Raw genomic sequence first — 55,303 nt, forward strand, 5'->3', positions numbered from 1 at the left:
CAGGTGAGCTGCACGCGGCTGTCCGAGGTGTTGACGTGCTGCCCGCCCGGGCCGGAGGAGCGGGAGAACCGCCACTGCAGCTCGGACGCGGGGATCGTCAGGCGCGCGGACACCTCGAGATCCGCACCCACCTCGACAGCCATGCGGCAAGCCTGGCACGCCGAGCGCGGTCAGGCCGAGGGCGGACGGCCTCCGCCCGCGCCGCCGCCGCCGCCCGAGGGCACCGACCCGCCGGTCGGCTCGGTCGTCGTGTCGACGCGGACGGTGAGGGCGAAGCGGTAGCCGGAGGTGGCGTCGCCGGTCGCGGTCGGCAGCTGCAGCTCGCCGCCGTCGTCGCCGAAGACGTTGTCGTCGTCGAGGCTCACCTGGGCGAGGTTCTCGCTCGAGCCCTCGTAGCCGCTGAGCGCGTAGACCGCGGTGCAGGCGTCCTCGGGGACGGCCAGCTGCGAGGTCGCGATCGCGTTGCCGGAGTCGCTGATCGAGTCGACGTCGGGATAGACCTCGAAGTGGATGTGCGGCCAGCGGCCGGAGTAGCAGGCCGGGAAGATCGAGGTGTAGCCGACCTCGCCGTTCGCGTCGGCGACCTGCACGCCGCGGAGGTAGGTCTCCTCGGTGATGCCGTCGGAGTACATCGAGTAGCCGCCGGACGCGTCGCAGTGCCAGACGTAGACGGCGGCGTTCTCGAACGGCACGCCGCCGTTCGCGGTGTCGAGGATCGTCAGGGTGAAGGAGAGCGGTACGCCGGCCGCGGTGGCGCCGCCGTCGATGCTCGAGCGGATGTCGCTGCGGACGATGCCGGAGTCGCTCAGCACGTCGGGGCCGTTCGAGCCGTCGCCGGGGTAGGGGCCGGCGGTCTCGTCGGGGATCTCCCCGGTGGTCGCTGCGGCACTGCTGCTCGCGCTGCCCGTCGCGGTTCCGGAGGCGCTGCCCGCGACGGCCGAGCACGCGGCCAGCGCCGTGGTGGCGGCGCCGACTCCGATGAGGCCGAGCACGCGGCGGCGATCGAACATCCGGCGGCTCAGCAGGGTGCCGACGTCGAAGGAGAGGCCCTGGTCGACGACCTCGTCGTCGGGGCGGACGAGGTCGCGGCCCTCGTAGCGGAGGCCGTCGGGGGTGCGGTCGGGCTCGGGGATGCGGGACATCGGGGGATCCTTGTCACTCGGGGGCTCGGGGAACCCCAGAGTGACCGGCGCGGCAGGCGGGACCCTTTGCGTCGCCTACGAGCCTCCGATGTCCCGGCGCGACCGCCGCCAGAAGGCCTTGAGCCGGTCGACCTGCCGGTCGGTCCACGCGTTCGACAGCGCGAAGGCCGCGGCGGCGGGATCGCCTCCGCTGCTGATCCGCTGGATCGCCTCGAGCGCCTGCTGGGCGGGATCGCGGTCGTCGGGCGCGTGGGTGTCGGGCGCGTGGGGGTCCGGCGCGTGGGGGTCCGGAGGCGACCCGGTCACGATGCGCTCTCCGGGTACGGCGTGCTCGCCGCCGGCCAGTCCGAGGCCAGCAGCTCGCCGCGCAGCCGGTGGTACTGCTGCACGGCGCTGAGCGAGTCGGTGCGGAACGCGATCGCGACGGCGGCGTCGCGCCAGTAGCCGTCCCAGCCGCTGTACTGAGCGAAGACGCGGGAGCCGATGCTCTCCAGCAGCTCCCAGGCCCGGCCGGCGGTCAGGTAGCCGGCGACGTACGCGTAGCGGATCGCTCCGATCGTGCGCTCGGCATCGCCGGCGAGCAGCAGCACCGGCGGGCGGCCGCCGACCGGCTGCGCGCGCTCGAGCAGGTGGAACTCGCTCTCGCCGGTGAGAGCGGCGATCCGGGAGCGCATCCGCTCGGCGTCCTCCGAGGCGGAGACCTCGGCGAAGCGCGTCGACAGCGGACCGCGGGCGAGGACGTCGGCGACGAACAGCTCGACGTCCTCCGCCGAGGCGATGCGGAAGTCGCGGTCGAGCGCGCCGCGCTGCTCGGTGAGCGCGGGCATCGGCAGCTCCGGCCAGGGCGAGCCCTTGGCGCCGTCGGCGAAGCGGGCGCGGAGCGCGGCGGGCAGCTCGGCCCAGGTGGGCTGGAAGGCGAGCGAGGAGTTCCAGCCGCCGAAGGAGAAGTCGCTGACGGCGTCGAGGGCGAGCAGCTGCTGCTGGCGCAGGGTCGGCGCGGGCGTCCGCGCCTCGGCACGGTAGGCGGCCTGCTGCCGGCGGGGCGCTCCGGCGTCGCGGATCTGGAAGGCGATCGACGCGAGGGCCAGCCCGAGGACGAGGCCGATGCCGAAGGTGAAGATCGGCAGTCCGGTGCTGCCGTCCGCGCTCGCCAGGCCGAGCACGAAGCCGACGATCCCCAGCGGAGCGGCGACGGCCGTGACCAGCAGGGCGCGGCGGCCGATCCCGCCGCCGGGGGCGCGCCGGTGGGCGTCCGCGGCGCGCGCGTAGCGCAGGCGCGAGCGCACGGGGAACTCGACGTCTCCCGGGTGATTCTGCAGCGGCACGATCGGCAGCCTAGACGGGCAGCGAGGAAGCCGCGCGTGTGGTTGCCTGGGGGCATGAAGCTTGCCGAAGCACTCCTCGAGCGGGCCGATCTGCAGAAGCGGATCGAGGCCCTCCAGTCGCGGATCGTCGCGAACGCCTCCTACCAGGAGGGCGAGGAGCCGACGGAGGACCCGTCGGAGCTGCTGGCCGAGTGCCTGCGCGCGCTGGACGCGCTGGAGCGCCTGGTCACCGCGGTCAATCTGACGAACACGGCGGCGACCACGCCCGACGGCGTGCGACTGACCGCGGCGCTCGCCCGGCGCGAGGCGCTCCGGTCGCAGCACAGCATCGTCGTGCGCGCGGCCGACGCGGCGGCGGGCGACCGCGGCTACCGGCAGCTGCGCAGCGAGCTGCGGCGGCTGCCGGCGCTGCCGGTGCGCGAGCTGCGCGCGCGGGCCGACGTGCTCGCGCGCGAGCTGCGCGACCTCGACGCGGCGATCCAGCGCACCAACTGGGAGGTCGATCTGCTGCAGGAGTGAGCCGGAGCGCCCTGCGGGGCGCAGTCGGGCGGTGAGTCGGTAGGCGCACCGGAGCGAGCACACACCGTCGGGCCGGCGGTCAATCCGGCCCACTGTCACGCGGTGGGCAGCGTACGGCTCCGGCCATCACTCACAGCCCAGCACCGACGACCGGTGACCGCGCAGACAGGACATCTCATCACCACGTGCTGGCCGGGGCGCCGAGGGCGGGATCGGGGACCTCACCGCCTGTCTCATGTCAGCGCGCGCAGCTGAGTGGCGAAGAAGGCCAGCGAGCGGTCGACCTCGGGCAGCGCGGGCGTGCGGTTGAGGTGGCCGTGCGGCATGCCCTGCGCGAGGTAGCCGGTCGCGGCGACGCCCGCCTCCGCGAGCTGGCGGAGCAGGAGCTCGGCCGAGCCGCGGAGCTCGTCGAACTCGTTCACCAGGACCGAGGTCGGCGGCAGTCCGTGCAGCGGTGCCGCGCCGGGGAGGGCGTGCGGGGGCAGGTCGGAGAGTCGGCCGACGTAGGCGCGGACCATGTCCTCGATGCCGGCGGGCGGGAAGCGCAGCAGCGGCGGGAGCGGCAGCAGCTCGCGGATCACGGCGTCGTCGAGTGCGGGGTTCGGGAAGTGCGCGAACGGGTAGGCGAGCAGCACGTGGTCGGGGAGGCGGGCACCGGCGTCGCGCTCGCGGAGCGTCGCGGCGAGGGCCAGGGCGGCGCCGGCGCTGGCCCCGCCGATCGCGACGGGCAGCGCGTCGGGGGTCTCGGCGCGGAGGTGGCGCCAGGCGGCCTGCACGTCGTCGAGCGGGACGGGGAAGCGGACCTCGGCGCTCGCGAGGCGGTAGCCGACCGAGACGACGCGAGTGCCGGCGCGGGCGGCGAGCTCGGCGGAGACGACGTGCGACTCGCGCATCTCGAGGTCGCCGGCCTGGAAGCCGCCGCCGTGCACCCAGAGCAGCGCGGAGGCAGCGGGCTCTGCGGGCGCGTAGATCCGGAGCGGGATCGGGCCGTGCGGGCCGTCGATCGCCGCGTCGGAGACGGTGACGCCCGTGGGGAGCGACCACGGGCCGGGGTCCTCCTCGAACTCGGCGACCTTCGCCGCCTGCGCCGCGTCGAGCGGGTAGGCGACTCCGTCGAGCAGCGGCAGGCGGGCGGCGAGGTAGGGATCGAGCGGCAACGGTGCCTCCTGGAGGGTGCGGGGTACGGAGAACACGGTAGCCAGCGTTCTGCCGGACGGTGGATCTCGATACGCCCTCTCCGAGGGCTACTCGATCAGCATGGATCACCCATGCTGGTCGAGTAGCGCGCAGCGCGTATCGAGACCCGCGTCCGTCAGAACGGGGGCGGGACGTCCTCGAAGCGGGGGCCCGGCGGCGCCCCGGCCAGGGCGGGTGGGCGGATCGTGACGGTGCGGCCAGTCGGGGTGATCCAGACGATGCCGCCGTCCGGGCGGGGGACGTAGGTCCAGCGGTCGCCGTGGCGGACGTGGTGGTGGCTCACGCACAGCGAGACGAGGTTCTCGAGCGACGTCTCGCCGCCGTTGCGCCACTCGATCGTGTGGTCCGCCTCCGACCTCGAGGCGCTGCGGGTGCAGCCCGGGAAGCGGCAGGTCTGGTCTCGGAGCTGCAGATGCAGGCGCATCTGCGGGGGCGGGACCCGGTAGGTGCGGCCGACGGAGACGACCGCGCGGGTGTCCGGATCCGTGAGGACGCGGGTGAAGGAGGCGCCGGTCTCGACCAGCGCGCGGGCGAGGTCGGCCGGGATGAGGCCGTAGCCGTCGAGGTCTGCTGGTGCGTCATCGAGTCCCGCGGCGGTCGACGCGGCGAGGGTGAGCCGCACCTCGGCTCGGATCCCGGGGACGTACGACTCGGACATTTGAGGACCGTCGCTCGCGGGAGTGGTGCCGGCGATGTCGCCGTCGCGCAGCAGATCGGTGAGGGCATCGGCCTTCAGCTGAGCCAGGGTGCGCTCGTCGCCGCCCTCCCGGAGGGAGCGGGCGATGCGGTCGAGACGATCCCCGATGCCCATCGCGTCCGGCGCGGGGAGGAGCGCGCAGAGAGTCGCCATCCCGTCGATCTCGGGCGAGATCCACACGGCGCGGTCCTGGCGGGCGCGGGCATGGCGCTGAGCGAACGGCTCCTCGTGCAGCTCGTCGCGGAGCCGGGCGACGATCCGCCTCAGCTGCGTCGGCGTCACGTCCGGCGCGACGCCCGCGGCGCGCTCGTCGAAGGCGGCGCGAGAGGCGGCGGGCAGGGTCGCGGCGATCGCGCAGATGACCTCGCTCGACTCCCAGAGGAGGCGTCCCTCCGCCACCGCGGCGCGCGTGCACGGCAGCTCCTCGACCAGCAGGATCGCGCGATCGATCACCTTCGACGCCGCCCGCTCCGACAGGCGCAGCGCGACCGCGAACTGCGCCCGGATCGACCGCTCGACGAGGCTGCTCGCCTCGCTCCGGGACAGTCCGCCGCCCCGCGCGAACTCCTCGGGAGCGGTGAGCGCCGTGCGGTACGCCAGATGCACGGCCTCGGCCCGCGTGAGCAGGAACCGCGCCGACGTGACACCGAGGTCGGCGGCGACGCCGAGGACCGCGCCGACCGCGGCGACCGGCCCGGTCGGTTCCTCCGCGCTGCTCGCGTCGCTGATCTCATCCATACGAGTATCGAAGCAGGGACCGCCGACACCCGCGGGGCGGTCCCGAGCAGTTCGAAGACAACCTCGCGAAAGAGCTCCTGTGGAGGAGCGACGGCGGCGGCTCGGGCCCCTCAGCGTGCAGGCGCAGCGCGCTCGAGGAGGAGGACCCCGTCCAGGAGGACCGTGTCCTCGCCGTCCGGGCCGGTCGCCGTCCGCTCGCGGGTCTCGACGAGCCGGGGCGTCCACTCGGCCGGATCGAGAGCGAGGGCGGCGAGCTCCTCCTCGGGCGAGGCGAGGACGGGCCCGCCCTCGTGCCGGTGCGCGTGCGCGGACCAGGGCGGCGCGGCCGCGTGCGAGACGACCGCGAGGACTCCGCCGGGCGCCACGAGCTCGGCGGCACGGCGCAGGATGGGGATCCGCGGCAGCTCCACCATCGAGTGCAGGAAGCTCGACGCGACCAGGTCGAAGACGCCCTCGACCGGCCAGTCGGCGCCGAGATCCGCCTGGCGGACGTCGATCACGAGGCCCCGGGAGAGCGCCTCGGCCCGGGCGCGCTCGAGCGCGGTCTCGGAGAGGTCGAGGCCGGTGACGGTCCAGCCCTGCGCCGCCAGCCAGAGGACGTCGCCGCCCTCGCCGCAGCCCAGATCGAGGGCGCGGCCGGGGGTGACGTCGCCGACGAGCTCGACGAGGGTCGCGTTCGGCCGGCCCGACCAGACGCGGTCGGAGTCGGAGTAGCGCGCCTCCCAGTGCTCGCGGGCGGTGCCGGGCTCGGCGCCGTGCTCGGTGACGTGCTCGTGCTCGTGCTCGTGCTCGCTGCTCATGTCGTTCCCTCCGGCGAGCGCGGCGCGTGCGTCCGGCTCCGCTCGAGGATGCCGGACCGCGCGCTCCGGAGCCAGCCGTCGTGCCGCTTCGGCACGGGCTCCTCCCCAGGCGCCGAGTCCGGGGCTCTCTCCACCGATCTCCGCGACCCCTTCCGCGACACCGCGGACGCCGATTAGCGTCGGCGGCATGAGCCTGAGCTTCGAAGAGATCATCGTCGACTGCACCGACTTCCGCGCCCTGGGGCACTGGTGGCAGGGGGCCCTCGGCTGGGACATCGTCGACGAGGACGACGAGGGGATCGAGCTGCTGCCCGCATCCGGCCGCGGCCCGAGTCTCCTCTTCCTCGACGTCCCGGAGCGGAAGACCGTGAAGAACCGCCTGCACCTCGACTTCGTGCCCGACGATCAGGCGGCGGAGGTCGACCGGCTGATCGCGCTGGGCGCCACCCGGATCGACGTCGGCCAGGGCGAGCAGTCGTGGGTGGTGCTCGCGGATCCGGAGGGGAACGAGTTCTGCATCCTCTCCGCACGCGAGTGACGGAGAGCGAAGATGCGTATGTATCAATGATGGCCTGAGAAAGTCAAGGGTAGAACGATCGTTCTCGCCACCTCTAGCATCGGCTTCGACGCGAGCCCGCCCCGGCCGCGCAGAGACGAGGAGAGAGCCCGTGAGCGCGAACGCCCTGCCCACGACGGCCCAGCCCACGAGAGCGGAGAAGGCGCAGTCCCCCGCGCTGAACCGCACCGCCGGGCTCTACGCCTACGCCTACCGGCTGACGCTCTCGGAGTCGATGGCCACCGCCGCCCTGCACCAGGCCGCGGTCACCCTCCGCTCGGGATCACCGCGGGTGGCCGACGAGCAGTCGGCCCTCGAGATCGCACGGACGGAGATCGGCCGTCACAGCGTCGGCCGCCGCGCCGCGCTCGTTCCCGCGTCCGCTCCGGTCGGGCTCCGCGAGGACGACCTGCTCCGCTCCGCGTTCCACCGCCGCCTGCACGGCCTGCCCGCCCTCGAGCGCCAGTGCTGGCTGCTGCGCCACACCGGCGGGCACGACGTCGCGGTGATCGCCGACCTCCTCGAGATCAGCGCCGAGCAGGTGCGCTCGGCCCTCGGCAGCGCTGCGGCGATCCTCGTCGCGGGCGAGCTCGCCGACGCCGGCGCGGAGGACGCCGAGAACACCGCCCTCTGACACGCGGATCGCAGCGGCGGGTGCGGGAGGGAAGGAGCAGGAGGGAAGGAGCCCGAGGGACGCCGGGTCCAGCCGGCGGCGCCCCTCAGGCGTCTGAGACCGCGCGGGCGGCGCTCCCTCGGGAGGCGTCCGGGCGGAGGTCGGGGTCAGTCGAGGTAGTCGATGTCGTCCCACGGCTCCTGCAGGTCGCCGGTGTCGCGGTCGTCGTCGGGGACCTGGACCTCTTCGAAGATCACCGGGACCCCGGAGGAGATCAGCACGCTGACCTGGCGGTTGCCGACCACGACGAAGTCGATGAGCCCGCCGCCGGCCTGGGTCGCGCGGGTCGCGGACTCCTTGAGATCGTCGACGTCCGTCCCCTGGGAGAGTCCGTAGGTCTTGCCCTCGATGGTGACGGTGGTTCGGATCATCTGGCGCGCCTGCTCCTCGACTCGGGAGCCCTCACCCTACGAATCGTGCCGAAGTGCAGCCAGGCCTTGCGGAGGAGGCGGCGGACTGCCACGCGCGCTCGCGGACTCTGCGCAGGACACGCGCGGAACGGCACCGCTCACGCTCCCCCCGCTCGCGTCAACGGGGGTCACGGCGGGCCGGGCGGACCGTAGCGTGGCCGACGCACGATCCGAACACCCGCGGGAGCAGGACCGACCGCGGAACGAGCAACGAGGAGGATCCCATGACGGACAAGAGCACCCCCGACACCCAGCCGGTCGAGCCCGACGAGGTCGACCCCGAGACCGCGACCGACCCCGAGGGCGACCCGGTGGAGAACCCGTCCGGCTGAACCGGGCGCGCGCCGCACGGCGCAGAGAAGGCTGGTGCCGCGGTGCTGTCACCACGGCACCCGCCGGCCGGGAGGGGGAGGCTCGGCTCCCCCTCTCAGCGGCAGCGCCGCGTCGCGGTGATCAGCTGCGGTTGCGGCGTCGTGCCCGTCGCTGCTGGAGCAGCAGCAGTGCGCCGCCACCGAGGGCGAGGAACGCGAGCGACAGACCCGCACCGGTCTCGACTCCGGTCGAGGCGAGTCCGCTGGTCGGCGGCGTCCCGGACTTCGCCGGGATCACCGGCGGAGTGGAGGCCCGGGGCGTGGGCTGGACCGTGGGCGTGGGCGTCGGGGTGGGGGTCGGCGTCGGCGTCACCACGGGCGGCGTCGGCGTCGGAGTCGGGGTCACCACGGGCGGCGTCGTCGGCGGGGTCGTCGGAGGCGTCGTGGGCGGCGTGGTCGGCGGAGTCGTCGGCGGCGTCGTCGGAGGCGTCGTGGGCGGCGTCGTCGGCGGAGTCGTCGGCGGAGTCGTCGGCGGGGTCGTCGGCGGGGTGGTCGGCGGAGTCGTCGGCGGGGTGGTCGGCGGCGTCGTGGGAGGCGTCGTGGGCGGGGTCGTCGGCGGGGTCGTCGGCGGGGTGGTCGGCGGCGTCGTCGGCGGGGTCGTGGGCGGTGTGGTCGGAGGCGTCGTCGGAGGCGTCGTGGGCGGGGTAGTCGGAGGCGTCGTCGGAGGCGTCGTCGGAGGCGTCGTCGGAGGCGTCGTCGGAGGCGTCGTGGGCGGGGTAGTCGGCGGCGTCGTCGGAGGCGTCGTCGGAGGCGTCGTGGGCGGGGTAGTGGGCGGGGTGGTCGGAGGCATCGTCGGAGGCGTCGTCGGAGGCGTCGTCGGAGGCGTCGTAGGCGGGGTCGTCGGCGGCGTGGTCGGCGGAGTCGTGGGCGGCGTCGTCGGCGGAGTCGTGGGCGGCGTCGTCGGCGGCGTCGTGGGCGGCGTGGTCGGAGGCGTCGTCGGCGGCGTCGTCGGAGGCGTCGTCGGCGGAGTCGTCGGAGGCGTCGTCGGCGGAGTCGTCGGCGGAGTCGTGGGCGGCGTCGTAGGCGGGGTCGTCGGCGGCGTGGTCGGCGGAGTCGTGGGCGGGGTCGTCGGCGGGGTCGTCGGCGGAGTCGTGGGCGGGGTCGTCGGAGGCGTCGTCGGCGGCGTCGTCGGCGGTGCCGTGGTCGGCGCGGTGGTCGGCGGGGCGGTGGTCGCCGGGGTGCAGGAGGACGAGACGAAGGTGTCGTCGTCGAGGGTCACGGCGCCGTTGCGGGCGAGGGCGCGGCCGTCGACGGTGACCGCGTTGGTCACGGTGATCGAGGTCAGCGCGAGGATCGAGCCAGCGAAGTCGGAGGAGGTGCCGAGGGTCGCGGAGCTGCCGACCTGCCAGAAGACGTTGCAGGCCTGCGCGCCGTTGATCAGCTCGATCCGGCTCCCGGAGCCCGTGATGAGCGTCGAGGCGGCCTTGAAGACGAAGACGGCGCCGTTCGCACCCTCGGCGTCGAGGGTCACGGTGCCCGTGACTCCGATCGGGCCGGAGGCGGTGTAGACGCCGGGAGTGAAGGTGCGGCCGACGAGGTCGCCGGCGACGGACTCGGTGGTGGCCTGCGAGGTCAGCTGGTCGTAGGCCTTGACCAGGTCGGACTGCGCGCCGATCGCGTCGGCGTCCGCGGCGTGGGTCGCACCGAGGACCTCGCCGGGCGGGAAGCCGGTGATCGCGGTGCCGGGGCTCACGCCGAGGTCGAGCGGCAGGAGCGTGTCGCCGGTGTTGGTGACGGTCGATCCGCCGAGGACCGAGAAGTTCCCGGCCCTCCCGAGGGTCGGCGCCGTGGCCGCCTGGGCGGCGGTCGCGGAGAGGAGCCCCGCGGACAGGAGCAGGATCCCGGTCGACGCCGCGATCCCCACCTTCCAACGGGCCCGGTCTCGTCGGACGTGGGAGGGAGTTCCGTGCGGCATCGTTGCGCAGCGATCCGCCCACGACAGCGTGGGCTCGTGACACCCGAGGTGAGTGGAGTCGAACCGTAGCCCCGGGCCTGAGCAGGAGTACAGGGCGCGATCGCCGGCCCGGCGCGGATCTGCCGGGGATCCGGGCGCGGATCGACGGATTGTCACCCTAACGGGGGACTGCGTGCCGTTGCGCCGGTGTCCCCGGACACGTGACGCGACCGAGGCCACGATGACGCGGCGGCCACTTGCCCCGCCCCCGCTCGAGTGGGACCGTGGGCCGCAGCCGCCGACGCAGAGGAGCGCACCGTGGGAACCCTCGACATCGATCTGTTCAGCACCGTCGACGGGGTCGCGCAGGCGCCCGGCGGACCGGAGGAGGACCCGGGCGGCGGCTTCGCGTTCGGCGGCTGGCAGGCGCCGCTGGTCGACGAGGTGGTCGGCGAGCAGGTCCTGGACGGGATGGCCGGCATGGACGCCCTGCTGCTCGGACGGCGCACGTACGAGATCTTCGCGGGCTACTGGCCGCAGCAGCAGGGGCCGATCGCGGAGCTGGTCGACCGGATCCCGAAGTACGTCGCCTCCCGGGGGACGCCGCCACTCCCCTGGTCCGGCTCGGTGCAGCTCGGCGCCGACCTGCCCGCCGCCGTCCGCGAGGTGCGCGAGCGCCACTCCGCCGTGCACGTGATCGGCAGCCTCGACCTGGTGCAGACGCTGCTCGCGGAGCAGCTCTTCGACCGGCTCACCCTGTGGCTGCACCCGATCCTGCTCGGCTCCGGCAAGCCGGTCTTCGGCGGCGGTGCCGTGCCCACGAACCTGCGGCTCGACGGGCCGGCCGTCACCTCGCCGCGCGGAGTCGTGCGCCTGCAGTACCTGCGGGTGGACGGGACGCCCGGCACCGGGACGATGGGGCCCTGAGCCGCCGATCGACCCGCCGGCCGCACGACGCTCCGGCATACTGACGGCGTGCAGGACGAGGACGACAAGCGCCAGGATCTCGAGCGCGCGCTCTACGCCCGCCCGACCGGGGACGACCGCGACGAGGCGCTGCGGGCCGAGGCGCAGCGAGTCGAGGCTCAGCGGCGGCTCCTGGCCGAAGCGTCCCCGGAGGCGCAGCCCGGCCCGCCGTCCGCCGATCCCGTCCCGGCGCCCGCCGCCCCGACTCCGCCTCCCGCGCGCCCCCGCCTCGCCCTCCTCGGCGCCGGGCTGCTCGTCGGCGGGCTCGTGGTCGGCGCGGCCACCGCCTCCGTCATCGGCGCTGCCGTCCCGCAGCCGTCCTCGAGCGGGCCCGCAACGGCGACCGGGACTCCGACCCCGCGCGCGACCGACCGCTTCGCCGCGATCGTCGAGGGCTGGGCCGTCACCACCGACATCCCTACCGGCCTCTCGCTGATCTCCGGCGACGCCGAGGTCTACAGCCCGACCTTCGAGACCACCCAGAACGACCGGCTGCTGCTCACGGCACCCGACGACTCCCGCATCTGCCTCGCTCTCGAGCGCCCCGACGGCTCGCTCTCGGCCGGCTGCACCGGCCTCGAGGCCTTCTTCGCCGGCGACGCCCTCGACGTCGTCGGCACGGCGACCGGCGACGACACCCCCGTCTACACGCGCGTCACCCTCCGCCCCGACGGCAGCATCGAGGGCGGCTTCCAACTGGTCGCGACGCCGGGCCCGGAGGCGTGAGCCGCGAATCCGCAGCGGAGACCTTCCCGCGGCGCACTCTCACCACGGCCGACGGCACCGAGCTCTCCGTCCTGAATTCAGGAGGCTCCGGCCCGATCGTCGTCGTCCTCCACGGCCTCGCCGGCAGCTCCTCCGAGTTCGTAGCCACAGCCCAGGCGCTGCCCGAGCACAGCGTGCTGCTGCTCGACCAGCGCGGGCACGGGCACAGCACGCGGCGGCCGGCCGACGTGTCGCGGGAGGCGTTCGTCTCGGACGTGATCGCGCTCATCGAGGAGGTCGGCCGGCCCGTCGCCCTGGTGGGCCAGTCGATGGGCGCGCACACCGCGCTGCTGACGGCGGCGGCCCGGCCTGAGCTGGTGTCGCGCCTCGTGCTGCTCGAAGGCGGCGAGGGCAGCGGCGACCCCGACCAGCATGCGGCGCTCGGCGAATGGCTCCGCGCCTGGCCGGTGCCGTTCGACTCCCGCGAGGCAGCGCTCGCCTTCCTCGGCGACTCCCCGCTCTCGCGCGCGTGGGTCGACGACCTCGAACAGGCGGCCGACGGCCTCCGCCCGCGCTTCGACCCCGACGTGATGGTGCGCGCGATCACCGCGGTCGCCGTGCCCCGGTGGGAGGAGTGGGAGAGAGTGACAGCCCCGACCACGGTGATCTACGCCTCCGACGGCCTCTTCACCTCGGAGGCGAAGGACGAGTTCGTCCGCCGCGGACGCGACGTGACCCGCATCGATCTGGCCGGCGCCTCCCACGACGCGCACCTCGACGCGTTCGACGGCTGGATCGCGGCGCTGCGAGCCGGGCTGTCGGGCTGAACGCGCCTGTCAAGCCTGCGCGGGCGCTCAGAGAAACCGAGGGCGCGGGCGCCAGGATGCGGGGACATCCGCCCGCTCCGCCGAGCACCGACCCGAGAGGCCCCGCCGTGCCCGCCAGCACCCAGAACGCCACCACCGCCACCGACTCCGGCACCACCGCGCCGCAGGAGTACGACGTCGCCGTGATCGGCGCGGGCCCGGCCGGCACCGCCGCCGCCCTCCGCGCGGCCGAGCTCGGCGCGAAGGTGGTCGTGCTCGAGGCCGGCCGCGTCGGCGGCACCTGCGTCAACACCGGCTGCGTGCCCACCCGCGTGCTCGCGAAGACCGCGCGCATCGTCCGCGAGGCCCGCACCGCCGGCGACTACGGCGTCGACGTCGGCACGCCCGTCGTCGACTGGGCCGCGACCGTCCGCCACGTGCACGCGCGGGTCGACAAGGTCCGCTCGATCAAGCGCGAGGCGCAGCGCTTCGAGGAGGCGGGTGTCGAGCTGATCCACGAGGGCCGCGCGCGCTTCGTCGACGAGAGCACCCTCGTCCTGGACAGCGGCCGGCGGATCCGCGCCCGCTCGATCCTGATCTGCGTCGGCGGCCACTCGCGCCGCCTGCCGATCCCGGGCGCCGAGCTCGCCACCGTCCCCGAGGACGTGCTGGCGCTGCCCGCCCTCCCCCGCCGGGTCGCGGTCATCGGCGGCGGCAACACCGGCGCGCAGCTCGTCACGGTGTTCAACGCCTTCGGCTCCGAGGTGACGCTGCTCGACGTCGCTCCGCGGATCCTGACCACCTCGGACACGAGCATCTCGGAGCACGTCGCCGGCGCCTTCGAGCGCCAGGGCGTGCGCGTGCACCTGGGCATCGAGACGGTCGAGCGCCTCGAGCGCGCGGAGGACGGCTCGATCGACATCACCTGGCGCGAGGACGGCTCCGCGCGCACCGAGGGCGTCGACGCCGTGATCATGGCGACCGGCTGGCCCGCCGACGTTGAGGACCTGGGGCTGGAGAACGCCGGCATCGAGGTCGTCCGCTCGGCGATCCCGGCCGATCAGTACTTCCGCACGATCGTGCCGCACGTCTTCGCGGTCGGCGACGCGAACGGGCGCGACATGCTCGTGCAGGCGGCGCAGTTCGAGGCGGAGGCGGCGGCCGAGAACGCGGTGCTCGGCGCCAACCGGCGCACCCCGCAGTTCCTGCTGCCGGCCGGCGGCTTCACGGACCCGGACTACGCGGGTGTCGGCTTCACGCAGGAGCAGGCCCGCGAGCGCGACCCGCAGTGCATCGTCGCGTCCGTGCCGTTCTCGAGCGTCGACCGCGCCGTGATCGACGACCGCGAGGGCGGGTTCCTGACGCTGATCGCCGACCGCCGCCGTGAGCTGCTGCTCGGCGCGCACGCCGTCGGCGAGAACGCGATCGAGGTCGTGCAGTCCGTGACGACTGCGATGGCGGCCGGCGTCGACGTCGCGACTCTGGCGAACGTGCGGTTCGCCTACCCGACGTACAGCGCGGTGATCGGCATGGCGGCGCGGGCGCTGCTGGCCGAGCCGGCGCGGCCCGCCGAGCTGGAGTGAGCGGCGCTACCCGATCCCGGAGCGCGGCGCCAGCCCTCACCGGGTTCGGCGCCCGCTCCGAATGATGAGGGGAGGGCGACTCCTGCCCTTCCGCTCCCGAGAGGAACCACCGTGCCGATCCCCGCTGTCGACTACGCCCACATCCGCCTGACCGTCCGCGACATCGCCGTGTCGCGCGCCTTCTACGACTCCGTCTTCGGCTTCGACGTCGCCTTCGAGGCGCCGCCCGCGGACGCCCCCGCGGAGCAGAAGGAGCAGCTCGCGTTCCTCTTCGGCGGCGTGATCTACCAGTTCCCGGGCGGACTGCTGGGCCTGCGCCCGGTCGCCGATGCGGGCGACCGCTTCGACGAGGACCGCATCGGCCTCGACCACCTCAGCTTCGCCGTCGCCGACCTCGGCGCCCTGAAGGCCGCCGCCGCCGCGCTCGACGAGCTCGGCATCGCGCACGAGCCGATCAAGGACGCCGGCGGCCAGAGCATCCTCGAGTTCCGCGACCCCGACAACATCGCGCTGGAGATCAGCTCGCCGAGCTGAGCGCTCGCATGCTGATCGAGCAGCCCCGCAGGGGCGTATCGAGACCCGGCGTCTCCAGGACGGCGGATCTCGATACGCCCGCTCCGCGGGCTACTCGATCAGCATGAAGGGTGCGCCTGCTCCGTCGGCTGCTCGATCAGCAGGCGGCGGGCGTGCCTCTCACGGGCGGCGCCACAGGTACGGGGTCGTCGTCGAGACCTTCACGAGGCCCGAGCGCTCGAGGATCGGGCGCGAGTACTCCGTCGAGTCGCTGTGCACGAGGGTGCGGCCCGCCTCGAGCGCGGCGGTGGCGCGCGCGGCCGTCAGCGCGCGGTAGATGCCGCGGCCGCGGTACTCCTCGAGAACGGCGCCACCCCAGACGCCGACGACGTCGGAGTCCGCGACCGGCTCGAGCCGGCCGCCGCCGACCATGCGGCCGTCGACCTCGGCGACCCACAGCTCCATGCCGTCGCCGCGGGCCAGCCGTGCGACCAGCGCGTCGGCGATGTCCGTGTCGACGTCCTCGCCGAAGGCGGCGTCGATCATCGCGCTGAAGGCGCGGACGTCCGGCTCGTCGACGACGCGGCGCAGGGACGCGCCGTCGGGCACCGGGGCGTCGCGGGTCAGCGCCTCGAGCGGGCCGATCATGATCGACTCCGTCTCCTCGGCGACGAAGCCGTGGCGCAGCAGCGCCTCGTGCAGACCGGGCGCCCGGTCGTGGCCGCGGGTCTTCCACTCGACCTTCCGGACTTCCGCGTCGGCGTCGAAGTGCGCGCGGGCCGCGGTGACGAGGGCGTCGATCGCCGCCTCGTCCGCCCCGCCGAGGTCGCGGTACGTGACGAAGCCGCGCCCGCCGGCGAAGGTGACCAGCCGGAGCGGCCCGGCGCGCGTCACCGCCACGGCGCTCGGCGTCTCGGCGTCGGTGCGGAGCTGCTCGTCGTAGACGCGCAGGTACTGCGCGCGGAGGTCGTCGGGGTGGGTGCTGGTGGTCATCCCGCCACGCTACGGGCGGGGGGCGCAGATCGCCTCGAGGTGCCCATGCTGATCGAGTAGCCCGCGGAGCGGGCGTATCGAGATCCACCGACGTCAGAACGTGAGTCTGCAGACCCGCCCTGCTGAGGACGGTGGGTCTCGATACGCCCCTGCGGGGCTACTCGACCAGCATGTTCGCCGGCGCCTCTTCCCGGTGGATCCTTCGATGTCAGAACACGAGTCTGCCGATCCGCCCTGCTGGTGACGGCGGGTCTCGAGACGCTCCTGCGGGCTCCTCGACCGGCAGGGGTGCGCACAACATCAGCTGAGAGCAGGGGGCATCCCCTGACAGCGGAGGCCACCCCTTCTCAGCTGATGTTCTGCAGCGCTCGAGCGGGCCCTCCGGTGGTCGCACAGCACGCGCAGCGGGCGTGTGGAGGTCCGCCCGCGTCGGAAGACGAGTCTGCAGACCACCCTGCGGAGGACGGCGGGTCTCGATACGCCCCTTCGGGGCTGCTCGACCAGCAGGAGACTCGACATGCCCCTGTGAGGCTGATAGATCAGGAGGGCCCTCTCCCCCATCGCCGAGGCGCGAAGCGGCTCCGCCTGCTCGACCGGCGGGATGCGGAGCGGGGTCAGCCGGTGACGCGGGCGATCAGGTCCTGGATGAAGGGGATGACGTCGCCGGCCTGGTCGACGCTCGCGAAGGCGGTGGCGAGCAGCGGCCAGACGGAGCCGACGAGGGTGGCGATCACGGCGGCGACCGCGGCGACCCAGGCGAGGGCCGCGTTCCGGGAGACCAGGGCCAGAGCGAGGAACGCCAGGGCGACCAGGTAGCTCAGGACGATCGAGAGGGTGATCGCGCCGACCGGGACGTCGAGGACGCCCGCGGTCGTCGCGTCGGCCGCGCCGATCAGGCCGAGCACCGGGAGCAGCACGCCGACGACGATCAGGAAGCTGACGACGACGCCGGTCGCGAGGGCGGCCCAGGCCGCGCGCGGCTTCCGGCGCGAGCCGTAGGAGCGGGTGCGCACGGCCTACTCCGACCCGCGGCGCTCGGCGTCGGCGACGTCGGAGCCGTCGGCGGCCGAAGCATCGGTGGCCGAGGTGCCGGCGTCCACCGGCTCGACCTCGACGCGGACGACGAACTCGGCGGCGGGAGCATCGGCGGTGACGACGACGGTCTCGACGGAGTCGTGCTCGGAGTCGTCGTCGCGCTCGGCGACAGGAGCGTCGGTCACGGGCGCAGCCGGCCGGGTCGCGACCTCGTCGGACAGCGAGTCCGCGGTGGCGTCCGACTCGGCGGCGCGGTCGGCCGCCTCGTCGAGGCGGTCCGAGGCGTCGTCGAGCGCGTCGGCGGTCCGCTCGCGGGCGGTGTCGAGCGCCGCGGCGCCCTTCTCGCGGGCGGAGTCGAGGGCGGCGCCGCCCTTCTCGCGGGCCGAGTCCATCGCGTCGCCGGCCTTCTCGACCAGCGAGGGGCCGTCCTCGCGCTCGGAGTCCGGCACCTCGATCGGGTCGAAGGGGCCGTGCACGTCGGTGACGTTGACGTTGACGACGACGCGCTCGCGGGTCAGCTGCGCGGCGGCCTTGCCGACCTGCTCGCGGACGGCGTCGATGACCTCCTGGACGGGGCGCGGGTACTCCGACACCAGGTCGAGGTCGAGGACGAGCGCGCCGTCGACGCGGGCGATGCTGACGCCCGGGCTCGTGCTGGTGCCCAGGACGGCGCGGGTCGCGCGGTCGAGGGTGCGGGCGGCGGCGCCGCCGAGGTGGTGGACGCCGGTGACACCGGCGGTGGTCTCCGCGGCGGCGGTCGCGAGCAGGCGCTCGATCGACTCGTCCTCCGGGTGCGCGCCGTCGATGGCGCGGAGGTCGTTCGTTCCGACGGTGTCGGTCATGGGGTACTCCTCAGTGGTCTTCCGGCCCTCCCGAGCGGGAGGGCCGGATCGTCCGGTGCGGCGGGTGCGCGGCACGGGGCGGCGCGGACGCCGCTACTGCACGCGGGCGCTGCTGCTCATCCTGGTGCGGAGGCCGCTGACGATCTGGATGACCACGGGGGTCTCCTCGCCCAGCACAGCGTCCCAGCTCTTCACCGCGTCGTCGATCGCGCGGCGGGTCCGCATCGGCGAGACGCCGCGGCGGGTGTGCGCGGTGACGCGGAGGACGGTGCGGTGCTTGACCTCGAAGGCGGTGACGTCGAGCGCGACGATCGAGGGATCGTGCGACAGCGCCTCCTCGAGGACGTGCTCGGCGACCTTCGCGTCGATGGTGACGGAGCCGCCGGTCGGCGTGCCCGCGCCGGAGCCGGAGCCCACGCGCAGCAGTGTCGACGTGCGTCCCCGGCCCTGGCGCACGATGAAGCGCACCAGCAGCAGGATCAGCACGAGGGCGACCACGGCCGTGACCCAGAGGATCCACGGCTGCCCGCCGGAGAGGGCGTCGCTGGTGGGCTGCGTCGCGTCCTCCGCGCCGGTGGAGACCGTCTCCTGGACGTCGGGGAACAGCGCTCCTGCCGCGACGGCACCGCCGGCGAGCAGGAGCACGAGGCCCACGACGAACAGGAGGAGGCGGTTGAGGAACCGGTTGGTGGTGGTCATCGGACCGTCCCCTTCTCGGACAGGCGCACGCGGGCCGTGAGCTTCGGGCTGATGTCGTAGCCGGCGAGCTCGGCGTCGACCGCCTCGCGGATGGTGCCGACGTCGAGGCTGCGCCCGGAGGTGCGGCCGACGGTGACACCGGCCGTGCGTCCGCCGATCGACACCGACACCTGGTCGGGGTCGACGTCGCCGGCGTAGGCGGCGGTGCGGGCGAGGCTCTGCGCGATCACGCGGTCGTCGATGACGGCCGCGGTGCGGTCGGCGGCGGCGCGGCGGCGGCCGCGACGACCCGGGGAGAAGGACACGACGATCAGGACGAGCCCGATCAGCGCGGCGACCACTCCACCGGCGACGATCAGCGGGACGGGAGCGCTCGCGGCGCCGAGCACCGCGGCCGCTCCGTCCTGCGGGGCGACGAGCAGCGCGGGCTGCCCGAGGGCGGCGAGCACCGCCTCCGTGCCGATCCACGCGAAGACGAGGATGAGCAGGACCGCGAGGACGATCGCCGAGGTGGAGCGGGACGAGGTGATCTCGCGCCGGACGAGCCGGGGGTACAGCGAACCCGTGGAGCGGGTCCCTGATGCTGCGGGGGTCGTCACGAGACTCTCCTTCGCTCGCGCAGGTCGGCCCCGGTGATCCGGAGGTCGACGCGCCCGATGGTGGACCCGGTCAGCTCGAGGCAGCGGGTGCGGATGGTGGACTGGGCCGTGCTGAGACGGCTGAGGACCGTGCCGGAGCGGCGGTCCCCCTCGCCGAGCGGACGGATGCGCAGGGGGGCCTGCGCGGTGACGTGCAGCTTCCCCCCGTCGTCGTCCAGCTCGACCGAGACGTCCGACGCGTCGACGTCGAGCGCCTCCGCGGTGACGGCCGACACGACCCTGCGCACGGCGCGCGAGGTGATCGTCGTGCGGCCGTGGCGGGCCTGGTCGGCCATCACCGCCGCGGTCACGAGGACCGCCGCCCGCGGAGGGTGTCGGCGAGCGAGCTCAGGTCGAGCTTGCCCTCGACGACGCGGCCGACGCCGTAGCCGATGGCCATGGCGAGGGCGACCCAGAGGAGAGCCCAGAAGCCGAAGACCAGGCCGGTGACGGCGAGGACGGCGCCCAGGATCAGGCCGAGGTGGGACGGAGTCACTTGACGCGGCTCTCGGTGTCCTCGTCCTTATCGTCCGAGGGGATGTAGACGTCGGCGACGGTCACGTTGACCTCGGTGACCTCCATGCCCACGACCGAGGAGATGGCCTCGGAGACGGCGGAGCGGATGCTGTCGGCGAGCTTCTGCAGCGCGACGGGGTACTCGGCGACGACGGTGATGTCGGCGGCGACCTGCTTCTCGCCGACCTCGACGGAGATGCCCTGGCCGCGGTCCTGCGCGTTGATCGCGTTGCGGATGGCGCCGATGGCGCGGGCGGCTCCGCCACCGAGGTCGTGGACGCCGGCGACCTGGCGGGCGGCGATGCCGGCGACCTTCTCGACGACGCCGTCGGCGATCGTGTTCTTGCCGGTCGAGGTCTCGGTGCCGTGCTTGGCCGAGGTGGTGGCGAGGGTGCTGGGGGTGACGTTGGTCATGATGCTCTCCCTGGTAGAAGGTGATGCGCGACTCGGTCGCGGTGACGACGATCCGTCGCACATGAATCAGACGTGCGGGGCTCCGGGATCGTCCCGCCGGATCAGCCAGTGCGCAGGAAACATCGAGCGACGACGCGCTCTGCGGCCAGAGCCGTCCACAGGCCGGGGAGATGCGCGGCAGCTGTCGGCGAGCCTCGGGGAGGAGGCGGTGGGCCGCGTGCTCAGCGGCGCAGCGTGTGGCTCGGCAGCTCCTGGAAGCGGGTCTGGTAGGCGCTCGCGAAGCGGCCGAGGTTGCCGAAGCCCCAGTCGCGGGCCACGGCGGCGACGGTCGTCGAGCAGGGGTCGCCCTCGACGAGGTCGTGGTGGGCGCGGTCGAGGCGGACGTCGCGGAGGTAGACCGACGGCGAGACGCCGAGGTGGCGCTGGGTGGCCTGCTGCAGGGTGCGGGTGTGCAGGCCGGCGGCGCGGGCGGCGTCGGCCGGGGTGATCGGCTCGTGCGCGTGGTGCTGCAGGAAGTCGAGGGCGACGCGGGTGCGCGAGGCGGAGGGGCGGCGGAGCACGGCCGGGACGTCCCAGGCGCGCCACGGGAAGAGCAGCAGCAGCGCGCGGGCGAGGTTGAGCTCGGCGGTGAAGCGCACCAGCGGGGCGATCGCGGCGCTCGCGAGCGCGGCCGTCGCGTCGGTCACGGCGGTCCGCCAGCGGGCGAGGACGCCGGGGTCGGCGTCGGCCTCGTGGTCGAAGGAGACGGGCTGGCGCGGGCCGGAGTGCGACTCGGTCGCGACGTCCTCGAGGAAGCCCGGCGCGAAGTGCACGAGGTTCTGGCGGTGCGGCTGGTAGGCCAGGCCGAACTGGCGCTCGGCGGGCAGCAGGAACGGCGCGGACGCGGCTCCGGTGCGGGTGAACGGGCGCAGGTTGAGCTGGCCGCCGCCGGCGCGGAACCAGCCGACGACGTACTCGCGCAGGTGCGCGATCTCGCCGGTCAGCGCGCCCGCGCAGTCGGAGGTGCGGAGGGTGACCCGCTCGCTCCCGCGGTAGGCGTAGCGGAAGGAGAAGCCGCGCGAGCCCGGCTCCACGCGGAACGAGCCGCCGCCGTACGCCTCGGCGTAGACCGCGGACGCCTCGGCGGGGTCGCCTCCGGCCGCCTCGAACCGGCGCTCGGCGCCGACGGAGGAGTCGCTCACCGGGGCGAACGGGCTGCCCATCGTGAAGGTGGAGCCGCTGGGTGCCTGGGCGGGCGCTGTCGGCGACGGGGAGGTGTGCATGGTCGGGCTTCTCTCGGGGTCTGGGAGATCAGGGGCGGACGGGGGTCGGTCTTCGCCTCGGTGCTCTACAGATACAGACGGGTCGACGGCCGGAAACGTCACGGATCCGGGCCGTGCTCGCAATCCGGCCAGCGGATTCGTCGGCGACGGAGGAGGCTGGTAGGCATTCGGAGCAGCGGCTGCCGAGAACGCGCGCAGGCGCGCAACGACGGCGGAACGGCGGGAGGTGGCGATCGTGGCGGAAGCGCTGCCCGACGAGGCCCGGCCCGACGACGACCGGCCCGACGACGACCCGCTGCTCCGCGCCTCCGACGCCACGCTCGCCGCCCGGGCCGTGGACGGCGACATCGCCGCCTTCGAGCAGCTCGCCCGGCGCCACGGCGCGCTGATGCGGGTCTACGCCGAGAAGCTGCTGGGCTCCGAGGCGGAGTCGGACGACGTGGTGCAGGAGGCGTTCCTCACCGGCTGGCGCCGCCTCGGCGACCTCGACAGCCCCGCGCACATCCGGAACTGGCTGATGCGGATCGTCTCGCACAAGGCGATCGACCGGATCCGCGTCCGCCGCCGCCACGACGACATCGACGACTGGGATCCGCCCGCGCCCGCCGAGAGCTCGCCCGAGCGGATCGTCGAGGCGCGGCTCCAGCTGGACGCCGTCTGGGAAGCACTGGACCGATTGCCTCCCGATCAGCGACGCTGTTGGCTGCTCCGCGAGACCGCCGGCTACAGCTACCAGGAGATCGCCGACGCTCTCGAACTCCCCGTCTCGACGGTCCGCGGCCTGCTCGCCCGAGCCCGCCGCTTCCTGCTCCACGAACTGGAGGCATGGCGATGATCGACGCAGACGACGCCGTGCCCGAGGACGGCACGCCCGAGAACGGCGCTGCCGAGACCTCCGCGCCCGGCGGCGCGGTGCCCGAAGACGACCTCGACGGCCACACGCTGGAGGAGCTCGGCGAGTACCTCGACCGCGGACGCACCCCGGTCGATCCCTCGATCGAGGGCTCGGCCGCCTGCCGCCTCGCGCTCGCGAACCTCACCCGCCTGAACGAGCTGTCCGCGAGCGCGCTGCGCCGCCGCGCCGACGCGGAGCCGGACCGCGACGAGGTCTGGATCGCCGGGCTGCTCGACGCGATCCGCTCCGAGGTGCGCTCCGGGCGCGACGTGCCGGTCCGCCACCCCGACCCGACCCTGCGGCTCGCCCTGACCGAGGCGGCGGTGCGCGGGATGATCCGGCGCGCGGGCGACACGATGGGCGGCGTCATCATGGGCCGCTGCACGCTCGACGGCGACGTCGCGACCCCGGGCGCGGTGATCCGCATCGACGTGACCTTCGCGCTCGAGTTCGGGATCCCGGTCGCGACCGTCGCGGACCGCCTGCGCGAGCGGATCCGCTACGCCCTCGAGCGGCACACCGAGCTCGTCGTCGGCGCGATCGACGTCACCGTCGACGACGTGTATCCGAGCAGGGAGGACCAGCCGTGACCGACAGCACCGCGACCGACAGCACCGGGACGGACGACAGCACTCTCGACGGCGCCGCTCACGACGACACCGCGCTCTCGCAGCGTCTCACCGCCGCGATCCGCGAAATCGAGGGCGTCGCCGGGGTCTACCCGGCGCAGCCGCTGCTCGAGGCGGCCGCCGACGCGCTCGCGGTGAAGCTCGCCCTGCGGCAGCCGGACGTGCTCGTCGACATCGACCGCTCGGACGGCTTCACCACCGTCACCGCGCACATCGCGGCGACCGCGGCGCTCCCCGCCCCCGAGACCCTGCGCGCCGTCGGCGAGGGGCTCCGGCGCCTGCTCGACTCGGAGCCGTCGGTGACCGGCCCGCTCGCCGTGAACGTGAAGGTCCGGCTGATCGAGGACTCGGGGCGCGCCGCGGAGTGACGGACGCTTCGTCTCCCGCGGCCGGCGTGCACGACTCAGGCTGAACGCCCTGGAATCGAGAGAGATCGCGTCGTTCGGGGCATCCAGCCTGAGTTGTGCACGGGATCCGCTGGAGACGCGCGATTCAGCGCCGCCAGGCGGGCCAGCCGGGGTCGTGACCGGGCCAGACCTCGACGCCGGGCTCCGCGGCGAGGTCGGCGAGGCGCTCCACCGCGCGCTGAGCCGCCTCGGCGTCACCGGGACGCGCCGTCCAGCCGCAGGCGGTGCGCTCGTCGAGGTTGCGGCGGAGGTCCGCCGCGTCGCAGGCGAGCACGATCGAGCGGTCGGCGAGGTCGATCCGGAACGACTGGTGGCCCGGCGTGTGCCCGCGGGTGTCGAGTGCGGCCACGCCGGGGGCGAGCTCGGTGTCGCCGTCGAGGAGCAGCACCCGGACGTCGGCGTCGAGGAGGTCCTGCGGGACGACGGTCTCGCGGCGGCCGAGGCCCTCGCCGAGCCACTCCCACTCCCGCCGCTGCAGGGCGACCGGGGTGCCGGCGGGAGCGAGGCGCAGCCCGCCGGTGTGGTCGAGGTGCAGGTGCGAGAGGGCGACGAGGGCGAGGTCCTCCCAGCGCAGGCCGGCCGCTGCGACCTGCTCGGCGAGCGCGTCGCCGGGCGGGACGACGGCGGTGTAGCTCTCGTAGTCGTAGTGCGCGGCGCGCTGCGCCGGGTCGCGGACGCGGTCGAGGTGGAAGCCGCCGTCGATCAGGATCCAGGAGTCGCCGAGGTCGATCGCCGCGCCGGTGACCGGCTCGAGGAGGAAGCGGGCCGGGTCGCCGCCGCGGAGCGAGATCGACTCGGCGATCGGCTCGTGACCGAGCACGAGCGGGACGAGGCGGCGGGGGCGGGACAGCGGGAAGGCGCCCGGCCAGTCGTCGGCAATCATGCGAGCCTCCTGGAGCACTTCAGATTGGATCCAATATAGTCGTGAATGAATCCACTGAACCACTCCCGCATGAGACGAGGGCTCGCATGACCGGCGCCATCCCGATCAACATCCCGATCACCACCGAGATGCTCCACTGGGGCCGGCGGCCGACGTACGAAATGGTCGAGCGGATCGTGGACGGCTACCCCTCCGACGTCTCGCGCTGGCTGATCGGCGCGCACACCGGCACGCACGTCGACGCGCCGTCGCACTTCGTGCCGGGCGGCGCGACCGTCGACGAGATCGCGCTGGAGAGCGTGGTCGGGCCGGTCCGGGTACTCGACCTGCGGCACGTCGCGGAGGAGATCACGGACGAGGACCTCGTCGCGGCCGGCGCCGAGGGGGCCGTGCGCGTGCTGTTCCGCACGCGCAACTCGACCGACGCGCTGACCCGCTCGGTGAAGTCGGAGACTTGGGTCGGCCTCGCGCCGAGCGGGGCCCGCTGGCTGGTCGAGCACGGCGTGCTCTTCGCGGGCCTGGACTACATGACGATGGAGGCGCCCGCGCACACCGAGGAGTGGCCGACCCACGTGCTCCTCTGCGGCGCCGGCGTCGTGATCCTCGAGAACGCGGACCTCGCGCAGGTCGAGCCCGGCGACTACCTGATGGTCTGCCAGCCGGTCGCCTTCGAGGGCCGCGAGGCCGCCCCCGCCCCGACGGTCCTGCTCCCCCTCCCATGACCCGCCCGCCGCGAGATGCCACTTATGAGCGCGACACGCCGTGGAAAGCGCTCACAAGTGGCATCTCGCGGGGAGAGGCAGACTCGCGGAGGGGGTCAGACTCCTGCGGGCTCCAGGGCTCCCTGCTGCTCGCGGTCGAGCTCGGTGCGGACCGAGCGCTCGCCGGCGAGCTCGCGCGGGGTGCGCGGGGCGAGGAGGCCGACCACGATGAACGTGCCGAAGCCGATCGCCGCGGCGACGAGGGTGGCGTAGCCGTCGAAGCCGGCGCCGATCAGGTCGTTCGGGACGTAGAGGATGTCGTTCGGCACGCCGTAGAGCGTCGGGGTGAGCGCCAGGAAGACCAGGCGGACGACCAGGCCGACGCCTGCCGCGGTGAGCGCGGCGACGACTCCGGGGCGCTTCCAGAACACGCCGAGCAGGAACGGCGCGGCGAGGCAGGCGAGCATGATGTCGAAGGCCAGCGTCAGCAGAATGCCGGTCTGGCTGACTCGGATCGCGAGGAACGAGCCCAGGATCACGATCGGCACCATGGCGACGCGGGTCCAGCGCAGCAGCGGGTCGGGGCCGGTCCCGGAGTGGCGGCGGACCGAGAGCACGTTGCGCACGACGATCGCCGAGGTGGCGAGGATCGCGCCGGACGCCGTCGAGAACGAGGCGGCGACGACTCCGGAGAGCACCAGGATCGCGATGACCGGCGGCGCGTAGTCGTCGAGCAGCGTGAACAGCACCGGGCCGTCGGCGGCCGAGAGGCCCAGGACGGCGGTGGCGCTGAGGGCGACGATCGCGAAGATCGAGCCGATGGCCGCGGTGCCGACGGCGGCGGCGTAGCAGGCGCGGCGGGCGACCTCGGGCGACTTGGCGCCGAAGATCCGCTGCATGAAGTCGATCGCGACCAGGTCGCCGATGCCGAGGGCGACGAGGGTGGCCCAGTTGACGGGGGCGCCCATCGCCGGGTCGGTGAGCTGCTCGAAGTCGAACGGCCCCATGCCCTCGGGGATGACGATGCCGTAGGCGAGCGCGACCCAGACCAGCAGCGAGACCGCCGCGACGACCGTGATCACGGTCTGGATGGCCGCGGTGTACGCGTCCGAGAAGAGGCCGCCGGCGATCGTGTAGCTGAGCACCAGCGCGACCGAGAGGATCACGCCCCAGGCGTACGGGATGCCGGCGAAGCGCTCGAGCAGGAAGCCGCAGGCCACCAGGTTGCCGGCCAGCAGGATCGTGAAGGAGAAGACCATGATCACCGAGGCGACGACCTCGGTGGTGCGGTCGTAGCGCATCCGGAAGAAGTCGGCGAGGGTGAAGAGCTTCATCGCGTTCATCGGCTTGGCGAGGAAGAGGCCCGTGATCAGGAGGCAGATCGCCAGGCCGATCGCGAGCGAGGCGCCCGCCCAGAAGCCGAACTGCGAGGTGAGGTCGGTGTTGCCGACGGTGGCGTTCGAGTCGACCGCCGCGGCCGTGAGGCTGACGGCGACGAGCGGGATGCCGAGGCGGCGTCCGGCGACGAGGTAGTTGGCGCTGTCGCCGTCGATCTTGCGGGCGACCGCGATGCCGACGGCGAGGATCACCACGACGGTGATCCCCACTCCGAGGATGATCATGCGTGCTCCGAGCTGCTGGGTGGTGCGGCGGGGTGTTTCTATCGGTTGATAGACACGGATCCTGCCGCGCGCTCGGTCGCGGTTCTTTTCGGGCGTGGGTCGATCCTGTTAACTCCGGCGCGCGTCCCCCTCCGCGAGAACGCGAAAGTTGCGGTAGTCGGCCGCGACTACCGCAACTTTTGGATGATGGGCGGGGGCTCGGCAGGCTCGGCGGGCGGGGCGGACGCGGGGTCAGACTCGGGCGAGCAGGGCCGGGCCCGCGGCGAGCGCCTCGGCGACGGCGGGGCGCGGGAGGTCGAGGACGCGGAGGGCCGCGAGGGCGACCGCCTCCGCGGAGGGGCCGGGCTCGGCGGGCTGCCGGCGGCGCTGGAGGATGACGTTCTCGACCAGGGCGAGCACGAGGGAGGCGCCGGTCGCGGGGTCGGCGGCGCCGCAGGCCGCGACGAGGGTGCGGTAGGCGGTCTCCAGCTCGGAGCGGCGGTCGCGGAACTCGGCGAAGCGCTCGTCGCCGAGCTCGGGCAGCAGGTAGAGCGCGCCGACGTTGTGCTCGCCGGCCGCGAGCAGGCGGGCGTCGGAGACGCAGAGCGCCCAGAGGCGCGCGGCCGGCGGCTCGTCGCGGGTGAGCAGCACGGCGGCGGCGTCGAGCGAGGGCTGCACCGTGCCGAGCAGCAGCTCGAGCAGCACCGCGTGCTTGCCGCCGAAGTGGTGGTAGAGCGAGGCCTGGCGGATGCCGGCCGCCGCCGCGATGGCGTGCGTGCTGGTGCCGCCGAAGCCCTCCGTGCAGAAGAGCGCCGCGCTCGCCGCGAGGATGTCCGCCCGCGTGCCCAGCCCGGTGAGCGACGCCCCGGAGGCGCGCGGCCGTCCGGGGGGTGCGCTCGACATGCGCTCGACCGTAGCAGCGCTCCCGACCCGCGCCGATTCCTCAAAAGTTGCGGTAGTCGCGCGCCACTACCGCAACTTTTGAGGAGTGGAGGTGCGAGTGAAGGCGCAGGGCGCGCGCGAAACACGATCGCAACGTCGGGGTCACAGCGGCGACACGGGGGCGCGGTTGACTTCCTGTCGAGCGATAGAAACCCCGGCAGCGACCGGACCAGCAGACGGAGCAGGCGCAGCATGACGACATCAGGCACCTCGACCACGGCGGGTGCGCGCGAGCACGCCCGCGCCCAGGAGGCGGCGGCGGCGAGCACGCGCCCCGACGCGCCGGAGGGCGTCACCCAGGCGGACCTGCGCTGGTCCGAGCGGATCGAGGGCGGCGGCTACGGCCACCGCGTCCTCGCCCGCGGGACGCACCTCCGCCTGACCGACGTCACGGGAGACGCCTGCGTCTCGCTCCTGGTGTACAACGCGCTGGAGCCGCACGAGCGGCTGAACGTCGCGGACACCGTCAAGGTGCAGTGGCAGGTCTACGCGGGCGCCGGCCAGCTGCTGCTCAGCGACCAGGGGCGCGTGCTCGCGAGCGTCGTCGCCGACGACTCCGGCCGGCACGACACGATCTACGGCACGACGGCGCTGGCGCGGAACGTCGAGCGCTACGGCGACGGCTCGCCGCAGGGCCCGTCGCCGGCCGGTCGCGAGCTGCTGCTGCTCGGCGCGGCCAAGCACGGACTGGGGCGGCGCGATCTGCCGCCGAGCGTCTCGTACTTCCAGGGGGTGCGGATCCGCGAGGACGGCAGCCCGGAGTGGCTCGGCGGCGCCGGGCCCGGCCGCTCGGTGACGCTGCGGCTGGAGATGCCGGCGATCGTCCTGCTGGCGAACACCGCGCATCCGCTCGACCCGCGGCCGGAGTTCACGGTCGGCCCGGTCGACGTGCACGCCTGGGCGGGCGAGCCGGCGAGCGCCGACGAGCGCGCCGCCACTCCGGAGGGCCGCCGCGCCTTCCTGCAGACCGACGAGTACCTGAGCGCGAGGGGCATCGCATGAGCACCGACACGAGCACGAGCAGCTACGGCACCGAGACCCACCGCGAGACCGTCGACGCCCGCGCCCCCTGGTCGCGCCTCCTGAAGCGCGGCGAGTTCCTGACCATCGTCGACGTCGACGGCAACCAGGCCGTCGACTTCCTCGCCTACGACGCGGAGGACCGCACGGCCTACTCCGCCGCCGCGACGCTGCAGGCGCAGGAGACGGTGTACCTCGTCACCGGCTCGGTGCTCCGCGACGCCGAGCACCGCCCGCTGCTCACCGTCGTGGCGACCGACGTCGAGCGCCACGACACCCTCGGCGGCGCCTGCTCGAAGGAGAGCAACGCCCTCCGCTACGGCTTCCACACCACGGCGCAGCACGCCTGCGCCGAGAACTTCGTCGCCGAGCTGTCCCGGCACGGGATGGGCAAGCGCGACCAGGTCTCGAACGTGAACTGGTTCATGAACGTGCCGGTGGACCCGGACGGCGCGCTCGGGATCGTCGACGGCATCTCCTCCCCCGGCCTCAGCGTCACTCTGCGGGCCGAGCGGGACACCCTCGTCGTCGTCTCGAACTGCCCGCAGATCAACAACCCGTGCAACGGCTTCGACCCGTCGCGCGCGGAGATGATCGTACACAGCGGGGCGGGCGCGACCGCATGACCTTCGACACCCTCCTCGTCGCCAACCGCGGCGAGATCGCGGTCCGCATCCTCCGCACCGCGAAGGCGATGGGCCTGCGGACCGTCGCCGTCTACTCCGACGCGGACCTCGGCGCCGCGCACGTCGCGCTCGCCGACGAGGCGGTGCGGCTCGGCCCGGCCCCTGCGGCGGACAGCTACCTGCGGATCGACCGGATCCTCGACGCCGCCGCGCAGACCGGCGCCGGCGCCATCCACCCGGGCTACGGCTTCCTCAGCGAGAACGCCGAGTTCGCGCGCGCCTGCGCGGCGGCCGGCATCGTCTTCGTCGGCCCGACCCCCGAGCAGCTGGAGGTGTTCGGCGCCAAGCACACCGCGCGCGACGCCGCCGAGCGCGCGGGCGTGCCGCTGCTGGCCGGCACCGGGCTGCTCGACGACGCCGACCACGCGGCCCGCGAGGCCGACCGCATCGGCTACCCGGTGATGCTCAAGGCGACGGCCGGCGGCGGCGGCATCGGCATGCGCGCCTGCCGAGACGAGACCGAGCTGCGCGCCGCCTGGCGCGAGGTGCGGCGCCTGGCCGAGGCCGGCTTCTCCTCCGCCGGCGTGTTCCTCGAGCGGCTGGTCGAGCGCGCCCGGCACGTCGAGGTGCAGGTCTTCGGCGACGGCGCCGGCCGCGTCGTCTCGCTCGGCGACCGCGACTGCTCGCTGCAGCGCCGCAACCAGAAGGTGGTCGAGGAGAGCCCCGCCCCCGATCTGCCGGACGCCGTTCGCGAGCGCATCGCGGAGGCGTCGCGCCGGCTCTGCGCCGAGGCCGGCTACCGCAGCGCGGGCACGGTCGAGTACATCTACGACCCGGTCCGGCAGGAGGCGGCGTTCCTCGAGGTGAACACCCGCCTGCAGGTCGAGCACCCGGTGACGGAGTCGCGCTACGGCATCGACCTCGTCGAGTGGATGCTGCGGCTCGCGCAGGGCGAGACGGCGTTCCTCGACACGGTCCCGGAGCCGAGCGGCGCGGCCGTCGAGGCGCGGGTCTACGCGGAGAACCCGGACCTCGGCAACGCGCCGAGCTCGGGCACCATCACCGGGCTGCAGTTCCCGGACGACGTCCGCGTCGACGGCTGGATCCGCCCCGGCGGCAACGTGTCCACCTCCTACGACCCGCTGCTCGCGAAGGTCATCGTGAGCGGCGAGACCCGCGAGGAGGCCTGGGCCGCGCTCGGAAGGGCGCTCGCCGCCACCCGGGTCGACGGCATCGCGACCAACGTCGGACTGCTGCGGGCCATCGCCGCCGAGCCCTCGGTGCTCGCGGCCGAGCACTCCACCGCGACCCTCGACGACCTGCGCGACGCGAGCCCGCGGGTCGAGGTGCTGAAGGGCGGGATGCTGACCACCGTGCAGGACGCGACCGGGCGCCTGGGCTACTGGCCGGTCGGCGTGCCGCCGTCGGGACCGATGGATCCGCTGTCGTTCCGGCTCGGCAACACCGCGCTCGGCAACCCCGAGGACGCGCCGGGACTCGAGATCACGATGAGCGGGCCGACCCTCCGCTTCCACACCGCCACCCGCGTGGTGCTGACCGGGGCACCCGCGCCGGCGACCCTCGACGGCGCGCCGATCGCGCAGTGGGAGCCGGTCGCGGTGCCGGCCGGCGGCGTCCTCGCCATCGGCACGGCCGAGAGCGGCATGCGGCTGTACCTGCTGGTCGAGGGCGGGCTCGACATCCCGCTCGTGCTCGGCTCGGCCAGCACCTTCGACCTCGGCGCGATCGGCGGGCACGCGGGGCGCGCGCTCGCCCCGGGCGACGTGCTCGGGCTGCGGACGCCGAGCGTCCCGAACACCGTGGCGATCGTGCCGGCGGAGGAGCGCCCGGCGTTCCCGCACGCCTGGACGCTCGCCGCGCTCGAGGGCCCGCACGCCGCTCCGGAGTTCTTCACCGAGGACGACATGGCGGTCTTCTACGCCACCGACTGGGAGGTGCACTTCAACTCGGCGCGCACCGGCGTCCGCCTGCTCGGCCCGAAGCCGCACTGGGCGCGCGAGGACGGCGGCGAGGCCGGGCTGCACCCCTCCAACATCCACGACACCCCGTACGCGGTCGGCGCCGTCGACTACACCGGCGACCTGCCGATCCTGCTCGGACCCGACGGTCCCAGCCTCGGCGGCTTCACCTGCCCGGCGAGCGTCGCGACCGGCCACCTCTGGCGCCTCGGGCAGCTCCGCCCCGGCGACACGGTGCGCTTCGTGCCGGTCACCGCGGCGCAGGCGACCGGGCTGCTCGACGCTCCGCTCGACGAGCCGGCGGCCGGCCGCGCGGCGGTCGACGACCAGGGCGTGCTGCACCGCCGGCCCGCGCACGACGGCGATCCGTCGCTGGTGCTGCGCCGGAGCGGCGACGCGAACCTGCTGGTCGAGATCGGCGAGATGAGTCTCGACCTCGCCTCGCGGATGCGCGTGCACGCCATCGCCGAGACGCTGGAGAAGGCGGCGCTGCCCGGCGTGATCGAGCTGACCCCGGGCATCCGCTCGCTGCAGGTGCACTTCGACCCGCGGACGACCTCGACCGACGCGGTCGCCGAGGCGGTGCTCGCGGCCGAGGCGCTGCTGCCCGCGACCGCCGACCTGCGTGTGCCGAGCCGCACCGTGCACCTGCCGCTGGCGTGGGACGACCCGTCGACGCGCGAGGCGATCCGCCGCTACATGGCCGGCGTCCGCGACGACGCGCCCTGGTGCCCGTGGAACATCGAGTTCATCCGCCGGATCAACGGCCTGGACAGCGTCGACGAGGTCTACCGCACGGTGTTCGAGGCCGAGTACCTGGTGCTCGGGCTCGGTGACGTCTACCTCGGCGCACCGGTCGCGACTCCGCTCGACCCGCGGCACCGGCTGGTGACCACCAAGTACAACCCGGCGCGCACCTGGACGCCGCAGAACGCCGTCGGCATCGGCGGCGCCTACCTCTGCATCTACGGGATGGAGGGGCCGGGCGGCTACCAGTTCGTCGGCCGCACGGTGCCGATCTGGTCGACGCACCACCAGGCCGGAGCGTTCGAGACCGGCGTGCCGTGGCTGCTGCGGTTCTTCGACCGCATCCGCTGGTACCCGGTGGAGCCGGACGAGCTGCTCGAGCTGCGCTCCGAGATGGCCGCGGGGCGCCTGCCGCTGCGGATCGAGGAGGGCGAGTTCGGGCTCGCGGAGTACCAGGAGTTCCTCGCGGAGAACGCGGAGTCGATCGCGGACTTCCGCGCGGTGCAGGCCGGGGCGTTCGGCGCCGAGCGCGCCGCCTGGGAGGCGTCGGGCGAGTTCGACCGCGTGGAGGCGGTGCCCGCGCCGCCCGCGTCCTCCGCCGTGGAGATCCCGGACGGCTGCGAGGGCGTCGAGGCGCCGTTCGTGGCGACCGTGTTCCGGATCGACGTGGCCGTGGGGGATGCGGTCTCGGCCGGGCAGACGCTGGTCGCCCTCGAGGCGATGAAGATGGAGGCGCCCGTGACGGCTCCGGCGGCCGGGCGCGTGGTCGCCGTGGTCGCCGAGGTCGGGGCGCACGTGGCCGCGGGCACGGTGCTCGTGGTGCTGGAGACGAGGGCCGAGCAGGCCGAGGAAGAGGACGCAGCATGATGGACGACCCCGCGCTGGACCCCGCGATTCAGGACCCCGCGGCGCACGTCGCCGAGCGCTACCGGCGGCTGGCCGCCCGGCCCGAGGCGTTCATCGCCCTGCGGCCCGAGGCCGAGGTGGCGGCCGAGCTGGCCGCCGTCGATCCGGCGCTCCCGCTCGCCGGGCTGCTGTTCGCGGTGAAGGGCAACATCGACGTCGCGGGACTGGAGACGACGGCGGCCTGCCCGGCGTTCGCGTCCGCGCCGGCCGAGGACGCGACCGTGGTGGCGCGGCTGCGCGCGGCGGGAGCCGTGGTGCTCGGCTCGGCCAACCTCGACCAGTTCGCGACGGGCCTCGTCGGCACCCGCTCCCCCTACGGCGCGGTGCGGCACGCGGTCGACCCGTCGCGGATCTCGGGCGGCTCGTCCTCCGGCTCCGCGGTCGCGGTGGCGCTCGGCGGCGCGGACTTCGCGCTCGGGACCGACACCGCGGGCTCCGGCCGGGTGCCGGCCGCGTTCCACGGGCTGGTCGGGCTGAAGCCGACCAAGGGCTGGGTCAGCGCCGCCGGCGTGGTGCCGGCCTGCCGGAGTCTGGACGTGGTGACGGTGATGGCGGCGGATCCGGCGATCGCCCGGCGCGCGCTCGACGTGATGGCCGGGCCGGACTCGCGCGATCCGCTCAGCCGCAGCGGAGTCGCCGAGCCGTTCGCCTCGACGGCGCGGATCGGCGTCCCGCGGCCCGGGCAGCTCGGCGAGCTGGCGCCCGGCTGGGCCGAGGCGTTCGACGCCGAGGTCGCCCGCTGGGCCGAGGCGGGGGCGACGCTGGTCGAGCTCGACATCGAGGTGTTCCTCGAGACCGCGCGGATGCTCTACGACGGTGCCTTCGTAGCCGAGCGCTACGCGGCGGTCGGCGAGTTCGTCGACGCGCACCCCGACGAGGTGGACCCGGTGGTCGGCGGCATCGTCTCGCGCTCGCGGGAGCTGCCGGCCTGGAAGCTCTTCCAGGACCAGGAGCGGCTCGACCGCGCGCGGGTCGCCTCGGACGCCGTGTTCGAGCGGATCGACGCGCTGCTGCTGCCGACGACGACCGAGCACCCGACGCTCGCGGCCGTCGCCGCCGACCCGATCGGCGTCAACTCGCGGCTCGGGCGCTTCACCAACTTCGCGAACCTGCTCGACCTGGCCGCCGTCGCCTACCCCGCCGGAGTCGTCGACGGGCTGCCGTTCGGCGTGCAGCTGATCGGGCCCGCGTTCACCGACCACCAGCTCGCCGATCTCGTCTGGAGCCGCTCATGAGCACCGCCGCGAACACCGTTCTTCTCGCCGTCGCCGGCGCGCACCTGCGCGACCAGCCGCTGCACCACCAGCTCGCCGATCGCGACGCGGAGTTCGTCGAGGCGACGATGACGAGCGCCGACTACCGCCTCTACGCGCTGTCGACCGTGCCGCCGAAGCCCGGCGTCGTGCGCGTCGCCGAGGGCGGCGCGGCCCTCGAGGTCGAGGTGTACCGGCTGACGGAGGCCGCGTTCGGCTCGTTCGTCGCGGCGCTCCCGCAGCCGATGGCCATCGGCGCGGTCGCGTTGGCCGACGGCTCCCTCGTCAGCGGCTTCCTCGTCGAGCCGATCGCCCTCGCCGGCGCGGACGACATCACCGCCTTCGGCGGCTGGCGCGCCCACCTCGCCCGCTGACGCGCGCCCTCCCCTGCTGGTCGAGCAGCGCGCAGCGCGTTCCATGCTGGTCGAGTAGCGCGGAGCGCGTTCCATGCTGGTCGAGTAGCGCGGAGCGCGTATCGAGACCCACCCACCGAACGATGGTGGATCTCGATACGCCCGCTGCGCGGGCTACTCGATCAGCATGGAGTGCGCCCGCTCCGCGGGCTCCCCTTTCCGCCTGGCTTTCCGCGTCTCGAGACCCGCGCCTCACGCAGCGGCTAGATCGTCGGGAGGAGGATCTCGCGGACGAGGGCGTCGAGGCGGGCGTCGGCGTCGAGGAACTGGCGGAGGGTGCGGCGGGTGGCGCCGAACGAGCCGAACTCGTCGACGGTCATGCCGTCCTCGAAGTAGGCGCGGCGGAACTCCGGGAGCTCGAGCAGCGCGGCCAGGATCTCGGCGGGGACCGGGACGTCGATCTGCGCCGGGTCGACCTCGATGCGGTTCTCGTGGATCAGCAGCTGCCACTCGAACGGCGGCGAGACGACGAGGTCGCCGCCCACCAGCTCCGACCACTGCAGGTGGTTGCGGAACGCGGCCGAGAGGATGCGCGAGCGGTAGCCGCGCTCCCGGAAGATCCGGTACGCCTCCTTGAGCGCCGCGACGCCCGCCCAGTCGAGGTGGCCGGGCTGCACGAGGCGGCGGTCGGCCGCGACCGACGCCTTGATCCAGTCGTCGAGACGCCCGCCCATGATGGTGACGACGGAGCCGAACTCGTGGTCCGGCAGCCCCTCGGCCGCGCGGCGGTCGAAGCCGCGCTCGATCGCCTCGGCGACGGCCACCGCCTGCGCGACGGTGAACGACACCGTCGCGTTGATGCTGACGCCGCGGTAGGTCGCCTCCTCGATCGCGCGGATGCCGATCGCCGTCGCGGGGATCTTCACGATGATGTTCTCGGCGAGCTCCGAGAAGTGCACGGCCTGCGCGACGAGCGCGTCGGCGTCGCGGTGCAGCCGCGGGTCGGTCTGCACCGAGAGGCGCCCGTCCCGTCCGCCGCTCGCGCGGAACGCGGGGAGCAGCAGCTCGGCCGCCTCGATCGACATCTGCTCGATGGCCAGCCAGCCGAGCTCGCTCTCCCCCGCAGTGGGGTGCTGCTCGGCGAGCGCCGCGATCCGCGGACCCCAGACGTCGAGGTGCTTCTCGATCGTGGTCAGCGCGATCACCGGGTTGCAGGTCGCGCCGACCGCGCCGAACGCGATCGACCGGCCGAGCTCCTCGAGGTCCGCGGAGTCGTTCCAGAGGCTGGTCGCCGTCGCGGCTCCGGCGCGCAGCGGCTCGTACGGGGCGGTCGCTGCGTCGGCGGTCACGGTGGCGCTCATGGTCTTCTCCAGGGGACGGGGCGCCTCGGCGCCGGTGGCAATGGTGCTCATTCTAGGCGGATTCTGTATAAATGTCCTGACATTAGGGCAGGCCTTTCCCGCCAGGCGCTCAGCCCAGCAGCGGCTTCTGCGCCGCTCGCTGCCGCGTGTACTCCTCGAACGCCCGCTGCGTGCTCGGCAGCTCGGACACCTCCGCGACGGGGACGTCCCACCAGCCCTCGCCGCTCGGCGCGTAGAGCAGCGGGTCGCTGTTGATGTGGATGAGGGTCGTGCGATCGGACGCCTTCGCGGCGGCCACCGCGGCGCGCAAGTCGTCGATCGCGGACCCGCTCGGTGCCACCTCGATCACGTCGACGCCGTAGCTGCGCGCGTTCGCGGCGAGATCGAGCGGGATCTCGCGGTCGTCGAGCCCGCGGTACTGCGTGCCGTAGCGGCCGGAGCCGACGGTCTCGGAGAGGTGCCCGATCGAGGCGTAGCCGTGGTTCTGGATCAGCACCACGATGATCTTCAGTCCCTCGGCCACCGCGGTCACCAGCTCGGTGTGCAGCATCAGGTAGGAGCCGTCGCCGACCATGACGACGACGTCGCGGTCCGAGCCCGACGCCTCCGCCCCGCGCTTGACGCCGAGGCCGCCGGCGATCTCGTAGCCCATGCAGGAGAAGGCGTACTCGACGTGGTAGCCGAGGCTGTCGCGCACCCGCCAGAGCTTGTGCAGGTCGCCGGGCAGCGAGCCGGCCGCCTGCACGACGACGTCCTCGGGGTCGGTCGCGGACTGCACCGCACCGATGATCTCGGCCTGGCCGGGCAGCGCGAGTCCGGAGGGGGCGAACGAGGCGTCGACCGCGGCGTCCCACTCCGCCTTCTCGCGGCGGAGGCGCTCGGCGTACTCCTCGGAGACGTGGAACCGGCTCAGCTGCTCGCGCAGCGCCACCAGCGCCTCGCGGGCGTCGGCGATGATCGGCAGGCGGCTGCCGTGCTTGTAGGCGTCGAACGCGGCGACGTTGATGTTCACGAACACGACGCCGTCGTTCTGGAACACGGTGCGGCTCGCGGTGGTGAAGTCGCTGTAGCGCGTGCCGATGCCGATGACGACGTCGGCGTCGGCCGCGAGGCGGTTCGCGGCGGTGGAGCCGGTGGCGCCGATCCCGCCGAGGTACTGCGGGTGGTCCCAGGCGAGGGCACCGCCGCCGGCCTGGGTGGTGGCGACGGGGACGCCGGTGGCCTCGGCGAACGCGCGCAGCGCCTCCTCGGCGCCGGAGTAGATCACGCCGCCGCCTGCGACGACGATCGGATTCCGCGCGGCGGCGATCGCGGCGACCGCGCGCTCGAGCGGGCCGCGCTCCGGGACCGGGCGGCGCAGGTGCCACTCGCGCTCCTCGAGGAAGGCGACGGGGACGTCGAGCACCTCGGCCTGGACGTCCTCGGGCAGGGCGATGGTGACGGCGCCGGTCTCCGCCGGGTCGGTCAGCACGCGCAGCGCCGCGAGGGCGATCGAGTACAGCTGCTCCGGCCGCTGCACGCGGTCGAAGAAGCGCGAGAGCGGCCGGAACGCGTCGTTGACGGTGATGCCGATGTCGTGCGGCAGCTCGAGCTGCTGCAGGACCGGATCGGCGACGCGGGTCGCGAAGGTGTCGCTGGGCAGCAGCAGCGCCGGGAGCCGGTTCGCGGTCGCGAGGGCGGCGCCGGTGAGCATGTTGGCGGCGCCCGGTCCGACGGAGGCGGCGCTGGCGTAGGTGCCGAGCCGGCGGTGCATCCGCGCGTAGCCGACGGCCTGGTGCACCATCGCCTGCTCGTTGCGCGCCTGGTGGTACGGCATCAGGGTCGGATCGAGGGCGTTCGACTGCGCGAGTGCCTGGCCGATGCCGGCGACGTTGCCGTGCCCGAAGATGCCGAACATCCCCGGGATCGTGCGCTCGCGGTGGTCGCCGTCCACGGTCCACTGCCGGGCGAGGAACTCGACGAGCGCCTGGCTCACGGTCATCCGCTGGGTCTTGTCGGCCATCAGTGCTGTCCTCCGGTGGTGCTGGGTGTGCTGTCGGTCGTGTCTGTGCTGGTCGTGCTGTCGGGCGTGTACGGGAGTCGGGGGTCGATGTCCTGGTCGTCCCAGGTGCTGCGGATCCAGCCGTGCGCCGGATGGTCGCTGATCCGCCAGGCGCGCTCCTCGCCCGGGCCGGCCATCACGTTGAGGTAGTAGAGGTCGTAGCCCGGCGCCGCGACGGCGGGGCCGTGGTAGCCGAACGGGACGAGGGCGATGTCGCCGGTGCGCACCGTCGCGTCGATCGCGATCTCGCCCGCGGGCGACGTGGAGGTGCTGAACATCCCGAACGGCTCCGCGCTCGCGGGCGCCTCGACGCCGCGGCTGACGGCGGTCTCGAAGTAGTAGATCTCCTCGAGCCGCGACTCGTGCCCGGGGACGTCCTCGTCGTGCTTGTGCGCGGGGTAGCTCGACCAGTTCTCGGCGGGAGTGATCACCTCGCAGACGATGAAGCGGTCGGCCTCGAGCGCGCTCGGGGTGCCGAAGTTGTGCACCTGCCGGCTGGAGCGGCCGGCACCGCGGAGCTCGACGGGGATCTCCGCGCGCGGGATGTAGCGGCTCGGGTACGCGGTCGCGGCGGGGGCCTCCGCGATCGCGACGCGGCCCTCCCCCGACACCGTCGCGGAGGACAGCATCGAGAGGTAGAGCACGTCGCTCGGGCCGTCGAAGACCGAGGCCCGGCCCGCGAGGACGGTGGTCTCCGCGGTGCCGTCGGCCTCGTGCCGGACGGTGAAGGAGCCGGCGAGCGGGACGACGAGGCGCTCGAGGCCCGCGGCGGGGAGCGCGAGCTCGTCACCGGGGGCCAGGTCCGCGACGCGGAGTCCGGTGTGCCGCCAGCCGGGCAGGCCGGCGTCGACGACGGACTCCCAGCCGTCGCGGGCGAGCGCGCCCCGCGGGAACAGCCACTCGTTGTGCGTGGTCATCTCGGGCCTTCCGTCGTGTCTCGGTGGGGGGTGCGCTGGCGGGGCGGGTCTCGATACGCCGCCTGCGGCGCCTACTCGACCAGCATGTGAGCCCGATGCGTCTGCGCGAGGGTGGAGCGCAACCGGTGAATCGCGTGCCAGCGATTCGACGTGCGCGGACGCAGGACGCTCTGCGGAACGCTCCCTTTTCGCGAAGCCGACCGCGGCCGAGCGACGACGAAGGAGGAGCGAGGCACAACGGCTCAGTTCTGGGGGAAGCCCAGGTTGATGCCGCCGTGGCTCGGGTCCAGCCAGCGCGACGTGATCGCCTTCTGCTGCGTGAAGAACCGCACGCCCTCAGCGCCGTGGGCCTTCGTGTCGCCGAACAGCGACGACTTCCAGCCGCCGAACGAGAACGTGGCGACGGGCACGGGGATGGGCACGTTGATGCCGATCATCCCGACCTCGACCTCGTTCTGGAAGCGGCGCGCGGCCCCGCCGTCGTTCGTGAAGATCGCCGTGCCGTTGCCGAACGCACCGGTGTTGATCAGCTCGACGCCCTCCTCGTAGGAGGCGACGCGCACGATCGAGAGCACCGGTCCGAAGATCTCCTCGGTGTAGGCGCGCGAGGTGGTCGGCACCCTGTCGAGCAGCGTCGGGCCGAGCCAGAAGCCGTTCTCGTCGCCGTCGACCTCGATCCCGCGGCCGTCGATGACGACCTCGGCGCCGTCCTGCTCGGCGATGCCGATGTAGGACGCGACCTTGTCGCGGTGCGCCTCGGTGACCAGGGGTCCCATGTCGCAGCCGCGGCGCCCGTCGCCGATGCGCAGCTGCGACGCGCGCTCCTGGATCTTGGTGATCAGCTCGTCCGCGACCGGCTCGACCGCGACGACGACCGAGATCGCCATGCAGCGCTCCCCCGCGGAGCCGAAGCCCGCGTTGATCGCCGAGTCCGCGACCAGGTCGAGGTCCGCGTCGGGCAGCACCAGCATGTGGTTCTTCGCGCCGCCGAGGGCCTGGACGCGCTTGCCGTGCTTCGTCCCGGTCTCGTAGACGTACTGGGCGATCGGGGTCGAGCCGACGAAGGAGATCGAGCGGACGTCGGGCGAGGTGAGCAGTCCGTCGACGGCCTGCTTGTCGCCGTTGAGCACCGTGAAGACGCCGTCGGGCAGGCCGGCCTCCTTCCACAGCTTCGCGAGCCAGATCGCCGCGGTCGGGTCCTTCTCGCTGGGCTTGAGGATCACGGTGTTGCCGGCCGCGATCGCGATCGGGAAGAACCACATCGGCACCATCGCGGGGAAGTTGAACGGCGAGATGATTCCCACCACGCCGAGCGGCTGCTTCGTCGAGTACACGTCGACGCCGGTCGAGACCTGCTCCGAGTACTCGCCCTTGAGGTGGTGCGCGAGGCCGGTCGCGAACTCCACGACCTCCTGGCCGCGGGTGATCTCGCCGAGCGCGTCGGAGATCACCTTGCCGTGCTCCGAGGTGATGATCTCGGCCAGCTCGCCCTTCTTCGCCTCCAGCAGCTCGCGGAAGGAGAAGAGGATCTGCTGGCGCTTGGCGAGCGACAGGTCGCGCCAGGCCGGGAACGCGGCCTTGGCCGAGGCGATCGCGGCGGCGATCTCGTCGGCGTCGGCCAGGGCGACCTCCTTGGTCGCGACGCCCAGCGCCGGGTCGTAGACCGGCGCGGTGCGGCCGGAGGTCGACGGCGACTCGCGCCCGTCGATCCAGTGCGGGACGACGGCGAGCTGGTGGAGCGGGGTGGTGCCGATGGTCTCGGACATGGTTCCTGTTCTCTTCTCGTAGGGGATGCGGTCAGCCGTGCACGAGCGCGGCAGCGGTGTCGACCGCCGCCGCGACGTCGCCGTCGGCCGGGTAGAGGAGCGTGCGGCCGACGACGAGGCCGCGGACGCCGGGCAGCGCGAGGGCCGCGCCCCACGACGCGTAGGTCTCGTCCGGGCGGCCGGCGGGGTCGCCGCCGAGCAGCAGCGTCGGCAGCGTGGTCGCGGCCATCACCCGCTCCATCTCGGGGACGACGGGCAGCTTCAGCCAGGTGCAGGCCGAGGACGAGCCGAGCCCGGAGGCGATCGCGATCGAGGTGATCACGGCGTCGGCGGAGAGGTCGTTGACGACGGCGCCGTCGACCCACTCGCTCAGGAACGGCTCGAGCATGATCGGCAGGCGGGCCGCCGCGGCCGCGGTCACGGCCGCCGCGTTGGCCTCGAGCGTCGCGACCGAGCCGGCGTCGGCGAGGTTGATCCGCAGCAGCGTCTTCGCGAAGTCGAGGCCGTCGCGGACGATCCCGTCGATGTCGTAGCCGGTGAAGCGGTCGTCCATCTCGAAGGACGCGCCGCGCAGGCCGCCCCGGTTCATCGATCCGACGACGACCTTGTCGTCGAGCAGCCCGAGGAGCGCGAGGTCGTCGATGATGTCGGGGGTGCCGAGCACGCCGTCGACACCGGGGCGCGAGAGCGCGGTGGCGAGGCGGTCGAGCAGCTCGTAGCGGTCCGCCATCGCCATCGCCTCGCCGCGCACGCCGAGCGCGCCGCGGGCGGGGTGGTCCGCGGCGACGAGCAGGAGCCGGCCGTCCCCGCCGAGCAGCGGCCGGCGGCGGCGGCCGGCGAGCGCCCGCGCGACGGCGGCCGGGTCCTCGGCGCGGAGCCGGCGCAGCTCCGCGAAGTCGCGATCAGAGCGTGACATCGGTGCGCTCCTCCAGGAAGGCCTCGACCTCGGCCGTGGTGGGCATCGCCGTCGAGCACTCGCGCCGCGAGGCGACGATCGCGCCGGCGACGTTCGCGAAGCGGAGGATCCGCTCCAGGTCCCAGCCCTCGACCAGCCCGTGGATGAGCGCGCCGCCGAAGCTGTCCCCGGCGCCGAGGCCGTTGACGACCTGCACCGGGAAGGGCGCGACCTGGACCGTCTCGGAGCGGGTCTTCGCGAGGACGCCGCGCGGCCCCTGCTTGACGATCGCGAGCTCGACGCCCCGGTCGAGCAGCGCGTCGGCCGCCCGCGACGGGTCGGTCTCGCCGACGGCGACCTCGCACTCCTCGCGGTTGCCGACCGCGACGGTGACCCACTCCAGCGCCTTGGCGACCTCCTGCGAGGCTCGCTCCGGCGAGCGCCAGAACATCGGCCGGTAGTCGAGGTCCAGCACGGTGAACGGGCGGCGGGCGCGCGCCTGCCAGGCCACGAAGTGCGCCGACCGGCTGGGCTCCTCCGTGAGCCCCGTGACGGTCGACCAGTAGACCGTCGCCCGCTCGATCGCGTCGAGGTCGAGCGACTGCGCGGTGATCGCCAGGTCGGGCGCCTTGGGCTTGCGGTAGAAGTACAGCGGGAAGTCGTCCGGCGGGAGGATCTCGCAGAACGTCACCGGGGTGGCCAGCTCGGGCTCGGTGCCGACGAACTCGTCGGAGACGCCGAGCCGGACCAGCTCGCGCTTCACGTAGCGGCCGAACGGGTCGTCGCCCGCCCGCGAGATCAGCGCGGCGGAGTGCCCGTGCCGGGCGGCCGCGATGGCGACGTTGGCGGCGCTGCCGCCGAGGTACTTGCCGAAGGTCTCGACGTCCTCGAGCCCGACGCCGTCCTGCAGCGGGTAGATGTCGACCCCGACGCGGCCGATGGTCAGCACGTCGTAGGGCGCGTCCGTCACTCCGGCCTCGCGGCGGCCTCGTGCGCGACCTCGGCGGTGACCGCGGAGTCGGGCATCGAGCGCTCGAGCTCGTGAGCGAGGGAGGCGAGCTCGGCGCCGCCGGCCATCAGGCTGGTCAGCTCGCCGAGGCTGATCTCGCTCTTCTCGAAGTTGCCGAGGCTGGTGCCGCGGTTCAGGAGGAGGAAGCGGTCGCCGACCGGGTAGGCGTGGTGCGGGTTGTGGGTGATGAAGACCACGCCGAGCCCGGCGTCGCGGGAGCGGGCGATGTACTTGAGCACCACGCCCGACTGCTTGACGCCGAGCGCCGCGGTCGGCTCGTCGAGGATCAGCACGCGGGCGCCGAAGTAGACCGCGCGGGCGATCGCGACGCACTGGCGCTCGCCTCCGGAGAGCGTGCCGATCGGCTGGTCGACGTCGCGCAGGTCGATGCCCATGCTCGCCAGCTCGCTCTGCGTGACCTCCTTCATCCGCTTGACGTCCAGGCGGCGCAGCGGACCGCGCCCCTTGGTGATCTCGGAGCCGAGGAAGAAGTTGCGCCAGACCGGCATCAGCGGCACGACCGCGAGGTCCTGGTAGACCGTCGCGATCCCCGCCTGCAGCGCCGCGCGCGGCGACGAGAAGGTGACCGGAGACCCGTCGAGGAGCAGCTCTCCCTCGGAGGGGGTGTGCGCGCCGGCGAGCATCTTGATGAACGTCGACTTGCCGGCGCCGTTGTCGCCGAGGACGCAGGTCACCTGGCCTGCGTTGACGGTGGTCGAGACTCCGGCGAGCGCGTTGACGGCGCCGTAGCTCTTGCCGATGTCGCGGACCTCGACGATCGTCGTGCCCACCGGGGTGCGGGGCGCGGCCGGCCGTCCGGTCGAGGGGCCGCTCGTCGTGTCGGCGCTCATCGCCCGCCTCCTGCTCGTGTCCGGACGAAGTTGTTGAGGAGCACCGCGGCGAGCAGCATGCCGCCGAGGACGGTGCGCAGCCAGTTGGTGTCCCACTGGGCGAAGGTGATGCCCTGGAAGACCATCCCGTAGATCAGCGCGCCGAGGGCGGCGCCGATCGCCGAGCCGTAGCCGCCGGTCATCAGGCAGCCGCCGACGACCGCGCAGATGATGTAGATGAACTCCTGGCCGACGCCGGTGTTCGCCTGCACCGTCGAGGTGCGGAAGAGCGAGATCATGCCGACGAGCCAGGCGGCGCCGGCGGTCCCCATGAAGAGGCCGATCTTGGTCTTCAGCACGGGGACGCCGACCTGGCGGGACGAGGTCTGCGCCCCGCCGACGGCGAAGATCCAGTTGCCGGCGCGGGTGCGCAGCAGGATCCAGGTGGCCACGGCCGCCACGACGAACCACCAGAGCACCGAGACGTAGAAGGTGCCGCCGCCGATGCCGGCCGACGAGCCGAACAGCGGCTGGATGCCGTCGTAGCCCGGGACCTTGGTCATGCCCTGGATCGCGACCTGGCCGGTGATGATCTTCGTCACCGCCAGGTCGATGCCGGCGAGGGCGAAGAAGGTGCCGAGCGTCACGATGAAGCTCGGCAGCCCGGTCTTCATCACCAGGATGCCGTTGAGGGCGCCCACGCCGAGGCAGACGATCAGCGAGACGAAGACCGCCACCCAGATGCTGAGTCCGTAGTGGGTGGTCAGGATCCCGACGATGAGGGCGGAGAAGCCCGTCATCACGCCGGCGGAGAGGTCGAACTCGCCGCCGATCATCAGCAGCGCCACGGCGACGGCCATGATCCCGAAGGTCGAGGCCGACTCCAGCCAGACCCCGGCGCCGGCGAAGCTCAGGAACTGCGGGGTGTAGAGGGAGAAGAACACGAGCACGGCGAGGGCGGCGACGAACGCGCCGGTCTCGGGCCGGGCCAGGATCTTGCGGAGCGGACGGCGCTCGAGGCGGGGCCTCGTCGCGATCGTCACGATGTCTGTGGTCGTCACTGCTGACTCCTGTCGGGGACGGGCGATCGCCCTTAGCGGGTGCCGTTCGCGGCGAACTCGGCGACCGCGGCCGCGTTCTCCTTGGTGACGAAGGCGGGGCCGGAGTAGACCGGCTGGCCGCCGCCGATGACGTTGCCGTTGGTCGTGTAGAGCTGGAGCGCCGTCACGCCGAGGAAGCCCTGGACGTAGGGCTGCTGGTCGACGGCGAAGGCGATCGAGCCGTCCTCGACCGCGGTGACGACGTCCTCCGAGAGGTCGAAGGTGCCGACTTGGGCCGAGCTGCCCGACTCCGACACGGCGCCGACGGCGTCGATCGCGTACTGGCCGCCGAGGGTGAGCACGCCGTCGATGGACGGGTCGGCCTGCAGCTTGGACTTGATGGTCGCCTTGACGTCGGCGTCGTTCGTGCCGTCCACCTGGAGGTTGCTCATGCTGCCGCCGAAGGTCGAGGCGGCCGCCTTGCAGCGCTCCTCGAGACCGACGTTGCCCGCCTCCTGGATGACGCAGAGCGCGTTGGTGGCGCCCGCCTCGGCGAGCTTCGTGCCGACCGCCTCGCCGGCGACCGTCTCGCTCTGGCCGATGTGGGTGAGGGCGCCGAACTCGGCGGAGCGCTCGATGCCGGAGTTGATGGTGACTACCGGGATACCGGCCGCGACGGCCTTCTCGACGCTGTCCTTGACGCCGTCGGGGTTGGCCATCGACACGACGATGCCGTCGACGCCCTGGGCGACCGCGTTGTCGATGAGCTGCGACTGCTTCGCCGGGTCGGGGTCCGCGTTGTAGGTGATCGTCGCGCTGTAGTCGGCGCCGGCCGCCTCGGCACCCGACTTCACGCGGTCCCAGAAGGCGTCGCCGGGGCCGGAGTGGGTGACGACCGCGTAGGTGTAGTCGCCGCCGCCGCTCGCGCCGCCGCCGGCAGTCGAGGCGGGCTCCTGGCCGGTGCCGGTGCACCCGCTGAGCAGCAGGGCCGCCGAGGCGGCGAGGCCCAGGCCTGCGAGGAAACGCTTCTTCATGAGAGCTCCTTCTCTGCGGACGGCGTCGTCTCTGACGGTCCGGAACGTCGTTGTCGGGTCGAGTATGAAATCACCGGTTGCAAATGTCAATACATATTGTCATTGCGCTACGCTCGGAGCGGCTCACCGGTGAGTGGCATCGGGTGCCGAGCCGCTGTCAGGAGCATGGAGGAGCGCGCAATGGTGCACCGTTTCGGGGTAGGTCTGGTGTCGGTCGGCTGGATGGGACGCCTGCACACGCGCGCGTACCGCGCGGTCCCGGAGCACTACCCGGACCTCGGCGTCGCCGTGGACCTCGTGTCGGCGGCCGACACCGATCCTGGCACGCGCTCGCTGGCCGAGGACGTCCTGGGCTATCGCCGGACGACGGCGGACTACCGGGAGGTGCTCGAGGACCCCGAGGTCGACATCGTCTCGATCTGCGCGCCGAACTTCCTGCACCGCGAGGTCGCCCTCGCCGCGGCAGCGGCCGGCAAGCCGTTCTGGATCGAGAAGCCGATGGGCCGCTCCGCCGCCGAGTCGTCCGAGATCGCGCGCGCCGCGGCCGACGCCGGTGTCGTCACCTCGGTCGGCTTCAACTACCGGCACGCGCCGGCGCTCGCGCAGGCCCGCGCCCTGATCCGCGACGGAGCGATCGGCCGCGTCACGAACGTGAGCGTGCGCCTGCTCGCCGACTACTCCGCGGACCCGCTCGGCGCACTCACCTGGCGCTTCCTGCAGGCGCGGGCCGGCTCGGGCGTGCTCGGCGACCTGCTCTCGCACGGCGCCGACCTGGCCCAGTACCTGGTCGGCCGGATCGAGTCGGTCTCCGCGCTCACCGAGACCTTCGTGCGCGAGCGCCCGCTGCCCGGCTCGGCCGCGGCCGGCCACTTCAGCAAGGGCGCCGAGGGCGGCGAGCGCGGCGCGGTCGAGAACGAGGACTACGCGGCCGTGCTCGGCCGGTTCGAGTCCGGCGCGGTCGCGGTGCTGGAGGCGAGCCGGGTCGCGGTCGGGCCGCGCGCCGAGTACACGCTCGAGGTGTACGGCACGAAGGGCTCGCTGCGCTGGGACTTCCAGCGGCTGAACGAGCTGCAGCTCGCCGACGACCCGAGCGGCTACCGCACGATCATGGCGCAGCCGGGCTTCGGCGACTTCTCGCGCTTCCAGCCGGGCGCCGGGACGAGCATGGGCTTCGACGACCTGAAGACGATCGAGGCGTCGCTCTTCCTCACCTCGATGCTGGAGGGGCGCCAGCTCGCGCCGTCGGCCGCGGACGCCTGGTCGGCCGCCGAGATCGTCGAGGCGGCGCTCCGCAGCGACCGCTCGCGGGCGTGGGAGAGCGTCGCGGCCGTGAGCGGGGACACCACCTACGACGCGTGAGCCGCGGGGCGGCCTTCAGAGTGCGAAGGCCGCCTCGAAGGCGTCGAGCGCCGACTCGGAGTCGGTCGACGGCCACGCCTCGAGACCGACGACCCCGTCGTAGCCGAGGGCGCGCAGCTCCTGCGCGACGGCCGGGTAGCGGATCTCGCCGGTTCCGGGCTCGCAGCGGCCGGGCACGTCGGCGACCTGGATCTCGCCGATCCAGGGCAGGCAGCGGCGCACGAGCTCGAGCAGGTTCCCCTCGCCGATCTGCGCGTGGTACAGGTCGAGGTTCAGCCGCAGCCCCGGCCGGTCCACCGCGCTGACCAGCGCGAGGGTGTCCTCGGCGCGGGCGAACGGGGTGCCCGGGTGGTCGACGGCGGTGTTGAGGTTCTCGAGGGTGAAGACCCGGCCGCGCTCCTCGCCGAGCGCGGCGAGGCGGCGCAGCGTGTCCCCGGCGCGGTCGCGGTCCCCTGGCGTCACGTCGGTGCCGGGCCGGACGGGCAGGCCGCCCGGGGCGAGGCCGGTGCCGTGCAGGTTCAGCCGCGGGCTGTCGATGACCTCGGCCGCCGCGAGCGAGAGCTCGGCCGTGCGGAGCGTCTCGGCGATGCCGTCGGGGGTGATCAGATCGCCGGTGAGGTAGCCGGTCATCGACGAGAACGTCGCGCCGGTCGCCGCGAGCGCGGGCAGGTCCTTGGTGGACCAGTCCCAGATCTCGACCTCGAAGCCGCGCTCGTGCAGGCGGCGGACGCGGTCGGCGAACTCGAGCTCCGGGAAGAGCATCTCCGCGGAGGCGGCGAGGCGGACGGTCACGGCCGGCGCCCTACAGCTCGACGCTCACCGAGACGCGCTCGACCGCGGAGCGGGCGGCGGCGTCGGCGAGGACCAGGGCGGCGCGGCCGTCGGCGAACGTGGGGCTCGTCGACTCCTGGCCGCGGGCCAGCTTGATGAACTCGGTCAGCTCGGCCCGGTAGGCGACGGCGTAGCGCTCGAGGAAGAAGTCCTGGTACGGCGGCTTCGCCTGCACGCTCGTGCCGTTCGAGACGCTGACCAGGCTGGTGAGGGCGTTCGCGACCTCGATCGAGCCGTCCGCGCCGAAGGCCTCGATGCGCTGGTCGTAGCCGACCGAGCTGTGCCGCGAGTTGGTGATCGAGACGAGCGCACCGGAGGCGGAGCGGAGCGTGACGACGGCGGTGTCGAAGTCGCCGTGCTCGCGTGCGCCGGGGTCGAAGGTCGTCGTGCCGGTCGCGGTGACCTCGACGATGTCGGGGAGGAAGAAGCGCGCCATGTCGAAGTCGTGGATCGTCATGTCGCGGAAGATGCCGCCGGAGACGCCGATGTAGGCCGCGGGCGGGGCGGCGGGGTCGCGGCTGATGATCGAGAGCTGCTCGAGCGCGCCGATCTCGCCGGCGGCGACGCGGGCGCGCGCCTCGGCGAAGGCCGGGTCGAAGCGGCGGTTGAAGCCGAGGGCGATCGGCACCCCCGACGACGTGACGCGGGGCAGCAGGGCGTCGACGCGCGCGATGTCGAGGTCGATGGGCTTCTCGCAGAGCGCGGGGACACCGGCCGAGATCGCGGCCTCGAGCAGGTCGACGTGGGTCGCGGTCGGCGAGGCGATCAGCACCGCGTCGATCTCCCCGGAGGCGAACATCTCGGCGGCGTCGGTCGTCACGGTTCCGCCGTAGCGGGCCGAGACGGCGTTCGCGCCGTCGACGAACGGGTCGCAGACCCAGGCGAGCGTCGCCTCGGGGTCGGCGGCGATGTTCGCCGCGTGCACCTGGCCGATGCGGCCGGTGCCGATGAGTCCGAAGCGGAGAGGGGTGTCGGTCACGGCGATGTCCTTGCTGCCCGGGGGCGGTCTGGGTGGTCGGGGTTCGGGTGTCGGGAGTTCGGGTCTCGGGAGGTGGGCGCGGCGGGTCAGGCCCAGGCGCGCAGGGCCTCGCGGTTCACGGCCTGGTCGTCGCGGCGCTCGTCGCGGAAGGCGGTGATGTCGGCGTCGGGCGCGTTGAGGACGTCCTGCTCGACGACGACCCAGCCGTCGTAGCCCTGGGCGTCGATCGCGGTCATCACGGCGTCGAGATCGATGTCGCCGCGGCCGAAGGCGACGAACGATCCGGAGGACCAGACCTCGCGCATCCCGCCGCCGGCCGCCAGGACCCGGCGCAGCTCGGCGACGTCGACGTCCTTGAGGTGCAGGTGGTTGATCCGGGAGCCCCAGCGCTCGACGGCCGCGACCGGGTCGCCGCCGCCGATCAGCAGGTGGCCGGTGTCGAGCGTGAGCCCGATGTCGACGGCGCCGAGGAAGCGGTCGATCTCCTCCGGCGACTCGATGTACGTGCCCGCGTGGTGGTGGAACGTCGGCTCGAAGCCGGCCGCGCGGACGGCGGCGGTGGCGCGCTCGACGTTGGCGACCAGCCGCGACCAGCGGGCGTCGTCGAGCGGGTCGGCACCGGCGCCGCGACCGGGCGAGGAGCGCCGGGCCGCGGAGCCGTCGTCGGCGAGGGTCGGCAGCGGGAGCCGCGCGGGGCCGTGCTCGGACGCCTCGGCGAAGAGGCGGAGCGCGGCGTCGAGCTCGGGGAGCGAGGCCGCGAAGGCCTCGTCGTCCGAGAAGGGCAGCTGGATCCAGCCGCCGGCGATGTCGAGTCCTGACCGCTCGAGGCGCTGGCGCAGCTCTCGTCCGCGGCCGAGGTAGCCGGCCGGTCCGAGATCGACGCCGGTGTAGCCCGCCTCGGCGAGCACGTCGACGAGGTCGTCGGGCGAGACGACGTCGGCGCCCTCGGGGGTGAGCTCGAAGACTCCGAAGCTGACGGGAGCGCCGGCGACCGCGGCCTTCATCGGGACGCTCCGGGGACGACGTGCTCGGCGGTGGCGTGCGCAGGGGCGGCGTGCGCGGGGGCGCGGCGGATCATCTGGACCATACGACGGTGTACAACTCCTCGAGAGGGTGGTCTGTAATGTCGTTACAATAGCACAATGGGACGGACTGCTGAGCTGCTGAGCTGCTGATGTGCGCTGCATAATGTAGTGACGCCGACAGGTGTCGAGGACGGCCGGCGGTGAGTCGGCGGGCGGAGGGGCGACATGGCGCTGCAGGAGGAGCACGCCCTGCCGATGGACCTCTTCATGGACCTCGACCGCTCCGGGCCGATCCCGCTCTACCACCAGATCGCGACGCGACTCGAGCGGGCCATCCTCGACGAGACGCTCCCGGCCGGCTCGCGGCTCGAGAACGAGGTGTCGCTGGGCAACCGCCTGGGCATGTCGCGGCCGACCATCCGCCGCGCGATCCAGGACCTCGTCGACAAGGGCCTCCTCGTGCGCCGCCGCGGCATCGGCACCCAGGTCGTGCACGGCAGGGTCACCCGCAACGTCGAGCTCACCAGCCTCTTCGAGGACCTCCAGCGCTCGGGCCAGAGCCCGACGACGAGCACCCTCTCCTCCACGGTCGGCACGGCCGACGAGAGGACCGCCGAGGCGCTCGGCGTCGAGGTCGGCTCACCCGTCCTGCACCTCGTGCGCCTGCGGTCGGCGGACGGGGTCCCGCTCGCCGTGCTCGACAACACGCTGCCGGCCGACTTCGTCGACCTCGACCTCGGCGCCCTCGAGACGCACGGCCTCTACCAGCTGCTCCGGGCCCGCGGAGTGGCGATGCGCGTCGCCAAGCAGCGGATCGGCGCCCGCGCCACGACCCCGCGCGAGGCCCAGCTCCTCGACCTCCGCAAGGGCGCCGCGGTCCTCACCATGACCCGCACCGCCTTCGACAACTCCGGCCGCGCCGTCGAGTACGGCCAGCACTGCTACCGCCCCGACCTCTACTCCTTCGAGATCACCCTCGTCGACCGCTGACCCGCTGCCGGGCGGATCTCGATACGCCCTCTGCGAGGGCTACTCGATCAACATGAGGTGACCGCCCTCGACATGGCTGCTCGATCAGCAGGGACGGGCGCGAGCGCGCTGAACAGCACGGGCGGGCACGCCCGTTCCATGCTGGTCGAGTAGCGCGCAGCGCGTATCGAGACCCACCCACCGGACGACGGCGGATCTCGATACGCCCTCTCCAAGGGCTACTCGATCAGCATGGACGCGTCAGTTCCCGTCGCGGCGGAGGCGGGCCTCGCGGCCGGCGATGTGCACGCCGAGGCCGGTGATGCCGGCGGTGAATGCGACGATCACGCCGAGCATCCCGTAGATGCTCCCCGCGCCCGCGGCGAATGCGCCGATGAGGAGCGCGATCGAGGCCAGCACGATCAGGACGGCGCCGGCGATCTCGCCGCCGCTGGATCTCCTCAGCACGTCTCGCATGCCTCCAGACTGCGACGCGCGGCGCGCCCGCCGCAAGGCTTCCGAGATGAACGGAGCACGAGAGCCCGCCGCCCGCTAGACGGCCACCCGCCCCCGCCGCAAGCCCGAGAGACGCCGAGCCTCCGCGACCAGACTGGAGGCATGCAGCAGCTGACCTACGCCTCCAAGAGCATCGTCACCACCGACGCCGTCACCGAGGCCCTCCTCGACCTCGTGACCGCGATCGACCGGCAGGAGCACTCGGAGGCCGTCAGCGTCCCCGCCTTCACCGACGAGGGCGTGCTCATCGAGGCGAAGATGACCCTCGACGCGAGCAGCGAGCTCGTCGTCGTGCCGGTGGAGCAGTCCGTCGACGACGAGGCCGCGACCGAGGAGGCCGTCGCCAAGGCCGTCGAGGACATCCGCTCGCGCATCAAGGACAACCGCCGCACGATCGCGCGCCCCGTGATCGAGCCGGACCCGGAGCCGTACAACTACGAGGAGTTCTGAGCCGCCGCTGACCTCGGAGGGCTAGCCCAGGCGCCCGTCGAGGTCCTTGACCACGCGGCCGGACTGCAGCACGGCCCGCACCGCGGCCGGATCGCCGAGCGCGGCGATGTCGGCCAGCGGATCCGCGTCGGTCAGCACCAGGTCGGCGAGCTTGCCCGGCTCGACCGAGCCGAGCTGCGCGTTCAGGCCCAGCAGGCGGGCGCCGCCGAGGGTGCCGGCACTCAGCGCTTCGAGCGGCGTGAGCCCGACGGCGACCAGCTGCGCCAGTTCGGCGAGATTGTGACCGTGCGGGTGCACGCCGGCATCCGTGCCGAGCGCGAGCGGGATCCCCGCCGCGACGGCCCGGCGCACCGAGTCGAGGCCGCGCTCGCGCAGCAGCTCGCGCTGTCGCAGCCGCTCGGCGGTGGTCGTCGCCGGGTCGAACGCGCGGACCAGGATGCTCAGGGTCGGCACGAGCGTCGTCCCGCGCTCGCGCATCAGCGCGATGGTCTCGTCGGAGAGGTCGTAGCCGTGCTCGATGCTCGTCGCGCCGCCCAGCACGGCGGCGCGCGCGGCGTCGTCGGAGAGGGCGTGCGCGGTGATCGGCCGGCCGCCGCGCTCGGCGAGCAGCTCCGCGATCAGGGCGACCTGCTTCTGCGTGATCCCGACGTCGCGGGCGTCGTCGTTCGGTGAGCCGAGCCCGCCCGAGGTGGCGACCTTGATCACGTCGGCGCCGGTTCGGACGAGGGTGCGGACCGTCCGGACGACGTCCTCGTCCGTGTCGACGAGCCCGGGCGCGGGCATGCCCGGGCGCACGGCCCAGGCCGGCAGGCTGCCGTTGCGGTGGTGCGGATCGGCGTGGCCGCCGGTCGGCGAGAGCATGGCGATCGCGAGGTGCAGGCGCGGGCCGTCGACCGCGCCGCGCGCGACGGCCTCGCGGTAGCCCGGCGACAGCCCGTCGAGGTCGCGGGCGGTGGTCACGCCGGCGTCGAGCGTGCGGCGCAGGAGCCCGGCGATCTCGAGGACGTCCTCCTCCGGGAAGCGCTCGCGCGCCGCCTCCGGAGCGACCGGCACCATCGCGAGGTGCACGTGCACGTCGACGAAGCCCGGCAGCAGGAATGCGCCGGACACGTCGACCGCGCGACCCTCGAGCCCGGGATCCGCACGGCGCGGCCCCGCGTAGGCGATCACGCCGTCGCGGATCTCGACCTCGGAGTCCTCGAGCGGAGCGGCGCCCGTTCCGTCGACGAGCGTCGCGCCGACGAGGCGGAGCACACCCTCGGCGACGGGGGTGGCGGGCAGGCGGGCCGTCATGCGGTCTCCTTCGCGGGGACCGCCGCGGGACCCGAGAGGCTGAAGCCGGGCGAGCCCGGGTCGGCGTCGAGCAGGCGGCGGGTGTACCAGTGCTGGGGGCCGGCGTAAATCCGCTCGACCGGGCCGGCCTCGACGACCTCGCCGCGGTAGAGCACCACGACCTCGTCGCTGACCCGCTGGACGACGGCGAGGTTGTGCGAGATGAACATCATCGTCAGGCCGAGCGACTCCTTGATCCCGGCGAGCAGATCGAGGATCTGGCCCTGCACCGAGACGTCGAGGGCCGAAGTGATCTCGTCGGCGATCACGAAGGTCGGGTCGATGATCAGCCCGCGGGCGATCGCGACGCGCTGGCGCTGCCCGCCGGAGAACTCGTGCGGGAACCGGTGCCGCATGTCGGCGCTGAGACCGACGCGCTCGAGCCAGGCGACGATCAGCTCCTCGTTCCGGCCGACGCGGGCGCGGACCGGGTCGATCGCCTCGGCCAGGGTCTGCGCGATGGTGCGCCGCGGCGAGAGCGAGGAGTACGGGTCCTGCGGGATCATCTGCGTGCGCCGCCGGTAGGCGTGCATCGCCGAGCGGTTGGCGGCCACGATGTCGACGCCGTCCACGGTCGCCGTGCCGGCGGCCGCGCGGACCGAGCCGACCAGCACCTTGGCGAGGGTCGACTTGCCGGAGCCGGACTCGCCGACCACGCCGACGGTGCGGCCCCGCTCGACCCGCAGGTCGACGCCGTGCAGGACCTTCGCGTGGCCGAAGACCACGTCGAGACCGCGGACGTCGACCATCGCGGAGGACGCGGGGGTCACGGCGACGGCGCTCACGAGCGCACCTCCGGCGGCGTCGGCACGGTCACGACGGGCGTCGCGGCGAGCAGCTGCCGCGTGTACGGATGCGTCACGGTCTCCTCCGAGAGGTGGGCGATGTCCTCGATCCGCTCGACGATGCGGCCGTCCTTCATCACGAGGACGCGGTCGCAGAGCGCCCGGACGACGCCGAGGTCGTGCGAGATGAAGAGCACGGCGGTGCCGGAGTCCTCGTTCATCCGCTTGAGCACGCTCAGCACCTCGCGCTGCACTGTCACGTCGAGCGCGGTGGTCGGCTCGTCGGCGATCAGCAGGTCGGGCTTCGCGCTCATCGCCGAGGCGATCATTGCGCGCTGCTTCATGCCGCCGGAGAGCTGGTGCGGGTACTGCCGCAGGCGCCCCTCCGGATCGGAGAGCATCACCGAGCGGAAGCCGCGCAGGAGCAGGTCGAGCGCGTCGCGGCGGGAGTGGCGCAGGCGGATCCGCAGCACGTCGGAGAGCTGGGTGCCGAGGACCATGGCGGGGTTCAGCGCGGTGCCCGGGTCCTGGTAGATCAGGCCGATCTTCGCGGCGAGCACCCGGTCCGGGACGGGGCCGAGCAGGTCGGTGCCACCGAGCTCGAGCCGGCGCGCGGACGCCTCGAGACCCTCGCCGAGCAGCTTCGCGACCACGGACGCCGTCAGCGACTTGCCCGAGCCGGACTCGCCGACGATGCCGAGCACCTCGCCGCGGCGGATGGTGAAGGAGAGGTCGGAGACGAGCTCGCGGCCGGTCGCGCCGTGGCGGACGGTGATGCCGTCGGCGACGAGCACGGCGTCGGCGGGGGCGGGCGCGGCGGTCGAGGAGTCGGTGGCCCTCGTCATCCGGGCCCGCGTCGTGTTCGAGCGCGGGTTCGCCGCCGCCGCCAGGCCGTCGCCGACCAGGAGCGCCGCGAAGGAGGCGACCGTGAGCGCGAGCGCCGGGCCGAGGATGACGACCGGGTTCACCGAGATGCGGCTGAGCCCGTCGTTGAGCAGCGTGCCCCAGTCGAAGGCGGGGGTCTGCGCGCCGAGGCCGATGAAGGAGAGGCCGGAGATCTCGACCAGCGCGCCGGAGAAGGCGCCGGCGACGAGGATCAGCGTCGGCTCGGCCATGTTCGGCAGCACGTGCCGCAGCGCGACGAGGTGCGTCGGCACGCCGGTCAGCCGGGCGGTCGTGACGTACTCGCTCGCCGCGATCTTGGAGGCGAGGTTGGCCGTGAGCCGCGCGAAGCCGGCGATGTTGGCGACCGCGATGGCGACCACCACCTGGACGACGCCCTGACCGAGAATGGCGGCGACGATGATCGCGACGAGCATCGTCGGGTAGCTGACGGCCAGCTCGATCGCGCGCAGCCCGAGCTCGCGGACCCGGCGCGGGGCGAGCCAGACGCCGATGCCGACCGCGATGCCGACGATCGCGGAGAGCACGGTCGCGGCGAGCGCCATCAGCACGGTCGAGCGGGTGGCGACGAGGGTGCGGGCGAGCATGTCGCGGCCGAGGGTGTCGGTGCCGAGCGGGTGCTCGGCAGTCGAGCCGAGGCTGGGGCTGCCGCCGAGGCCGGTGGCCTGGCCCTCGAGCGCGATCGGGGCGATCAGCGCGGTGAGGGCGATCACGCCGAGCAGGCCGAGCCCGATCACGAGCCCGGGGTTCCAGGCGAAGGTGCGCGCGCCGGCGGGCTTCAGGCCGCGGACGGCGGGGAGGGACTCAGCCACGCTGCTCTCCGAGGGTGCGCGGGTCGATCAGACCCAGGATGACGTCGATCACGAGGGTGATCACGAGGGAGATGAGCCCGATGACGAAGACGGCCGCCCGGATCACCGGGTAGTCCTTGTCGATCGCGATCGCCTGGACGATCACGCCGCCGAGGCCGGGCCAGGCGAAGACCGCCTCGGTGATCAGCGCCGAGCCGAGCAGCGCGGTGAGGA

58 protein-coding genes (2 of these 58 cut by a window edge) are annotated in these 55,303 nt (G+C 73.5%); 20 read left to right on the forward strand and 38 right to left on the reverse strand.

The window, feature by feature from the left end:
- The 4 genes from arfB to MT350_RS08120 form a co-directional block, all read right to left on the reverse strand.
- On the reverse strand, positions 1-143 hold the beginning of the coding sequence (gene arfB / locus MT350_RS08105) for an alternative ribosome rescue aminoacyl-tRNA hydrolase ArfB (RefSeq protein ID WP_243599632.1). 298 nt of this gene lie to the left of the window's left edge; the window shows 143 of its 441 coding nt (coding positions 1-143); the start codon lies at positions 141-143; the stop codon falls past the left edge of the window.
- Between the two features lie 27 nt (positions 144-170).
- Positions 171-1,142 (reverse strand): intradiol ring-cleavage dioxygenase, encoded by a 972-nt coding sequence (locus tag MT350_RS08110; protein ID WP_243615696.1) that lies wholly within the window; start codon positions 1,140-1,142, stop codon positions 171-173.
- 75 nt (positions 1,143-1,217) lie between these two features.
- Positions 1,218-1,448: a hypothetical protein gene (locus MT350_RS08115; RefSeq protein ID WP_243615697.1), complete on the reverse strand. Its 231-nt coding sequence runs from the start codon at positions 1,446-1,448 to the stop codon at positions 1,218-1,220.
- Positions 1,445-2,467: a DUF1266 domain-containing protein gene (locus MT350_RS08120; RefSeq protein WP_243615698.1), complete on the reverse strand. Its 1,023-nt coding sequence runs from the start codon at positions 2,465-2,467 to the stop codon at positions 1,445-1,447. The genes MT350_RS08115 and MT350_RS08120 overlap by 4 nt, the downstream gene beginning before the upstream one ends.
- Positions 2,468-2,521: 54 nt before the next feature.
- On the opposite strand from MT350_RS08120, the gene MT350_RS08125 reads away from it, so the two are divergent.
- On the forward strand, positions 2,522-2,986 hold the full coding sequence (locus tag MT350_RS08125; protein WP_123447486.1) for a DIP1984 family protein: 465 nt from the start codon (positions 2,522-2,524) through the stop codon (positions 2,984-2,986).
- Positions 2,987-3,219: 233 nt separating this feature from the next.
- On the opposite strand, the gene MT350_RS08130 is transcribed toward MT350_RS08125, so the two are convergent.
- The 3 genes from MT350_RS08130 to MT350_RS08140 all read right to left on the reverse strand — a co-directional run bounded on the left by MT350_RS08130 (position 3,220) and on the right by MT350_RS08140 (position 6,418).
- Positions 3,220-4,143, reverse strand: a complete 924-nt coding sequence (locus MT350_RS08130; protein ID WP_243615699.1) for an alpha/beta hydrolase — start codon at positions 4,141-4,143, stop codon at positions 3,220-3,222.
- A 155-nt stretch (positions 4,144-4,298) separates the two neighbouring features.
- Positions 4,299-5,618, reverse strand: a complete 1,320-nt coding sequence (locus tag MT350_RS08135; RefSeq protein ID WP_243615700.1) for an HNH endonuclease signature motif containing protein — start codon at positions 5,616-5,618, stop codon at positions 4,299-4,301.
- Positions 5,619-5,728: 110 nt separating this feature from the next.
- Positions 5,729-6,418, reverse strand: a complete 690-nt coding sequence (locus tag MT350_RS08140) for a cyclopropane-fatty-acyl-phospholipid synthase family protein (RefSeq protein ID WP_243615701.1) — start codon at positions 6,416-6,418, stop codon at positions 5,729-5,731.
- 187 nt (positions 6,419-6,605) lie between these two features.
- On the opposite strand from MT350_RS08140, the gene MT350_RS08145 reads away from it, so the two are divergent.
- Together MT350_RS08145 and MT350_RS08150 are read left to right on the forward strand one after the other, a co-directional pair.
- The gene (locus MT350_RS08145) at positions 6,606-6,956 is read left to right on the forward strand and encodes a VOC family protein (RefSeq protein WP_243599624.1); all 351 of its coding nucleotides are present in this window, start codon (positions 6,606-6,608) and stop codon (positions 6,954-6,956) included.
- 130 nt (positions 6,957-7,086) lie between these two features.
- Positions 7,087-7,608, forward strand: a complete 522-nt coding sequence (locus MT350_RS08150; RefSeq protein ID WP_243615702.1) for an RNA polymerase sigma factor — start codon at positions 7,087-7,089, stop codon at positions 7,606-7,608.
- A gap of 146 nt (positions 7,609-7,754) precedes the next feature.
- Here MT350_RS08150 and MT350_RS08155 read toward each other — a convergent pair whose 3' ends face one another.
- Both MT350_RS08155 and MT350_RS08160 read right to left on the reverse strand, forming a co-directional pair.
- Positions 7,755-8,018, reverse strand: coding sequence for a hypothetical protein (locus MT350_RS08155; RefSeq protein ID WP_123447479.1), 264 nt, complete (start codon positions 8,016-8,018; stop codon positions 7,755-7,757).
- 492 nt (positions 8,019-8,510) lie between these two features.
- Entirely contained in the window at positions 8,511-10,292 is a 1,782-nt protein-coding gene (locus tag MT350_RS08160; protein WP_243615703.1) for an ice-binding family protein, read from the reverse strand.
- 348 nt (positions 10,293-10,640) lie between these two features.
- Between MT350_RS08160 and MT350_RS08165 the strand changes: the two genes are divergently transcribed.
- From MT350_RS08165 to MT350_RS08185, 5 genes are all read left to right on the forward strand, one after another.
- The gene (locus tag MT350_RS08165) at positions 10,641-11,249 is read left to right on the forward strand and encodes a dihydrofolate reductase family protein (RefSeq protein WP_243615704.1); all 609 of its coding nucleotides are present in this window, start codon (positions 10,641-10,643) and stop codon (positions 11,247-11,249) included.
- 48 nt (positions 11,250-11,297) lie between these two features.
- Positions 11,298-12,014, forward strand: coding sequence for a hypothetical protein (locus MT350_RS08170; RefSeq protein ID WP_243615705.1), 717 nt, complete (start codon positions 11,298-11,300; stop codon positions 12,012-12,014).
- Positions 12,011-12,820 carry an alpha/beta fold hydrolase gene (locus tag MT350_RS08175; protein WP_243615706.1) on the forward strand — a complete coding sequence of 270 codons (810 nt, stop codon included), beginning with the start codon at positions 12,011-12,013 and terminating at the stop codon, positions 12,818-12,820. The genes MT350_RS08170 and MT350_RS08175 overlap by 4 nt, the downstream gene beginning before the upstream one ends.
- Before the next feature lie 107 nt (positions 12,821-12,927).
- Positions 12,928-14,382 carry an NAD(P)/FAD-dependent oxidoreductase gene (locus tag MT350_RS08180; RefSeq protein ID WP_243615707.1) on the forward strand — a complete coding sequence of 485 codons (1,455 nt, stop codon included), beginning with the start codon at positions 12,928-12,930 and terminating at the stop codon, positions 14,380-14,382.
- A gap of 111 nt (positions 14,383-14,493) precedes the next feature.
- Positions 14,494-14,916: a VOC family protein gene (locus tag MT350_RS08185; RefSeq protein WP_243615708.1), complete on the forward strand. Its 423-nt coding sequence runs from the start codon at positions 14,494-14,496 to the stop codon at positions 14,914-14,916.
- A gap of 159 nt (positions 14,917-15,075) precedes the next feature.
- Here MT350_RS08185 and MT350_RS08190 read toward each other — a convergent pair whose 3' ends face one another.
- The 9 genes from MT350_RS08190 to MT350_RS08230 form a co-directional block, all read right to left on the reverse strand.
- Entirely contained in the window at positions 15,076-15,888 is an 813-nt protein-coding gene (locus MT350_RS08190; RefSeq protein ID WP_243615709.1) for a GNAT family N-acetyltransferase, read from the reverse strand.
- Between the two features lie 614 nt (positions 15,889-16,502).
- Entirely contained in the window at positions 16,503-16,901 is a 399-nt protein-coding gene (locus tag MT350_RS08195; RefSeq protein WP_123734549.1) for a hypothetical protein, read from the reverse strand.
- Positions 16,902-16,904: 3 nt separating this feature from the next.
- Entirely contained in the window at positions 16,905-17,765 is an 861-nt protein-coding gene (locus MT350_RS08200) for an Asp23/Gls24 family envelope stress response protein (RefSeq protein WP_243615710.1), read from the reverse strand.
- A gap of 93 nt (positions 17,766-17,858) precedes the next feature.
- Positions 17,859-18,464 (reverse strand): hypothetical protein, encoded by a 606-nt coding sequence (locus tag MT350_RS08205; protein WP_243615711.1) that lies wholly within the window; start codon positions 18,462-18,464, stop codon positions 17,859-17,861.
- Positions 18,461-19,063 (reverse strand): DUF6286 domain-containing protein, encoded by a 603-nt coding sequence (locus MT350_RS08210; RefSeq protein WP_243585859.1) that lies wholly within the window; start codon positions 19,061-19,063, stop codon positions 18,461-18,463. The genes MT350_RS08205 and MT350_RS08210 overlap by 4 nt, the downstream gene beginning before the upstream one ends.
- On the reverse strand, positions 19,060-19,413 hold the full coding sequence (locus MT350_RS08215) for a hypothetical protein (protein WP_243581525.1): 354 nt from the start codon (positions 19,411-19,413) through the stop codon (positions 19,060-19,062). Before MT350_RS08215 ends, MT350_RS08210 begins: the two co-directional genes overlap by 4 nt.
- Positions 19,410-19,598, reverse strand: a complete 189-nt coding sequence (locus MT350_RS08220) for a DUF2273 domain-containing protein (protein WP_123734545.1) — start codon at positions 19,596-19,598, stop codon at positions 19,410-19,412. The genes MT350_RS08215 and MT350_RS08220 overlap by 4 nt, the downstream gene beginning before the upstream one ends.
- Positions 19,595-20,032 carry an Asp23/Gls24 family envelope stress response protein gene (locus MT350_RS08225; protein ID WP_127888090.1) on the reverse strand — a complete coding sequence of 146 codons (438 nt, stop codon included), beginning with the start codon at positions 20,030-20,032 and terminating at the stop codon, positions 19,595-19,597. Before MT350_RS08225 ends, MT350_RS08220 begins: the two co-directional genes overlap by 4 nt.
- A 221-nt stretch (positions 20,033-20,253) precedes the next feature.
- Complete coding sequence (locus MT350_RS08230) at positions 20,254-21,294, reverse strand: helix-turn-helix domain-containing protein (RefSeq protein WP_243615712.1); 1,041 nt, start codon at positions 21,292-21,294, stop codon at positions 20,254-20,256.
- Between the two features lie 235 nt (positions 21,295-21,529).
- Between MT350_RS08230 and MT350_RS08235 the strand changes: the two genes are divergently transcribed.
- Genes MT350_RS08235 through MT350_RS08245 form a run of 3 tightly spaced genes read left to right on the forward strand, consistent with a single transcriptional unit; the run spans position 21,530 to position 23,186 of the window.
- On the forward strand, positions 21,530-22,129 hold the full coding sequence (locus MT350_RS08235) for an RNA polymerase sigma factor (RefSeq protein ID WP_308197465.1): 600 nt from the start codon (positions 21,530-21,532) through the stop codon (positions 22,127-22,129).
- Complete coding sequence (locus tag MT350_RS08240; protein ID WP_243615713.1) at positions 22,126-22,779, forward strand: Asp23/Gls24 family envelope stress response protein; 654 nt, start codon at positions 22,126-22,128, stop codon at positions 22,777-22,779. Before MT350_RS08235 ends, MT350_RS08240 begins: the two co-directional genes overlap by 4 nt.
- Positions 22,776-23,186: a hypothetical protein gene (locus tag MT350_RS08245; protein ID WP_243615714.1), complete on the forward strand. Its 411-nt coding sequence runs from the start codon at positions 22,776-22,778 to the stop codon at positions 23,184-23,186. Before MT350_RS08240 ends, MT350_RS08245 begins: the two co-directional genes overlap by 4 nt.
- A 124-nt stretch (positions 23,187-23,310) precedes the next feature.
- On the opposite strand, the gene MT350_RS08250 is transcribed toward MT350_RS08245, so the two are convergent.
- Positions 23,311-24,108: an N-acyl homoserine lactonase family protein gene (locus tag MT350_RS08250; RefSeq protein WP_243615715.1), complete on the reverse strand. Its 798-nt coding sequence runs from the start codon at positions 24,106-24,108 to the stop codon at positions 23,311-23,313.
- An 86-nt stretch (positions 24,109-24,194) separates the two neighbouring features.
- Here MT350_RS08250 and MT350_RS08255 point away from each other — a divergent pair, with 86 nt between their 5' ends.
- Positions 24,195-24,830, forward strand: coding sequence for a cyclase family protein (locus MT350_RS08255; RefSeq protein ID WP_243615716.1), 636 nt, complete (start codon positions 24,195-24,197; stop codon positions 24,828-24,830).
- A 95-nt stretch (positions 24,831-24,925) separates the two neighbouring features.
- Here the strand turns inward: MT350_RS08255 and MT350_RS08260 are convergent, their stop codons facing one another.
- Both MT350_RS08260 and MT350_RS08265 read right to left on the reverse strand, forming a co-directional pair.
- Complete coding sequence (locus MT350_RS08260; protein WP_243615717.1) at positions 24,926-26,431, reverse strand: sodium:solute symporter family protein; 1,506 nt, start codon at positions 26,429-26,431, stop codon at positions 24,926-24,928.
- 231 nt (positions 26,432-26,662) lie between these two features.
- A complete protein-coding gene (locus MT350_RS08265) occupies positions 26,663-27,313 on the reverse strand; it encodes a TetR/AcrR family transcriptional regulator (protein ID WP_243615718.1) in 651 nt (216 codons plus the stop codon).
- A gap of 231 nt (positions 27,314-27,544) precedes the next feature.
- Between MT350_RS08265 and MT350_RS08270 the strand changes: the two genes are divergently transcribed.
- The 5 genes from MT350_RS08270 to MT350_RS08290 are packed head-to-tail and all read left to right on the forward strand — an operon-like array spanning position 27,545 to position 34,257.
- Positions 27,545-28,354 carry an urea amidolyase associated protein UAAP1 gene (locus tag MT350_RS08270; protein WP_243615719.1) on the forward strand — a complete coding sequence of 270 codons (810 nt, stop codon included), beginning with the start codon at positions 27,545-27,547 and terminating at the stop codon, positions 28,352-28,354.
- Entirely contained in the window at positions 28,351-28,998 is a 648-nt protein-coding gene (locus tag MT350_RS08275) for an urea amidolyase associated protein UAAP2 (protein ID WP_243615720.1), read from the forward strand. The genes MT350_RS08270 and MT350_RS08275 overlap by 4 nt, the downstream gene beginning before the upstream one ends.
- Positions 28,995-32,591: an urea carboxylase gene (gene uca, locus MT350_RS08280; protein ID WP_243615721.1), complete on the forward strand. Its 3,597-nt coding sequence runs from the start codon at positions 28,995-28,997 to the stop codon at positions 32,589-32,591. The genes MT350_RS08275 and uca overlap by 4 nt, the downstream gene beginning before the upstream one ends.
- Complete coding sequence (gene atzF, locus MT350_RS08285) at positions 32,588-33,865, forward strand: allophanate hydrolase (RefSeq protein WP_243599602.1); 1,278 nt, start codon at positions 32,588-32,590, stop codon at positions 33,863-33,865. Before uca ends, atzF begins: the two co-directional genes overlap by 4 nt.
- A complete protein-coding gene (locus MT350_RS08290) occupies positions 33,862-34,257 on the forward strand; it encodes a hypothetical protein (RefSeq protein WP_243599601.1) in 396 nt (131 codons plus the stop codon). The genes atzF and MT350_RS08290 overlap by 4 nt, the downstream gene beginning before the upstream one ends.
- Positions 34,258-34,499: 242 nt before the next feature.
- Here the strand turns inward: MT350_RS08290 and MT350_RS08295 are convergent, their stop codons facing one another.
- The 9 genes from MT350_RS08295 to MT350_RS08335 form a co-directional block, all read right to left on the reverse strand.
- Positions 34,500-35,648: a transaldolase family protein gene (locus MT350_RS08295; protein ID WP_243599600.1), complete on the reverse strand. Its 1,149-nt coding sequence runs from the start codon at positions 35,646-35,648 to the stop codon at positions 34,500-34,502.
- Positions 35,649-35,706: 58 nt separating this feature from the next.
- Positions 35,707-37,599, reverse strand: a complete 1,893-nt coding sequence (gene iolD, locus MT350_RS08300) for a 3D-(3,5/4)-trihydroxycyclohexane-1,2-dione acylhydrolase (decyclizing) (protein WP_243599599.1) — start codon at positions 37,597-37,599, stop codon at positions 35,707-35,709.
- Positions 37,599-38,555: a 5-deoxy-glucuronate isomerase gene (gene iolB, locus MT350_RS08305; protein WP_243599598.1), complete on the reverse strand. Its 957-nt coding sequence runs from the start codon at positions 38,553-38,555 to the stop codon at positions 37,599-37,601. The genes iolD and iolB overlap by 1 nt, the downstream gene beginning before the upstream one ends.
- Positions 38,556-38,797: 242 nt before the next feature.
- Positions 38,798-40,321: a CoA-acylating methylmalonate-semialdehyde dehydrogenase gene (locus MT350_RS08310; RefSeq protein WP_243599597.1), complete on the reverse strand. Its 1,524-nt coding sequence runs from the start codon at positions 40,319-40,321 to the stop codon at positions 38,798-38,800.
- A gap of 31 nt (positions 40,322-40,352) precedes the next feature.
- Positions 40,353-41,237, reverse strand: a complete 885-nt coding sequence (locus MT350_RS08315) for a deoxyribose-phosphate aldolase (RefSeq protein WP_243599596.1) — start codon at positions 41,235-41,237, stop codon at positions 40,353-40,355.
- The gene (iolC, locus tag MT350_RS08320; protein WP_243599595.1) at positions 41,224-42,186 is read right to left on the reverse strand and encodes a 5-dehydro-2-deoxygluconokinase; all 963 of its coding nucleotides are present in this window, start codon (positions 42,184-42,186) and stop codon (positions 41,224-41,226) included. Before iolC ends, MT350_RS08315 begins: the two co-directional genes overlap by 14 nt.
- Positions 42,183-43,076, reverse strand: a complete 894-nt coding sequence (locus MT350_RS08325; RefSeq protein ID WP_243615722.1) for an ATP-binding cassette domain-containing protein — start codon at positions 43,074-43,076, stop codon at positions 42,183-42,185. The genes iolC and MT350_RS08325 overlap by 4 nt, the downstream gene beginning before the upstream one ends.
- On the reverse strand, positions 43,073-44,116 hold the full coding sequence (locus MT350_RS08330; RefSeq protein ID WP_243615723.1) for an ABC transporter permease: 1,044 nt from the start codon (positions 44,114-44,116) through the stop codon (positions 43,073-43,075). The genes MT350_RS08325 and MT350_RS08330 overlap by 4 nt, the downstream gene beginning before the upstream one ends.
- Positions 44,117-44,148: 32 nt before the next feature.
- Positions 44,149-45,129: a sugar ABC transporter substrate-binding protein gene (locus MT350_RS08335; RefSeq protein WP_243599592.1), complete on the reverse strand. Its 981-nt coding sequence runs from the start codon at positions 45,127-45,129 to the stop codon at positions 44,149-44,151.
- A 180-nt stretch (positions 45,130-45,309) separates the two neighbouring features.
- Here MT350_RS08335 and MT350_RS08340 point away from each other — a divergent pair, with 180 nt between their 5' ends.
- Positions 45,310-46,488 (forward strand): Gfo/Idh/MocA family protein, encoded by a 1,179-nt coding sequence (locus MT350_RS08340; RefSeq protein ID WP_243615724.1) that lies wholly within the window; start codon positions 45,310-45,312, stop codon positions 46,486-46,488.
- A gap of 15 nt (positions 46,489-46,503) precedes the next feature.
- Here MT350_RS08340 and MT350_RS08345 read toward each other — a convergent pair whose 3' ends face one another.
- The 3 genes from MT350_RS08345 to MT350_RS08355 form a co-directional block, all read right to left on the reverse strand.
- Positions 46,504-47,250, reverse strand: coding sequence for a TIM barrel protein (locus MT350_RS08345; protein WP_243615934.1), 747 nt, complete (start codon positions 47,248-47,250; stop codon positions 46,504-46,506).
- A gap of 40 nt (positions 47,251-47,290) precedes the next feature.
- The gene (gene iolG, locus MT350_RS08350; RefSeq protein WP_243599590.1) at positions 47,291-48,298 is read right to left on the reverse strand and encodes an inositol 2-dehydrogenase; all 1,008 of its coding nucleotides are present in this window, start codon (positions 48,296-48,298) and stop codon (positions 47,291-47,293) included.
- Positions 48,299-48,384: 86 nt separating this feature from the next.
- Positions 48,385-49,302, reverse strand: coding sequence for a sugar phosphate isomerase/epimerase (locus MT350_RS08355; protein ID WP_243599589.1), 918 nt, complete (start codon positions 49,300-49,302; stop codon positions 48,385-48,387).
- A 246-nt stretch (positions 49,303-49,548) separates the two neighbouring features.
- On the opposite strand from MT350_RS08355, the gene MT350_RS08360 reads away from it, so the two are divergent.
- The gene (locus tag MT350_RS08360; protein ID WP_123734522.1) at positions 49,549-50,313 is read left to right on the forward strand and encodes a GntR family transcriptional regulator; all 765 of its coding nucleotides are present in this window, start codon (positions 49,549-49,551) and stop codon (positions 50,311-50,313) included.
- Between the two features lie 240 nt (positions 50,314-50,553).
- On the opposite strand, the gene MT350_RS08365 is transcribed toward MT350_RS08360, so the two are convergent.
- Entirely contained in the window at positions 50,554-50,760 is a 207-nt protein-coding gene (locus tag MT350_RS08365) for a hypothetical protein (RefSeq protein WP_243615725.1), read from the reverse strand.
- Between the two features lie 150 nt (positions 50,761-50,910).
- Here MT350_RS08365 and MT350_RS08370 point away from each other — a divergent pair, with 150 nt between their 5' ends.
- Positions 50,911-51,258 carry a hypothetical protein gene (locus tag MT350_RS08370; protein ID WP_123447447.1) on the forward strand — a complete coding sequence of 116 codons (348 nt, stop codon included), beginning with the start codon at positions 50,911-50,913 and terminating at the stop codon, positions 51,256-51,258.
- 21 nt (positions 51,259-51,279) lie between these two features.
- Here MT350_RS08370 and MT350_RS08375 read toward each other — a convergent pair whose 3' ends face one another.
- The 4 genes in view from MT350_RS08375 to MT350_RS08390 are tightly spaced (each overlapping or abutting the next) and all read right to left on the reverse strand, a layout consistent with a single transcriptional unit that may run on beyond the window.
- The gene (locus MT350_RS08375) at positions 51,280-52,551 is read right to left on the reverse strand and encodes an amidohydrolase family protein (RefSeq protein WP_243599587.1); all 1,272 of its coding nucleotides are present in this window, start codon (positions 52,549-52,551) and stop codon (positions 51,280-51,282) included.
- A complete protein-coding gene (locus MT350_RS08380) occupies positions 52,548-53,375 on the reverse strand; it encodes an ABC transporter ATP-binding protein (protein ID WP_243599586.1) in 828 nt (275 codons plus the stop codon). Before MT350_RS08380 ends, MT350_RS08375 begins: the two co-directional genes overlap by 4 nt.
- Positions 53,372-55,090 carry a dipeptide/oligopeptide/nickel ABC transporter permease/ATP-binding protein gene (locus MT350_RS08385; RefSeq protein WP_243599585.1) on the reverse strand — a complete coding sequence of 573 codons (1,719 nt, stop codon included), beginning with the start codon at positions 55,088-55,090 and terminating at the stop codon, positions 53,372-53,374. The genes MT350_RS08380 and MT350_RS08385 overlap by 4 nt, the downstream gene beginning before the upstream one ends.
- Positions 55,083-55,303, reverse strand: partial view of an ABC transporter permease gene (locus MT350_RS08390; RefSeq protein ID WP_243599584.1) — the 3' end only. Its footprint extends 838 nt past the window's final position; 221 of the gene's 1,059 nt are visible here — the last part of the coding sequence; the start codon falls outside the window, past its right edge; the stop codon is at positions 55,083-55,085. Before MT350_RS08390 ends, MT350_RS08385 begins: the two co-directional genes overlap by 8 nt.

It is taken from the genome of Rathayibacter sp. VKM Ac-2928 (assembly GCF_022815545.1).
GTDB classification, from domain to species: Bacteria; Actinomycetota; Actinomycetes; order Actinomycetales; family Microbacteriaceae; genus Rathayibacter; species Rathayibacter festucae.

Excerpts from the sequence above, each read along its gene's own strand:
- MT350_RS08225 (WP_127888090.1), bottom strand. The coding sequence starts at position 20,032 with ATGACCAACGTCACCCCCAGCACCCTCGCCACCACCTCGGCCAAGCAC.
- MT350_RS08240 (WP_243615713.1), top strand. The coding sequence starts at position 22,126 with ATGATCGACGCAGACGACGCCGTGCCCGAGGACGGCACGCCCGAGAAC.
- uca (WP_243615721.1), top strand. The coding sequence starts at position 28,995 with ATGACCTTCGACACCCTCCTCGTCGCCAACCGCGGCGAGATCGCGGTC.
- MT350_RS08190 (WP_243615709.1), bottom strand. The coding sequence starts at position 15,888 with ATGACCACCAGCACCCACCCCGACGACCTCCGCGCGCAGTACCTGCGC.
- MT350_RS08265 (WP_243615718.1), bottom strand. The coding sequence starts at position 27,313 with ATGTCGAGCGCACCCCCCGGACGGCCGCGCGCCTCCGGGGCGTCGCTC.
- MT350_RS08370 (WP_123447447.1), top strand. The coding sequence starts at position 50,911 with ATGCAGCAGCTGACCTACGCCTCCAAGAGCATCGTCACCACCGACGCC.
- MT350_RS08260 (WP_243615717.1), bottom strand. The coding sequence starts at position 26,431 with ATGATCATCCTCGGAGTGGGGATCACCGTCGTGGTGATCCTCGCCGTC.
- MT350_RS08230 (WP_243615712.1), bottom strand. The coding sequence starts at position 21,294 with ATGCACACCTCCCCGTCGCCGACAGCGCCCGCCCAGGCACCCAGCGGC.
- MT350_RS08345 (WP_243615934.1), bottom strand. The coding sequence starts at position 47,250 with ATGCTCTTCCCGGAGCTCGAGTTCGCCGACCGCGTCCGCCGCCTGCAC.
- MT350_RS08325 (WP_243615722.1), bottom strand. The coding sequence starts at position 43,076 with ATGAGCGCCGACACGACGAGCGGCCCCTCGACCGGACGGCCGGCCGCG.
- MT350_RS08290 (WP_243599601.1), top strand. The coding sequence starts at position 33,862 with ATGAGCACCGCCGCGAACACCGTTCTTCTCGCCGTCGCCGGCGCGCAC.
- MT350_RS08135 (WP_243615700.1), bottom strand. The coding sequence starts at position 5,618 with ATGGATGAGATCAGCGACGCGAGCAGCGCGGAGGAACCGACCGGGCCG.
- MT350_RS08310 (WP_243599597.1), bottom strand. The coding sequence starts at position 40,321 with ATGTCCGAGACCATCGGCACCACCCCGCTCCACCAGCTCGCCGTCGTC.
- MT350_RS08275 (WP_243615720.1), top strand. The coding sequence starts at position 28,351 with ATGAGCACCGACACGAGCACGAGCAGCTACGGCACCGAGACCCACCGC.
- MT350_RS08375 (WP_243599587.1), bottom strand. The coding sequence starts at position 52,551 with ATGACGGCCCGCCTGCCCGCCACCCCCGTCGCCGAGGGTGTGCTCCGC.
- MT350_RS08155 (WP_123447479.1), bottom strand. The coding sequence starts at position 8,018 with ATGATCCGAACCACCGTCACCATCGAGGGCAAGACCTACGGACTCTCC.
- MT350_RS08140 (WP_243615701.1), bottom strand. The coding sequence starts at position 6,418 with ATGAGCAGCGAGCACGAGCACGAGCACGAGCACGTCACCGAGCACGGC.
- MT350_RS08340 (WP_243615724.1), top strand. The coding sequence starts at position 45,310 with ATGGTGCACCGTTTCGGGGTAGGTCTGGTGTCGGTCGGCTGGATGGGA.
- MT350_RS08360 (WP_123734522.1), top strand. The coding sequence starts at position 49,549 with ATGGCGCTGCAGGAGGAGCACGCCCTGCCGATGGACCTCTTCATGGAC.
- MT350_RS08315 (WP_243599596.1), bottom strand. The coding sequence starts at position 41,237 with ATGTCACGCTCTGATCGCGACTTCGCGGAGCTGCGCCGGCTCCGCGCC.
- MT350_RS08205 (WP_243615711.1), bottom strand. The coding sequence starts at position 18,464 with ATGACCACCACCAACCGGTTCCTCAACCGCCTCCTCCTGTTCGTCGTG.
- MT350_RS08295 (WP_243599600.1), bottom strand. The coding sequence starts at position 35,648 with ATGAGCACCATTGCCACCGGCGCCGAGGCGCCCCGTCCCCTGGAGAAG.
- atzF (WP_243599602.1), top strand. The coding sequence starts at position 32,588 with ATGATGGACGACCCCGCGCTGGACCCCGCGATTCAGGACCCCGCGGCG.
- MT350_RS08355 (WP_243599589.1), bottom strand. The coding sequence starts at position 49,302 with ATGAAGGCCGCGGTCGCCGGCGCTCCCGTCAGCTTCGGAGTCTTCGAG.
- MT350_RS08250 (WP_243615715.1), bottom strand. The coding sequence starts at position 24,108 with ATGATTGCCGACGACTGGCCGGGCGCCTTCCCGCTGTCCCGCCCCCGC.
- MT350_RS08145 (WP_243599624.1), top strand. The coding sequence starts at position 6,606 with ATGAGCCTGAGCTTCGAAGAGATCATCGTCGACTGCACCGACTTCCGC.
- iolD (WP_243599599.1), bottom strand. The coding sequence starts at position 37,599 with ATGGCCGACAAGACCCAGCGGATGACCGTGAGCCAGGCGCTCGTCGAG.
- MT350_RS08110 (WP_243615696.1), bottom strand. The coding sequence starts at position 1,142 with ATGTCCCGCATCCCCGAGCCCGACCGCACCCCCGACGGCCTCCGCTAC.
- iolB (WP_243599598.1), bottom strand. The coding sequence starts at position 38,555 with ATGACCACGCACAACGAGTGGCTGTTCCCGCGGGGCGCGCTCGCCCGC.
- MT350_RS08335 (WP_243599592.1), bottom strand. The coding sequence starts at position 45,129 with ATGAAGAAGCGTTTCCTCGCAGGCCTGGGCCTCGCCGCCTCGGCGGCC.
- MT350_RS08200 (WP_243615710.1), bottom strand. The coding sequence starts at position 17,765 with ATGACCGACACCGTCGGAACGAACGACCTCCGCGCCATCGACGGCGCG.
- MT350_RS08255 (WP_243615716.1), top strand. The coding sequence starts at position 24,195 with ATGACCGGCGCCATCCCGATCAACATCCCGATCACCACCGAGATGCTC.
- MT350_RS08270 (WP_243615719.1), top strand. The coding sequence starts at position 27,545 with ATGACGACATCAGGCACCTCGACCACGGCGGGTGCGCGCGAGCACGCC.
- MT350_RS08125 (WP_123447486.1), top strand. The coding sequence starts at position 2,522 with ATGAAGCTTGCCGAAGCACTCCTCGAGCGGGCCGATCTGCAGAAGCGG.